Below are 43,210 nucleotides of genomic sequence, written 5' to 3'. Positions count from 1 at the left end.
CGTCCGTGCCCGAGGCCGCGTTCACGCACGAGCGCAGGTGTTCCTCGCGCTGTGCCTCCGAGTAGTCGTCGCGATCACCAATGATGAACGAGGAGACAACCCCGGCCGCGAGATACTCACTGCATGAGACGGTTTCTATGACACGCTCGACGCAGAACTATGCTCGCAGGCTATACAGTGGATCGAACGCCAACAAAGCGGGGACACACCCTTTTTCGCATGGGTGCATCTCATGGACGCACACACGCCGTATGCACGCTGGAACGATCACCTCAGAACTATTCGCGGTGATACCGATATTCGCCACGTCGTTAAGCCCCACAACGAAGTTGTCGAAGGAGCAACCCCATCACAGGCCGCTATTGACGCCTATGATACTGGCATCCGCAGCGCGGACGAGCAAATTGGACGCATACTCGATACGCTGAACGATGATATCACGGTCGCCATCACAGGCGATCACGGTGAGGAGTTTGGACGCTACAACCCGTTTCATACAGCCTCACTCTACAGTTCGATGACGCAAGTACCACTACTGGTGCGTTCACCCGAGACAGGCAGTGAGCGGATAGCGGAGTATCCTGCACAGCATCTCGACATCGCACCGACACTAATTGATGGTGCTGACATCAAGCCGCCAGAAGACTGGCAAGGCGAGTCACTTCGAGCGATTGAACGCGGAGGCGACGAGCAGATATACCTCGCCGTCGATGAGATATCTGGTGTCCGGGCGGGCAAGTGGAAACTTATTCGCCGGAATACCGATGAACTCTACAATACACCACACCACGGTGATGACGGTGAGGATGTGGCTACTGAATACCCGAAGAAACATGACGAACTCAGGGCGCTTCTTGACGAACACGAAACACGGATATCAGAAAAACAAGTTGGAGCTGGCGAACAGCAATTAGAAGATAGTACAGCGGATCTCTCGGATTCGACCCGGCAAAGTCTCGAAGATTTGGGCTACCTTGAAGAGTAGCTCAGAGCAATAATAACCGCCATTTCGGGAAATTATATCAATAGAATTCCCATATTGGACTATTGCATAGCCAGTGTTTCTTCTTACTCAGGAATTCGACGAGGTGAGTCAATGTAGCTGACTGATACTGAGTGGTGAAGAACTTCTCGTTTAGCCACTCATCAGACGATTACCATACCTGATTCTTCCTCGGCTTCATCCTCTCAAACCAATACCGATCGATCCCGACGCCGTGTGGCGCTTTCAATGAAACACTCTGATGAAGTTTTGTTCGCTGCTCAAAAGTTCGACTTCAACCCGATCCAAAAGAACAACGTTCCGAGGCTCACGATGCGCGATGCGGTCGCGAAAGCGACCGACGACTTCAAATTGTCGTGACTGGAGGTAGTAAGATCGGAAGAGCGATTTCAAACGCAAATATATTACACGAGTGGAGGGTTTCTGTGAGCATGAATCTGAATAAACTCAGACAGACCATATATGGTGCGTATCTGTATCCATACCTGATTGCCGACAAACATCTTGCAACGGGGACAAATATATTCGAGAGAGAATGGGATGCAGTAATCGTTCTCGATGCGTGTAGAGTTGATGCATTGATGGAGGTTCGTCACGAATATGCGTTTCTCGAAGAGGTGGATACGCGGTGGTCAGTGGGGTCCACATCGAAAGAGTGGATCATAAATACTTTTAAAGAAGAATACCGGAACGAAATAGCTGAGACGGCACTGGTTACCGGGAACGGTTGGGCAGAGAAGGTACTCATGAATACTCCAGAATGGGGACGATGGACTGCACTCAACGGCAGTTTTTGGGAGGAACATGCCATCGCATCGTACGTCGAACGAGACCTCGTCTCCTCGTCTGACTTCGCTACGTTCCTTCCCACGTGGAGCAACGAGTTTAGTGAAGCTGGTAATAGAGCGCCAAGAGCCGAGTACGTTACTGACGCAGCGATAACCACCGCACGAGAAAACCGACCGGATCGGTTAATCGTCCACTATATGCAACCACACGAACCGTATTATAGTACAGTGCCAGCGGACGAACCGCTTCCAGAAAGTAACAGGGCACCGCTGGAAACACTGAGAAACGGCGGGGACAAGGAGGCGGTGTGGCACGAATACATCGAGAATCTCCGCTATGTCCTCGATAACGTGCAGACACTACTCACGAATATCGATGCTGAGAAGGTGATTATTACTGCTGACCACGGCGAGTTGTTCGGTGAAATGGGAGTATACGGGCATGTAGCAGCACTCCCGCATCCAAAATTACGGAAGGTCCCTTGGGTAGAAACTCAGGCCACTGACGAAGATACCCATTCTCCCGATGTCGACATCGATGAAGTATACTCGCCAGAGACAGGTGTTGAAGACCGGTTACGAAACCTTGGATACTTGTAGAATCCGCATCTATTTGAGTTGCCGGACGACGTTCTGGTATCGAACATGTAGGCTTTCTACGCAGAAATCTTCGACATCATCTAGTCGCTGGTCCTCAAAAGAAGAAACCATTTCGACGAACTCATCGTCAGTTGTGAACGTATTTTCAGTCGCGAATCCAATATCGCCGACTTCCCTAGCGATGACCGGCGTCCCCGAGGCGAGCGATTCGAGAATCACGCGCGGAAGCCCTTCAATGAGGGACGGATGAACCAACACATCCGAAAAGGAGAGATATCTGGGAATGGCTTCTGGAGGGACTCCACCGACGTGAGTCACGTGCGTGGTGTACTCATCAGAAACACAAACGGGGTCTTGAATCGGCCCAACCAGCACAAAATGAAGATCATCTCTGGAGTCGACGATCCGTGGAATCGTCCGTTCGAGGACTTTCTTACCCTTTCTTCTCGAAACTCTTCCCACAGAAATAGCAACCGCACCGGAATCCGGGATTGCAGCCGGTTTCTGTCCATACAAACGACCGGTTTCGAAACGGATTCTGTCAATGGCCGGTGGGATAATCTCGATGTCGTCGTCAGAAACTCCGTGTTTTTGCAGTACCGAAGCACCGTACGGCCCCATCGTAATATACCCATCAGCTAGATAGAGGGGTGGTCTCCCAACGATATTATTCAAGAGGAAATGCGGTATTTTGTTTGATAGACTAGATAGCTTGTGGACGTTGAACCTGTCGCCACTATATCTATATATAAATTTTATACCATTGGCCTTAGCCACTGTCCCAACAATCATACCATGAACTGGCGGGTTCGTAAGTTGAATGAGTATGTCAGGTGTCTCTGAATGAACATACGATCGGAGTGCCGCTATCTCTCCTGCAATCGAGGACGATTCGTTTAAACCGTAGGCACCGTCGAAATGCGCCTCTACATCGGATACGAAGCCACCGTCGGTTGAGAGTAAATGGGTGGTATACGCTTCAGACAACGCCTGGCCAGCGTGTGATGCGTCGAGCAGAACGTTGAACGATGAAGCGGATCCCGTAAACACGCCAATCGTGGTACTCATTGTAGTTATCGGGTATATCTCGTCTTATACACCTATACCTGTGGATCTGGTCTGTGGATCTGAGGATCCACTGCTTGACGACCCAAACCCGTTCTCGATGCCGGCGCTAAAATGACAATACGAGCCTTCTTTTGCAAAGTTTGTATGACAATGGAGCCGACACGGTTGTTTTATCCCGCTTCCGCGACCGTCGACTCGTATGTCCAAAAATCCGACCATCATTTTCGGCATCGACGGCGCTCACTTCGAACTCATCGAACCGTGGATCGAGGCGGGAAAGCTACCGAACATCGAGCGCGTGATCGACACCGGCGTGACCGCCGACCTCCAGTCGGTGCTGCCGCCGGTGACCTCACCCAACTGGAAGGCCTACGCGACCGGAAAGAACCCCGGCAAGATCGGTATCTTCTGGTGGGAGAACATCGACGTCGAGAACGAGCGTGTCCACTATCCTTCAGAGCGAAAACACGGCAACGACGAGTTCTGGGAACTGATTGCAGAGGACGAGCCGGTTGGCGTGTTGGGTGTCCCGACGACGTATCCACCGAAATCGATCGATTCGTTCCTCGTCGCTGGCGCACCCGACGGCGAGGACTCGGGCTTCGCCTCGCCTCCCTCGGTCGAGGACGAACTCCGCGAGCGATTCGATTACCGCGTAACCAAGAGTGCCCGACTGAAAGACGACATCGACGAGGCCGCAGAAGAAATCCTCGAACTGATCGACATGCGCTACAGGGCCGCGAAGCATCTGCTCGACGAACACGACGTTTCGTTCCTCCAAGTGACGACATTCTACATCAACTCGCTCCATCACTTCCTCTGGGACCACGAGTACACGCTCGACGCGTGGCAGCTCGTCGACGGGCATCTTGGTGAGTTCCTCGACGGCGACCATAATGTCGTGCTAATGAGCGACCACGGCTCGAACGAGATTCAAACCGTCTTCCACATCAACTCGTGGCTGGCCGACGAGGGGTATCTCAGCCTCGATACAGGCATTGCGACAGGTCTCCATCGGCTCGGGATCAACACTGACCGATTGATCCGGATCGCAACACAGCTCGGTGTGCGGGACATGGCCGAGCGCGTGACGCCACAGCAGATCATCGACCTCATTCCGAGCGAAGAGGGTGAAATCAGCCGCGAGAGCAAGACCGACAACGTCGACTGGGGGCAGACAGCGGCAATCGCTAGTGGCCAGGGACCGATCTATCTTACTGCCGACCGCACCGACCCGCAGTACGACCGGCTCCGGGAGGAGTTGATCGCGAAACTCGAAGGGATCACCGATCCGAACGGCCGCTCGGTGGTCGATGCGGTCGTTCCCGGCGAAGAAGTCTACTCCGGCGAGTTCGCGGACGAAGCGCCGGACATCGTCATCGATCAGGCGAAAGGCGTCCACATCCCTGGCAGTATCGGTCGGGACGAGGTGTTCTCGGTACCCGATAAGGATGGGTGGCGCGGCGAGAACAAGCGCCACGGAATATTTGCTGCCACCGGGCCAGACATCGGGCAGGGCCGGATTGAAGACCTCTCAATTCTCGATCTCGCACCGTCGTTGCTCCATCTGCACGACTGTGCGATCCCGACCGACATGGACGGTAGCGTTCGTCGGTCGATATTTGCTGACGACAGCAACGCTGCGAATCGCACAGTCGAACACCGATCGGTGACGTCACGCGAGCAGGAGATCAGGCGAATTCGGCAGGTGGCGCGGAAGCTCAGCGGCTAGAGATAGCCGAGGTCTTCGAGTCGTTCTTCGACATCGCCATCGTCCTCGACCCGATCGAGTTCGTCCAGAACGGTGCGGAGCAGCGTCGTCGCATACTCGTTCGCCGAGTCGAAACCGTTCGCTTCCGCGCGCTGTTCGAGGCGTTCGGCAAGTTCGTCGTCGAGTTCGAGGCTCACGTCCAGCCACTCCCTCGGAGGTAGCATATCTCTTGGGAAGCACGACAGCAATCAGGGACGGAATCATTCGACGTATCCGAGGTCCTCCAGTCGTGCTTTGGCCTCGGTGTCGAGTTCCCTAGCGAGCGACGGGATATCTGATGATGCGACTTGCACGTCCGCCGCGAGTTCTCGGAGTTCGACTGGGCTTTCCGTCGCGTCGAACGGCAGGTACTCTGCGGGGTCCGGCGGAGGTCGTAGGTGACGCCCGCTGAACGGTTCGACGGCGCTCGCAAGCTGGTGGTCATGATATAGCGGCTCTCCGAAGTGCCGGACGAACTTGTGGCGAGCGATACGTGCCGCGACCGTATGGTCGCGATGGCTCACCGAGTCGGAGAGCGCTATAGCGCGGTCCTCGTCATCGAGGTGCGAGGAGTGCCTGCTCGTCGCCGGGGTTGAGAAAAAAGTCAAACAAATCAAATGATTGATTATTCTTTTTGCACAGATCCATTCCCAGAAAGGAAGTGGGTATCAAATCCACCATTTGAGTAGATATGTGTACCACCGGGGTCATTCCTAAGTCTATTGTAATCGTCACGCGTATATCGTAATCCGTCGTAAAGCTCTGTATCGACAGTAACATCCGATTCAGGCAGCACCAAGTATGTATCATTCACTACATTTTCGGAAGGATATTCTCCATTGAAGTGATAAGGGAAAAAAGATGGGTTGGGACGTTTGTTTTCAATGTTTGCAAGCATTTCATTATTTGGCAACCGATATCCGTTTCCACGGGCGGCACGTCTACCAAGCTGTGATGTTCGGTGACGATAGACAAGTGATCGAGTAGTGCCAATTGACACATCCTCTGCACGATATTTGAAAAGGGTGGCATACCCAGTGTGCTCTCGGTCAGTGACGTGGGGTGAGTCTTGATATAGATATGGCGATGTAAAAAGTGCCGGACTAGCTACGGCTATTACTATGAACAGAACTATCCACAAACTGATGGCTCTAGATTTTGTGTTCCATTTTTTTGCTCGAATGATACTGATCCCAGTAGTTGCGAATACAGATAATATGACGAATGTGACACCGATGAATCGGGTTACTAGGTTGACTCTACCAGCAGCGAATGTCACAATCATAAGTCCACCAATAGGAACCAATGCTACCGCATACATTGATAACAAACTGGCTGATTTAGTATTTTTACCCATTTTTATATTCTTGAATGAATAGATGATCGATCCGCTTGCAAGCAAGACTATGATGATCTTCGCTGCAAATATTTTCAATAAAATTTCCCAAATTGATGCGCCAATTTTACTAAGCCCATTCGTACGATTGGCTACCCCACCTGTTGTACTTATACCATTTTGTATCTGTAGTATAAGGGAGCCGATTGCGCCTTGAAATGTAGGATTTGAGAATGTTTGGAGATAGACTATGAGGCCAAGAACTCCACCAGCACCTACCAAGATACGTCGCGAGCTCGGGAAAGTTAGCGTGGGACGAAAAATAGAAAAAACAAAGCGAACAATCGCTGTACCAGCAAAGAAGGCTGCGACCGCAACTCCTACTAGAGGATGCAAGAAAACGAGAGTCGGGAGAGATATAAATAAAACAAATATAGTACGTGAACGATTCGAATAAAGAAGGTACATATTCAATAAATAAAACAGAAAGCTAACATAAAAAACAGCAAGAACAAGCGGTGTCATTTGAAGATTCGGTAACTGTACTGTCATTATCGGAGGCAATGTAGAGCCAACAACAAGTCCTGCACCAACTTGATGCTGGGCCGGCGTAATCCGCCGCGAGGTCAACTCAACAAAAACACAAAATAATATTGAAAAAATAGGAATCAATAACATTGTACTGGTTTCTATCGGCAGACCTGTTATGAGAGTGATTTTAGTTGCGAGGAGATGTGGAGCCGGATAAAGTATGGTTTCGGGAATTCCATACCCAGCAATAAGGTCACGAATCACTCCGAGCTGTGCGAACGTATCTGAGGATGCAAAAAAATAATACCCTCGGATCAGTGGAAGTGCCGTAAAACTAAACACGACTGCTATTATCAAACCAGCCCCTGTCCACTGAGCCAAACGGTAATCACTTCTAAAACAGAGTCCGATAGCAGTAAAGAGAGCGATGCCGAAACCGATCCAAGCAACTAATGGAGTCCCTGTATAGATCGATATCTCATATCCATCAATAGACGCATATCGAGCGGTGTAGACACTTGCAGTAAGCGATAGAAGACCAATAATTGCTCCGATACGCCACAACCGTGAATTGTCTGTGTTTTCAATATTCATATGTAATGGGAGTGTCTATTGAATATATCTATCGTCTATCACTGTAGGTGAGGTTCGAGAGAAAACATAGGTAAGGTATTGTTTGATACGTGAACGTATCGCAGTTGATCCAACATCGTAATCATGCAGGCTCGTCATGAGATATGGGATATCCGCATGAAACAATCGCCACGTCACGGCATAAAATCCAGGAATGAACGCTCGCTTGCCAAGAAACGCGTCTGCGTGCAGCGGTATCGAGTCTATAGTCCACGGGCGGAGAAGTTGACGAACGATTGCCGAATCGTACACCGTCATCGGAAATTCTCTGATTCCGGACCGTTCGTACGGATCACGCCGTGAATCCGAGCGGAGCGACGCATCACGCTCGAATCCTTGGCTCTGTAGCGCTCGCAGCAGCTGCTCGGAGTATTCCCATCGCCCAGCACGGAACTGAACCGGCTTGAAGCCGAGATAATCGTCGAACGTTTCACAGCCGATCGCCACCATCTCTTCGATCGATTCCTCATCGTACTCGGCCAGCCAATCCGAATCGCCGGGACCGATTCGCTCGGGATGGATGTGGAGTCCGACGCTGTGGGGTTGATCGAGCCACTTCGCGACGGTTTCCGGGCGATTCTCCACCACGTCGGGAGTGACAAACAGTGTCGCTGGTATCTCTATCTCGTCGAGGAACCGTTCGAGGATATCTACACACTGGTAGACGTTCGGTTTGGAACCACCTTCGACATCTACCGTAAGGAGTCCTTTCATATGTCGTCCGTTTTTGTTTCAGATTGCTTAACAGATCGATTTCCATTCTCGAACGCACCGAGGAGCCCATCCGTATACCGTTCCATCGAAAACCGCTCCAGCGTCTCAGTATCGAGACCGCTGGATGATTCGATCGTCGTTCCGGAGATGGTTTGCGGGAATTCATCAAGCGGACCGACATGCAGCCGCGGATGGTCGATCGTTGGGATGATTCCTAGGGGAGTGATGAATACTGCTGTATTGAGTGACAACGCCTCAAAGACAACCGTCGGATACGTCTCTACATGAGATGGAACCAAGAGTCCGTCTGCGGCTGCAATCGTTTGTAGTGTCTGTTCATGTGGAAGCGCTCCACAAACCCGCACACGATCTTCGACATCATGGTTGCGTACTGCTCGCTCAACGTTTTCTCGTTCATCACCATCACCGATCATAGCAAGCGTGTACTCTGATGGAAGCTCCGAGAGTACCTCAATCGCTCCAACCGGATTTTTGAGTGGGGCGAGACGACCAACATAAACGAGGAGCGTTTCATCAGCATCGACACCGAGATCAACTCGTCTCTGATCGATATCCATCTCCGAGTTGGCACTGGCAATCTTCTCAGAATTCAAGATTCCATGAAGGACTGTGACCTCTGCATCCGTATACGACTCAATAATCTCTTTTGTGCGTGGTGTTCGACAGAATGCAGTCTCTCCCATGAAAAATTTGAAATTGACTCGTTCAAGAAGAAGCTTTGGGGTGATCTCCGGATTCGGGACAACCGACGGTGTATATCCGATAAACGAAACGAGTGGCAGGTCATACAGTGATGCAAGTGCTTTCCCGATCCAATGAGTCAAATGTGAATTCGAGTGCAACCCATCTATTTTGTGATTCCGAAGCCACCAGCATACGTAACCAAACAGTAATACGGAGGAAGCGATTCGGGTTACCACCGAAATCGGCGAGTAAACTGGTTTTCCTTCAGGCTTCGCATGAAACGGTCGATGGATTTCAACGTTGTCCACGACTTCTGACTTAGCAGAACCATGTTCACGAGTGGTGAAAACGGTAACATCATGACCGCGCTCGGCTGCCAGTTGGCAAAACCGCCATTTGGTGTGTGCACCACCACTGGTTTGTGGATAGAAATCTTCTGTGAGAACAACTAAATCCATCAGATCACCTCTGACACTATGAATGAGGAACGGATCATTACGTTCATGAACTGTGTTCCATGCGCCGCAAGCGCGTCTATCTCTGGGCTTGTCTCCCGTTCGTACCCATGTGAGGAGAGATGATCGGCGCGGAGCGCGTCCACGCTCAGTAAGATCACGTTCGATATCTCACTCATTGAGCCAACCCTCGCAGAGATGACGCATAAGACCGTTGTTCGTCAGCGCACTGCTCACGGATCGTCTGCTCGGTTCGCTCCGCGATCGTTTCCCAGGAGTATTGCGCTGCCGTCTCAGGGTTCCGCTTACTCATCGATCGCCGGAGATCGCCATCATCCAGCATCTGTTGTACCGCATCCACGAACGTCTGCAAGTCCTCACCCCTGACCAACGCTCCATTCTTCCCGTCAACAAAGAAATCCTCGTACACGGGCAGACGCTTTGCGACCACGGGCAGGCCGGCAGCCATCGCCTCCAACAAGACGATCCCAAACCCCTCCTGCGTCGAGGCGAAGACGAACAACTCGGCTCGATTGAGCAGCTCGATCTTCCGCTCCTCGTCGACGAACCCGTGTATCGTGACGTGTGCGCCCAGATCGAGGTCGGCGACCAACTGTTCCAATCGCTCCCGTGCGGGCCCGTCACCGGCGACGTCCAGCCGGACGTCGTGGCCTTCGTCACGAAGCCGTCGCACGACGCGAACGAGCCGGTCCTGACGCTTTCGCTTCGTCAACCGACCGACCACGACGAGTCGTCCCGGGTCGGATTCGATCGCCGGCCGTCGATACCGTTCGTACTCCACGCCGTTCGGAATGACGGTGAGTCGCTCCTCGGGCACACCATACTCCATGAACTGCTGTTTGATGTGGGTCGCCGGCACGACAATTGCACTATACTCGAAGACGCGCAGGAAGTTCTGCACGATCAGCTGAATCGTCGCCGTGAGCGGGTCGTACACGTCATAGCAGCTCCAATCGAAAAATTCGTGTCGAGTTGCGACGATCGGCACGCTGAACAGCTTCGCCGCGAGGACCGCAAACGTCGGATACGGCGTCATCGTCTCGACGACCGCGTCGAACTCCTCGCGGTACAGCAGCCAGACCACGGCCGGCAGGCTGACGAACGCAAACAGATACCGCGAGAGGAAATAGCCGAGCGATCCGTACTCGAAGACGAACGCCGGCACACAGGTGACGTGCCGGAAGCGCCGTCCCTGATCGACGGTTTCGTCCGGGAGATCGGGATCGGTCTTCCCCGCCAGCACCGTCACTTCGTGCCCGTTCGCTGCGAGGCGTTTGGTGATCTCGTTTGCCCGCTCCTCGCCGCCACCACCGCTCGCGAGAAACGAGGTGTTGTTGATGTACAGCAGCGTCATACTCTCGTCTGCGGTGTCAGTATGCGTCTCGATAGCGACTCACCGAATCCACGTTGTCAGGATCGTTCGCGTCAGGCCGATCGCATAGCCCAACTGCGGCTTTTTCGTTTCGCCGGCCTGACGCTCCTCGATCGTGATCGGCACCTCTTGGAGTCGCAGCCCGTTCTTACGCGCCTCGATGATCAGCTCGGGTGCGCTGAACCGCTCCTCGGTCAGCGTGAGCTTCGACAGCTCCGTGCCACGGATCGCCCGGAAGCCGTTCGTACAGTCCGTGATCTCGGATTTCGTGAGCAGGTTGATCAGCCGCGTGAACACACGAATGCCGGCCCGACGAACCACACTGTTGCCCGAGTAATCGGTGCCTTTGTGCCGCGAGCCCATCACGTAGTCGGCCTCGTCGTCGATGATCGGAGCCACCATGCGTTCGAGCCGGTCGCTCGGATGCTGGCCATCCCCGTCCATCGTCACCACGATCGAGACCTCCTCACGCATGGCGATCGCAAAGCCCGTCTGGAGGGCACCGCCCTGGCCCTGATTGAGATGGTGTTCGACGACGGTCACACCATTCGAGCGGGCTCGACTGGCAGTCGCATCGGCCGAGCCATCCGAGACGACGATCGGCATCACGAGATAACCCCGGATCGTCTTCGGCAGCGAGTTGACGACTTTCTCGATGGTCGCCTCCTCGTTGTAGGCCGGAATCACGACGCCGATCGTTTCGCCTCCACCGTCGGCCTGGATCGCGTTGGCCTGTTCGAGCGAGAGGCTTCGCGTGAGGTCGTTGATTCGGCCCCGATTGGCACGCACGATCGACACGAGATAGAACACACAGGCCAGCAAGGCGACGTTCCCGAGCAACGAGACGGTCACGTATCGCTTGCGAATGTTCAGCAGGTCGCCGATCTGATCGTAGATGACCGGGGCGAAGACGATGGCAAGCAATCCGACGGCCGCACCGCCCGCAAGCAGCAGGTCCGTTCTCACGAACCGCGTCCGATAGCGCTCGAAGCCCCACGCTAACGCCCCGATAGCCAACACGACTAAGACTACTGCCAGCGGATTAACCATTGATCATCTCAACTGATAAATTCTTATAGATCCCATGTCAGTTTTTGTCCTTGTACAGGTACTCCAAGGCGAACCTAATAATAATGTCGTCTGCCTTCTGTGTCCTCACTCGGTTCAATGTAGCCCGTTTCTCGATAGACTATCGATGATTTTCCGGGCGAATAACTTCTAATGGATGATTTTGCCGACTGCTCAACGCAGCGCTATCCATGTGGTCGCCTTCATCGCTGATTTCCCACCGCTTAAACCGTACACAGTTGTCCACCCACCAACGGCACGGCGGGACTCCTCAGATGCACGCTATCACTCACCGGCGACTCTCGAAGGCCACGCTTGCGGCGGGTGCGATCGCACTCACCGTCGCCGTCCTCGCTGCACACGCTACCCCAGCGACTGGCTACGAGCTCTCGATCTACCGGGCAACGCCGACTGCGTTCTGGATCGGGCTGTTCGTCGCGCTGGCGATCGCGGTCGTCCTCGCCGTTGCCAGTTACCGACGATCGATCCGGGTCGTAGCACTGTGGCTCGGCGGCCTCGCGATCGTCGCGTTCGCCGCGTTACCGCTTCTCCGTAGTTACTATTTCTTCGGCCCGGGGGATGCACTCACCCATCTCGGGATCACCAAGAGCCTCGCCCGCGGAACCATTGACCTCACAACGGTCATCTATCCGGCGATGCACACCCTCGCTGCTCTTCTCGGCATCCTCACCACGCGACCGTTCACCTGGGCACTCTTACTTACTGTCCCGATTTTCGTCGCGGTGTTCGTCCTGTTCGTCCCGCTCTGTGTGCGCCTGATCGTCGCCCGTCCGACCGTCGACCCGACCGCCGTCCTTTCGGCGCTGCTCTTGCTTCCGATCGCCGTCATCTATCTCCCGGTGCTCCAGCCGATCCCGACCAGCGAAGCCATCCTCTTCGTCCCCGCCGTCACCTTCGTGTTGCTCGCGTACACGCGCCGCCCCCGCCGACTCGCTTTCGGCACGCTGCTCGTGCTCACGCTTGGCTTTCTCGTTGTCCTCCATCCCCAACACGGCCTTGTCTTCGGGGCCCTCCTCGGGATCGTACTGGTCACACAGTTCCTCGCCCAACCACTGACACGGACGGTCTCAGGGCCGACAGCGATCGCGCGCCTGTTCGTCCAGTTCGTCGTGCTCGCCGGTGTCGGCCTCGCGGTCGTCTGGCTCTGGCTTCGCACCCAATCGCTGTTCGGCCGCGGGGTCTCCCAGCTCGGCCCCGTGCTGTTCGACGTCGAGACCGCCGCCCAGCTCCAAACCTTCCTTGCAACACACTCGTTCGATGCCATCGTCGCCGAACTACTCGACACCCCCCCGCGACCGATCATCCCGCGCAGCAACACCCTAGAGACACTCGGGGTGTCCGTCCGTACGATCTATCGTCGTACGTTCACCGTCGAGATCGTCTATGGGATCGTCGCCGTGCTTGCCCTCTTCGTTCCACTCCTCTCCAAAGCCGCGAACCGCCGCCATATCCGGTATTCGGTCGTGCTCTCGCTTGTCTGTGGGATCGTCCCCGCTACAACTCTCACCGCGCTGTACGTTCTCGCGGGCAACCCGCTCCAGTATTTCCGGTATCTCGGCTTCATTCTGGTCTTCGTGACGATCCTCGGTGGCGTCTTCCTCTGGGAGGCACGCGCCGCCGCCGAGACGTGGCTCCCATCGGTACCCGTCCGTAGCGTTCTCGCCGTCGGCTTCGTCGCGTTGCTGGTTGTCTCCTCGTTTACGATGTTTCGTTCGCCGTACGTCACCCAACAGACCGACCACGTCCCCGAGGGACAGATGGATGGTTACGAGTTCGCGTTCGCATATGGCGGAAGCGATATCGGATTCGCCGGCGTCGTCTCGCCGATCTACCGCTATCGGGACGGCATCGCCGGGACGAACGCATCGAGCGTGTCCAAGGCATCGCTCGACGATCCACGCGGCAGCGGTTCGTACTCGCGCGTCCCGTTCCATTTCGCTGATCAAGAGCTCCGCACACAGTCCGACGACCCGTTCTATCTCCCGGTGACGGCCGCCGACCGACAGTCGAGTACACGGCTGTACGGCGGCGTCGAGTTCTCGCAGGACGATTTCGCATACCTCACCACGACGCCCGGCATCGCCAACACCTATGCGAACGGCCAGTTCGACCTTTACCGCGTCGAACCGGCCAACGAAACCGATGGATGAGACGAATCAACCAGAAACGGGCACCGGTATTGTGAAAACCCGCCAGCACCAATCTCTCAGTCACATGACGATGCCAGACCACACGACTGAGCGTTTCATGGTCTTGACCGGGAGCGAAGACTTCGCCGACCACATTCTCGATATGACCGATGTACAACTGGATGACGAACTCGAAGAACTCAAGGAACTGTTCTCAGATGAGCAACTCGAACAACTCGAAGAACCGCTACCGGAGGAGGTGCTCACTGATATATTGCTCTCTTTTAATTGGACACTACCGGGCGAATTGATGTGCAGTCACAGTTCCAAATCGTATGGCATCGACCTTGTGTCGCTCTCGGAGTACACCGCCGAACGAGGTCTCGATGAGATCGACTTCGACGGCGATGCTCCCGACGGATTGTGTTCATACTGCTGGTCGAATACACAGGAGATGCTCGCCGTGGAAAGGGAACGCAGTGCAGAGGGCGTGTATGACCGGATTGGCACGGTCGGCTACCGCCTCCGGTGGAAGCAAAAGGGTCGTGCCCGCGAGGAGTGGTACGACATCGTCGTCCGCCCGGAGACGACGATGGCGGAACTGGATCGACTCGTGTGCCGGTTCAGCACGCTTGGTGACTTCCACCTCCGGATGTACGGTCTCGAAGATGAGTATCTGGACTCAAGTATCAACGTCGTTCCAGACCAGCAGCACTCGGACCCGTCGGACATGATGGCCAGCGAGATAACGATTGCAGAGGTCGCCGAACGGGCAAGCCTCTGGGAAGGGGATCGCCTCAGTCTCGTCTACGATTTCGGGACGCCCTCGCACTTCTACTGCATCGTCAAAGAGATCTATGAGCCAGCAGAACTTGATTCGCTCTTGACCGAAACTGATCTCAGTGCAGCGACCGAGACAGCCGCTATCGTTGATCAGAAACGTCCCTGAAAGTGGGTTGTGTATGCTGCGAAAAAACGGTACTCAGCTCGTCTCTTCGTAGTCCTGCCAGAGTTCCTCGATTCGTGCTCGAACTGCTGCGAGGACCATCGAGAGAACACTCCGGTAGTCGTCCGGAAAACGGCTATCAGTCGGTTCGCCCGCATCGGGTGGCGGATGAAAGTGTTCACGAGTGCTGTGAGTGCTCGATTGTCGATCCCAGCGACATTGCCAGACGTTGCTCCCGCCGTCGTCGATATCATCGATATGGGTCTCTGTATAGTGCATGTTGAAGCCGTCGTTGCGGTACCACTGGATTTCGAGGTTTGCCTCCCGAACGGGCGCGGGATAGCGCGCTGGGTCGAACGTGACCGCGAGATGCTTGTGTTCGGCAGTTCCTTCACCAGCGATCAGGACCACCTCCACAACTTGATCATCAGTGCGAAGCGTTCGGGCGATGGCTTTGAGAATCGCCTCGTCGATTGGCGCGTTCGGGTCGGACATACGACCCGGGTCACGCCGGAGCCGACTGCTGCTCGCGCTGGAGGCGCTGAGCGTGTTCGAGCACGCGCTGTTCCTCCCGGACAGTCAGCCAGTCGTTGACGTCAGTCCAGATGGCTTCGAGCGCGTCGTGATCATCCGGGTCGGCGATATCGAACGCACTCACCTGCGCTGGATCAGACATGTCGTATTTGTCTTGGTAGGCGCGGTCGCGGTCAAGCAGCGTTTCGAGCCGGGTCGCGAGTTCATCGCTCGAATGGGTGCGTCTGGCTTCGTTGGCGCGTTTCCAGCGAAAATACGCGCGATTGCGCTGAAACTGTGCGGGCCGTCCCTCTCCGACCGGTTCAACGATACCCATCTCGGCGAACCAGAGGAGGTGTCGCCGAGCAGATTCAGGTGTGCACTCGGTTCGGTCGGCGACGGCGGAAACGGAAGTGGGTTCGCGCAGCGTGAGTGCAGTCTCGTAGATGCGTTCTTTGACCGTCTTGTCCTCGTTCCACTGCTCGCGCTCTTGGCGAACAGCCTCGTCTGACGGCATCCCGTCCGAGGGAATACCGACATCTGACCCTGTATCGTGCTCGCCCATATCCGATAATATGACGCACTTGCGTAAATATGTTAGCCTCAGTTGGTGAGAGGTTGCGGAGTTTGCGACAGACGGACTCGCCTGAAATCCGATGGTCGGATTCCGCGTCGTTCACGGCGTGGAGGATGTCATGCATCCGGGTCCGGCACCCATACCTTGTGTACGGGCTGGAACACCACATACGCATCCACGTTGGAGTTGTCGTTCGGGTGAGCCGTGTGGAGCGTTAGGGCTCCCATCTCTGAATGCGAGCGATTCTGTTCGGACACCCACGCTTCTGCGCGGTCCTCCGAGGGGAACTCGATGCGAAGATCGTCATCGAACACCTCCTCGGTAAGCGGTGTCTCACGGAATACCGAGTCTTTGAGTTCGACGAGGTAGTTGCCAGACATGACGCGAGTGTTCGTGCTGAGAGCGCTTCAAAGTATGTTCCACTGTCATGCTGAGTGGGTGATTCACGGGTCGTAATGGTAGACGTAGGGATGGTCACCCGTTCCGTCGGGCATGATGTCCCCGAGGATATCTTCGAGTTGCGCTTCGGTCGGTGCCGTTGTGACGACCTGCCCATCGTAGATGGCCACGTATGCTTCTTCGAGCCCGAGGTCGCGGAATTCCCGGCCCAGCCGTCGGGCGTTCGCCTTTCCGAGCTGCTCGTGATAGATCCGCGCCAACTCAGTGGTTTTGTCCTTGAGTTCCGCAATCTCGTCGGCGAACCGCTCGCGGTTGTCTTGGTTCTTCGTGTAGAATCGCAGGCGTTCGGCGTCACTGCGGGCCGGTTCGTCCTCCGGAGGAAGCATTTCGGCGATCCCGAATCGGTGTTTTGCCTCTTCGTAGACGGTCTCCGGATCGTCCTTGATCATCTGCATCGCCATCCCCGCAAGCATATCGACTTCTTCCATGCCGTTTGTCACGATCCGCCCGTCGTACGGGAGCAACACGACCGATGTCACCGCAACCGGGAGCGCCTCTTCGGGAAGCGCCTCCGCATAGCTGTCGTAGACGCCCGTGACTTTGTACGCTCGCGGTTCGTCCGGATCGAGAAACACCGACCCGTCTTCGAGATGCTCGACGACGAAAAACTGCCCCGCCTCGTAGTTCAGCCATGATTCGATCCGTTCGAGTTGCGATTGCGAGAGGTCGGCGGGATTTTCTCTGACGAACTCCTCGATCACCTCGACCGCGTTGGCTTCCCGATAGAGCGTGTCGTGAATCGGCTGGATCTCGTCGGTAGACAACCGTTCGAACTCTTCGTAGCTGTCGATGCCCGGCACCACATCGAAGCGGTCGTTGGCGTACAGGAGCAGCTGTCCCTCCAGTTCGATGAACTCTCGTGCAGTTTCCGGGTCGAGAATCGATGAATCGGCCGTGTCACCCGGGCTTGGGATCAGTTCGCTCCCTTCTTCATCCATTCTCGTGACGATTTCTTCGATGACGGCATCGTACTCTTCGGGGGCAACATCGGCACGTTCGAGTGCGACATCGGGATCGACCTCGCCCTGTACTTCGTCGGTCGCCGTTGCGAGTGAGGCGAGCACGGCATCGGATTCCGGCGACAACGAGTTGATGATCTCTTCGAGTCGGTCGGCTTCTGCCGATGGCAGGAGTTCGTCCGGGTCGAGACTTTCAGCCGGTTCCCAATCCGGGGGATCGAGTGGAGCTTCGGGGAGTTCGGATGACGCCGCGGCATCAGAGACAGCATCGAGGTGCGTGGCGTCATCGAGCTCGCCACTCATGAACATCGACTTCGCCATCCCCCAGTTGGCGGGATCAGCTGCGGCGTCGACGATGGTGTCGCCGAGCGATTCGACGTGCGTCGCCAACCGATCTCCGTTTTCGATATCACCGCGAGCGTCGAGAAATCGGAGAAAGGCCCCGATCACCGGTGCGACCGCTTCGAAGTGGTCGGAGTCGGCACTGATCTTTGCGGGGTAGAGCTGTCGACACACCGCTTCGAGACTGTGCTCGTCCGGGTCGTCGAGTGGCACGTACTCGTAGCCATACAGCAGCTCGTGAAACGTTTCGATGGCAAACTCTGCTTCACGTTGCTGGTGTTCTGTGAGCCGTTCGAACTGCTGACTGTCGGCAAACTCCGACACGAGTCGTTCGATACGATCGAGTGAGGCTTGGTATTGCTCGTCCGATGGTGGATCGTTTCCATCCATACAGCCGTTTGAGCAGCCACAACCAAAATTCGTTCTCACACTCGGCGCGCTTCTTGGCGAAGTAGTAGTCCTCTTCTTTGAGTGCGCCACCGGGGTACAACAGGCTCTCGTCGCCGAACGAGACGGCGGCGACATTGCATATCCCGAGGTCAATCCCGGCAACGGAGTTGCCGGGTGCGTCGGGTACGCCAATTTCGACGTTACAGACGATATGTAACCGCCAGACGCCGTGTTCGTGGACGGCACGCACCTGCCGCTGGTTCCGTATGGAAGCGCGGTGGGTGCGGGTGACGGTTCGATTCGCCATACATAGCCTATATTCCCGAATAAACCTAAGCGTTCCAATTGTGGATAGCCGGCCAGCTATCGCCGTGCAGTCGGCAGTTGCACAGTACCGAGACACAGCTTACGCGATTCGCGCCCGCCCCTCGACCTGCGGCCTCGGGACGGGATTCTCTCGCTGTTGAAAGATAGAGTGCTGAATACGTCCTCTGGGTCGGTCACGCCGATTTCAGTAAGGCAGACACCTATCATATTAAAAATTTTAAATATTCTGTAAATCACTATACCAAAACCGTTACATTACTCCCACACAAAGTGGGAATATGGCAACGGTGGATTCCAAAGGACGAATCGTCCTCCCACAGGAGGTACGAGAGCGTCTCGGTATTATTCCCGGTACGGAAGTGGAAATTCACGAAGAAGAGGGAAAAGCAGTCGTTGAACCTGAAGACGACCCCGACCAGATTATCGAACGCATGGAGCAACTCATTGAAGAAACGTCGTCAGAGCATGGGGAGACGACTCCGCTTCACGAAGGAGCCGACCCGATCGCCCAGAAGCATAGAGACGCCGTACGGAGAGGAGCGGAGAAAACCGACGATGAATGACGGTGGCCCGTATCTTTTTGATGTCGGAGTGATTGCCCTCGCACACACAGAAGCTCCCGTTCGTGATGCTGCACTCTCGCATGTCCGCAATGCCATCGCTGGCACCATAGATGCCGTTGTTCCGTATCCAGCGCTGTTCGGAGCGCACACCGTCCTGACGGCGTACTATGGGCGTTCAAACGCAGATGCGTCTCGGCTTCTCCAGAATTTCATGGACGCGAAGCGAATCCACTGGTACGACGGGGTGTCCAACGACATAGTTCGGGGTGGGTTTTCTCAGGCGAGCAATGCAAATGTTGGTGGGTGGGACGGGTACTATGCTCAGGTAGCAATTGACGAAGGGGTGAATACTGTATTGACGATTGATGATGATTTCGACCGATTTGATACGTTCGATACCGAAATCATTCTCTCATCCGACGAATTCAGCAAACTGAATAGATTTCTTGAAAACTGATTCTATCCTCTATCCCGATTTACTTGAATTATTAGTCTTTATAGAAACTTGATAACCAAAACAATTACCTGAAAGGCAGGCGCAATGCCCCACCCTCAAGGAGCGCCGGGCGTCCGATTCCATCGGACGCACAAGCGAGTAGGGTGGGATACGCGCCGTGAGCTTGGTTCGGCATTAGCCGGACATTGCACGGCCGGATATTCCGCAATAGGAATATTTAGGTTTGTTCAGATACATTGATTACGTATGGCGGATTCGATGGTCACGCGCACTTATCGAGCGAGGGTTCGGAACCACTCGCAAGTGTGCGACGACCTCGATTCGCTCGGGTTCGCCGCCGCGAAACTCTGGAACGTTGGGCGGTGGACCGTCCAACGTGTCTGGGATGCCTGCGGCCAAATTCCCGACGCTAACGCGCTCATGTCCTACCTCAAGGGCCACGAACGCTACGCGGACCTTCATTCTCAGTCCAGTCAACGAGTTCTCCAAGAACTCGGTGAAGCGTTCACCGGCTGGTACGGCAAGCGCGACAACGGGGACACGAAAGCGAACCCGCCCGGCTACCGAAAGAACGGCGACGAACACCCGCGCTCGACGGTCACATTCAAGACGGCGGGCTTCAAGCACGACGCCGCGAACAACCGTATCCGACTCTCGAAGGGCAAGAACCTCAAGGACGGATGGTCCGACTTCGTACTCTGCGAGTACGATGTCATCGGTTCGCCCGAAACGAGGGTCGAAAACGTCCAACAGGTGCGCGCAGTCCACGAACACGGCGAATGGCGATTGCACATCGTCTGTCGTGTCGAGGTTGATGTGCCAGAGTCGTCCGGCAACGAAGTTGCCGGGATTGACCTCGGCATATGCAACTTCGCCGCCGTGTCGTTCGGTGGTGAATCCCTGTTGTATCCCGGCGGCGCGCTCAAGGAGGACGAATACTACTTCGCCAAGAAGCGCGCTGAATGCGATAAGAGTTCGTCGCGCGAAGCGCGGCGACTCGATCGAAAGCGCACCGACCGGCGGACGCACTTCCTGCATACGCTCTCAAAAACGATTGTCGCAGAGTGTGCCAAGCGCGACGTTGGAACAATCGTTGTTGGCGACCTTGCGGGAATCCGCGAGGACGACAACGGTGAAACCGCCGACTGGGGTGACCACGGCAACCTCGATTTGCACGGATGGGCGTTCGACCGCTTCACGACGATGCTCGACTACAAGGCTGAAGTCAAAGGTATCAGCGTCGAGCCCGTTTCCGAACGGGATACGTCAAAGTCGTGTTCGGCCTGCGGCCGAACCGACGACAGCCAGCGCGTTGAGCGCGGATTGTACGTCTGCGACGAATGCGGATTGGTCGCCAATGCCGACAGTAACGGTGCGGAAAATATCAGACAAAAGGTACTCCCGAATCCTCGGCGAGAGGATAGGGATAACGGCTGGTTGGCACAGCCAGCGGTTCGCCTGTTCGACCGTAGCGAGGGCGGTTTCGCCCCGCGAGAACAGGTCGCTCAAACGAACCGCGAACCCTAATATCCCAACTGCGGTCGGGAATCCCCGTCCTCAGCGAGCGCCCGTATGGGCGCGAGCAGGGCGGGGAGGATGTCAATACACTGATCGGTGTGTAATCATCCATGACGAGCATGGCGAACCGGGACAAGACTGCTGGCAAGTGCGACCACTGTGGTCGAATAGCAGCCGTCGCCGTATCAGATGGCGGTTCACATATGATGGGTAATACGGAGTGTCCCGATTGTGGGGCGGACGATTTCTCTCTGTTAATATTCACCGAATAGGGTGTACCGGAGTTTCTGGGTGGCAAACAAAAGCGCGGCAGCGATCCCTACGCCTCCGCTCTCCACAGTTTTCGGTCGTCAGGAAACGTATTTATGATCCCCCTACAACTAGTTACTCGGAGAGCGAGTAACAATGGAAAAGGACACGACCGAGGACGAAGACCATCTTGCGGACGTACCGGACGGCTGTGGCTGTACGGAGATCTGGGAGCAATTGAGCGAGCAGCGCGACAAGGACTGACCGCCCTCCGATTCGCTCACCGTCCGGCTGCCGTCGCGTTCGTCCCCGACTGCACGACGACCGATTCGAGCGCGACCGTCCCGTAGCCGGTCCGGAAGCCACGGAACTCGATCCCGTTGCGCGGCTCTTCAAGCGTGAACGGAACGGTCACCGTCTGTGTCCCCGTCGCCGCTGGCACCCGCTGACGGGCGATCGTACGCGGCTCCTCGCCCACCGCAACGTCGACGGTTGCGGCCGAGCCGTTCAACCCACCGCCACCCGCTGAGAGACGGAACGTTGCGGTGTAGTTGCCCGCCGGGAGCGCCGTGTAGGGACCGTGCCAGACGTTGCTGCCGTTGGTCCCGCCGGAATCGACGAGGCGGTCATTTTTGACCCGCCCCTCACTCGCGACGAACTCGTCGGCATCGAAGACGGCCCGCTCGCGCGGCGTCGACTGCGTAATGCCAGTCGGCGATCCATTATACCCACGTTTGAGGATCCAGATACCGTCCTGATAGCGATAGAGCCCGTACTCGTCGCCGACAAACGTGAAGTACGCGTCCCGCACGGGTGCCGACCAGTCGAACGGGCGCGTATCCAATCGCGTATCGAAGAGGACATACTCCGGCTTCGGCGTGCCGTAGCGCTGTTGATAGAGTTCGAAGAGGGCAGGATTCGGGATGAACGTCGCGTTCGAGCGCGTCGCGACGTGGGGATAGATCGTGTTCTGGGTCACGAGCGAGGCGTTCGCGGGCACGCTCTCGATGGCCGTCGCGAGCGTCTCGGTATGGTCACTAGTTTCGGGCACTGCACCCTCCTCGGCAATGGTCTGTGCACCGGCCCCCGCGCTCGTCAGGAGGACGACGACGAGAAACGCCGTGAGTACGCGCCCCGACGGCAGCGACGGCGACAGCCGCCCTAAGACCCGACTGGCACCGATGTAAACGAAGGGCAGCAGATAGAGCGGGTAGTGGCCGCCGAAGGTGTAGAACGCCTCCGTCCCGGTCAACAGCCACGCGAACCCGAGAAACGGTGCCAGCGCACCGAGCGTGCTCTCGTCGACCAGCGCGAGAAACAACACCGGCGCGAGAAAGAGCGCGAAATACAGCAGCTTGGTGAAGAGGTCAGTCCCGAGCAGTTCGACGATGAGCTCGGGCCGCGAGAGAATCAACGAGAGCAGCTGGCCGGTCGTTGCCCGCCCACCTTCGACGAACGGCTGCAACGGCGCGGCGATCGCCGCCTCGCGGATGCCAGAAACACGACTGAAGCGGGCAATGACCGCCCCCGAGAGGAGTTTCGTAGCGACGGTCAGCCCGACCGCCCCGGCGAACACCCACCGCTCGCGGGTAAGGCGACCGGCACGGTAGGCACCGAGCGCGAGCCCGACGAGAAAGCCGCCACCGATGAGCACCATGAGCTCGTTGGTGACCAACACGAGCGCGAACGCCAGCAGAAACAGCCGATAGCGTTTGTTGGCATACCAGTGGTAGGCCAGCAGGACCAACACCGGCAGGAGGACGTGCTCCTGAAAGTCGTAGATCCACGCCGACCAGAGAAACGGGTTACACGCGTACGAAGCGGTCAGAAACCCGACCAGACGCCGATCCTCGATATGATTGCTGGCGACGACCCACACCAGCGGGATACTGGCCGCAAGCACGAACGATTTCCACAGCAGCAGCGTCACCGGCGACTCGACAAGCGCGAACAGCGGGACGAACACCAACAGCGTGAGCGAGAAATGGCCGCCCCAGTACGAGCCACCCGGATGACCAGCGACGTATTTCCCTTGCTGGAGGAACCCCTCGCCGTCGAGTGTCGTCGCGAACATGTGGACGTACGTGCCGAAATCCGCCCCCGTCAGCCAGAAGCTCTCGTAGAGTGCGATGGTGTAGGCCCCAAAGCCGACGAACAACACTGCCGCGAGGACAACGACATACCACGGCACCACCGCATAGCGCCGAACCGACCGCGCCAGCGGCGCGGCGACCGCGTCGGGAAGGAGGCGACTCCCGATGCGTTCGAGACGGCTATCCATCGGCTTGCTCCGATGTCGTCAGCAGCGCTTTGAGCTGTGGATAGACGGTTTCGAAGCTGTGTCGCTCACCAACCTGACGAGCACTGCGACAGCGCCGTTCGTAGCCGCTGTCGTGGGACCACTCCCATCGGAGGGTTCTGAGCCGCGCGACCAGATTGCCGACTGTCGAACCGTGCAGGACGGCCGCCCCCTCCGGCGGATGAGTTCGCAGCGGCGTCGTCACGACAGGCGTGCCGGCGGCCAGCGCTTCCTTGATCACCAGACTGTCGGCATCAATGCGGGTCGGATGCAAAACGGCATGGGCGTTCGCGTAGGCGTCTGCGAGTGCGCCTTCATCGAGAAAGCCCAGGCCCTCGATCGCCGGATGATCGCTGTCGCCGGTCGTCACCACCCGCAGCTCGTCGGCGAGCGTGGCCGCGATCGCTCGCGTGCGATCCCAGCCTTTCGAGCGCAGCTGTGCCGCCGTAACGAGCACGGTAAAGGGCTCTTCACGGGTGCTTTCGGTGGGCCGGAACAGCGACGTATCGACGAAATTCGGGATGTAGTGGGTGTTCTGATGTGGGGAGGTGTAGCTGTCGGTCACCGTATGGACTGCATCGAATCGATCGAAGGCGTGCTTGCCGAGGGCACGATACAGCAGCTTTGCCGTCGTCGGGACGATCCCGTAGTGGGGTTCGTACAACTGCTTCGTGAGATACACCCACGAGTGGATGCCCGCGATGGCGCGGGTCTCGCCGGTGAAAAACGAACGGGCGAACGGATGGTAGAACAGGTAGGCACTGTCGAACCCAGAGAGATTGTGGTGCCAGCGCTCGCGATAGGAGACAGAATCATCGAGGACATCCGTGGCCGCCACGCGCCGCTCATCCCGTGGCGTGTACGGCAGCGCGCGGACCGCGACATCGAAGCCGTCGGCGGCCAAGCGGTTGGCGAGCGTTGTCGTCCACTTCTCGCCGCCGCGATAATGCTCTAAGGAGAGATGTGGGCATAGTGCGATCTTCATCTCGTCGGCCGTTGTTTGCACGACGACGACCCGCATGATGACCGTTACGGTCGCCCGCGCACAGTCGTGCTGGCGTGCTGCGATCCGAGTACGTGGGTCGAGCGGTGCGCAGTCCGACAGTTGCCGGGAAGGAAAGCAGTTTTATCCGGTCGTGGAGAGAAGTCGATGTGGTCTCCGCGCCTCGCTTCGGCACCGTCGTGGTCGTTTGTCTGGCGGCGTTGCTCGTGACCGTTGGGCTGGTACCGGCCAGTACAGCGGTGGTCGACGCGAGCGCGGCCGACCGTTCGTTGCAGGTCGACCGGCCGACCAACAACAGCTCCGTCGTCCACGAGGACCCACAGTCGGCCGACGACGAGGGCAACGTCTCCAAGCTCCAGGGATCGCTCTCGGATCGCCTCGGCGAGACGCTCGTCGACTGTTCGGAGGGACTGCAGGTCGGCAACTACAACGCCTGCAACCGGACGGGCAACTATCCCGACTGGCTCGACAAATACGTCAACGTCACCCGCAGCTCGGACTCCGAGACCAACAAAACCAGCGAGTTCAAGCAGGCCAGGGAGAACCAATCGTCGTACGCAAACGACGTCCAGCGATTCCGCAAGACCGTCGATCAGTATCGGACCGCACGACAAAACGGTCAGACAGAGCGCGCCCAGCGCCTCGCGCGCCGAGCCCAACGGCTTTCGCGCCAGATCAACGAGACCGGAACCCGCCTGACCGACGACTTCCGCGCGATCGACAACGGCACGACACAGAACTTCTCGGCGGCGATCAACACGACCAACGCGATCACTGACAACGTCACCGCGGTGGCCGAAACGGTCAGCGTCGAGCAGTTCGCGAACACGACGGTCACGGCCTCGACGGCCGACCAACGAGCCGCGTTCAACGATTCGTTCGTCGTGAGTGGTCGCCTCACAACGCCAAACGGAACGCCGCTCGCGAACCGTACCATCGTACTGGAGGACGACAACCAACTCCGTCGGACGACCACCGACGAGTCCGGCCACTACGTCATCACCTACCGGCCGACGCTTCTCTCGCTCGATACGCGTCGTCTCACGGTCCGGTATCGACCGTCGACTCAATCGATCTACCGGAGCAATCGGACGACAGTGCCCGTCTCCGTCCAACAGGTTACGCCAACGATTCAGGCACAGACGACCCCGCAGTCCGTCGGGTTCGACGACCTGCTTTCAATCACCGGCCGCGTCGCGGTCAACGACAGCGGTGTCGGCTCGCTGCCGGTCGCGATTTCGATCGACGGCGAGGAGCTCAATCCCTCCGATGGGAGCCGCGTCCGGACGGGCAACGAGGGTCGTTTCAGGATGGCCCGCGGGCTGCCGGCCAATGTCACCCCCGGTCGCCAGACCGTTCGCGTCTCGCTGCCCCTCGAGAACAGATCCATCGCCAGTACGAACACGTCGGTCCCCGTGACGGTCACGCAGACGCCGACGGAACTGTCACTCAACGCCACCCAGCAGTCAGTGAACGGTTCGGCCGTCGGCGGGCCGATCATCCACGTCGAAGGCCAGCTCACCGCCGACGGGACACCGGTCGAGAACCGAACGGTGTCAGTCGGGCTGAACAACTCCACGACACCCGTGACGACCGACGAGAACGGCAGCTACGCGGCCAACGTCACGGTGCCGAAAACCGCCTTCGCCGACCAGACGGGCACCACGACGGCGACGATCGGTGCGACCTTCGACGGTGCGGAGACGAACCTCGAATCGTCGCGTCGCCGAACGACGATACAGCTCACGGTGCCGGCCCAGACGACCGGCGTCGTCGAGCAGTTCGTCGACGCGTTCGCAGCCCTGCCGATAACCTATCAACTACTGCTCGGGTTCGGTGTCGTGTTCGTGCTCGGCGCTTCCGTCTCCGTCCTTCGTGCGTGGCTCGGCCTCGGTGGGACCGAGACTACGGATTCTCCGACGTCGACGATGGCGAGCGAGGAGACGGGACCCACCGACGAACAGCGCGATGGTCTCGCGGCGCTTCTCACGGCGGCACGCGAGCGGCTGGCGGCGGGTGAATCTGAAAATGCGATCGGACTCGCGTACACGGCCGTCCGACGGGTTCTCGGCCGCGACGCCGAACTCGGGGGCGCACGGACACACTGGGAATTTCTGGATGCATGCATCGACCGTGGCATCAGCGAGCGTCGGATCGGGGCACTCAGGCGACTGACCGAACGCTACGAGCGCGCAACCTTCTCCCCACGTTCGCTCTCGACGGAGACGGCGTCGTCTGCACTCGACGATGCCCGGACAGTAACCGAATCCGACGACCCAGCGACGACCGACGAGCAGGTCACGGATTCCGAGTCAAAATCAAATTGATATCCCCCCGACCTACTCGCTTGTGCGTCCGATAGTATAGGACGACCGTCACTTGTTGAGGACGGGTTTGCGAGGTGAAATCAAGATGAACGACAAAATATAAACCATCTTATGACGACTCTCATCCGTGAACGACCGTTTCTAGTCCGGCGTTATCCCCAACTCTCTACCATGAGTGTCACCTTTCACGAATCGAACATTCCTCAGTCTTCTCGTATCGCCAGAGCGCTTGCACTGCTCGGAACGCTCGTCGCGACACTCGCGGTCGGAGTGGCAGTCGGCCCGCTCAGTATTCTCGTGGCCGCCGGTGTCGCCAGCGCTCTCTATTTCGTCTCGACGACGGCAGCCTTTGCGCTCGGACAGGTCGTCCTCGTCGCGCTCGTTCCGCCCAGCGGCGCGCTCGCCCTCGTCGTGCTTGCCGAGATCGGCCTGCTCGCGGTGCTTTGCAGCACTGCCGTCGATCACCACGATACGGGACGGCTACTCGTCGCGTCGCTGCTGGCCGGTCTCGCGATCGGAGCGACCGGCTGGCTCGGCCTCCGAACGAGTCAAGCAGTTTGGGTCGCTGCGGGCGCGCTCGCCATCGCCACCGCATTTCTCACTTATGGCATTCACCGATACGAACGAGTGACGCTGGGGTTGGTCGAGAGCGCATGAGCGAGAGCGAAGCACGCGACCAATTCACGGGGTCGGACGAGGCAGAGACCAAAGAAGAAGCAACTGCCGAGACCTCCGAACTTGCCGCACAAGTCGATATCCTTCAGGAGGAAAACCAGCGCCTCCGCGAAGAGTACGCACGAGCGCGTCGAACACAGTACCGTCGGACGGCGCTCGCGTTGGCCGCTGTCGGCTTGCTTGCGACACTCGGCGGGGTGGCCCTTCCCGACGCCCGCACCGTGCTTTTCGCGCTCGGTGGCACCGGCCTGTTCGCGGCCGCGTTGACCCGCTATCTCACCCCGGAGCAGTTCATCTCAGCGTCGGTCGGCGAGGGGATCTACGGCTCGCTCGCGGCGACCGAGGCGGCGCTCGTGACGGAACTCGGACTCCAAGACGAGCGACTGTATCTCCCCGGACCCGACACGCCGAACGGCGTCTCGATACGGCTGTTCGTCCCCCAGCAGTCCGAGTACGAACGTCCGGCACCGGCGGCGCTCGACGCGGTGTTCGTTCTTACTGACAACGAGGCCGAGCGCGGCGTCGCCCTGCATCCGAGTGGCGGTCCCCTGTTCGACGAGTTCCGTCGGACGCTGTCAGGTACACTCGCGGACGAGCCAGGCACGCTCGCCACGCAGCTCGCCGACGGACTCGTTGAGCAGTTCGAATTGGCAGGGAGTGCAACCCCAGAGCGCACCAACGAGGACAGGCAGGTCACGTTCGCCATCAGCGGGAGTGCCTATGGCGCAGTCGATCGGATCGACCACCCAATAGCGTCGTTTCTCGGCGTCGGGATCGCTACCGGGTTGGAGCGGGCAATCACCGTCGAGACCAGAGCAGCCGACGGTGATCGTGCCGACTTCCTCGTGACGTGTTCGTGGGAGCCAAATTAGCTGTCGAAAAATTCGCCACCGTCGGGGGCCGCTGCTGGAGTTGTGACGTCGCTACCTGGCGGTTCGACGTCGTTTTCGATCTCCGCCAGCACGTCCGTGGTCGAGATATCGCCGAGCGATGCGTCGGTGCTCAACACCAGCCGGTGGGCGAGCACCGGTTCGAGTAGCGCTTTCACATCGTCTGGAATGACATACTCGCGACCGTAGATCGCTGCACGGGCTTTCGCCGCGTTAAGGAAAGCAAGCGTCGCCCGCGGCGATGCGCCGTACTCAATATTGGGGTTTTCCCGCGTCGCAGCTACAATATCGAGCACGTATTCTTTGACCGTATCGTCGACGTACACTTCGGTGACCGCAGCGCGTGCGTCGAGCAACTCGTCGGCGGTGGCGACCTGTTCGATGTCGCCGGGACCAAGGTCGGGGTCATTGTCGAAGCGATCAAGAAGTCGCCGCCCTCCCTCGCGGTCTGGGAGGTCAGCCGTGAGCTTAAGCTGGAAACGATCGCGCTGGGCTTCGGGCAGTTCGAAGGTCCCCTCCATCTCGATGGGATTCTGAGTTGCGACAAGCATGAATGGCTCCGGAAGGGCGAGGGTTTCGCTGCCGATCGTGACCTGTCGCTCCTGCATCGCTTCCAACAGCGCACTCTGGGTCTTCGCCGTCGCGCGATTGATCTCGTCGGCGATCACGAGGTTCGCAAACACCGGTCCACGTTGGAGTTCGAACTCCCCGGTCGGCTCCCGATAGACGTGTGTCCCGGTGACGTCGGCTGGCAGCACGTCAGGGGTCATCTGCACCCGGCTGTGCTCCAGTCCGCTCGCCCGGGCGAACAGTCGTGCCAGCGTCGTCTTCGCGACGCCTGGAACACCTTCGAGCAACACGTGCCCCCGCGTCAGCGCCGCGATCGTGAGCCCCTCGACCAGCTCTTCTTTGCCGATGAGTACTGCGTCGATCTCCGCACTCAGCGTCTCGTAGAGCTGCTCGGGGGCGGTCATCGTCCGTTACTCATCCCGACGGGCCATAATCCCTTGTATGACGCGCTCGGTCCGCTCGTCGTCCCAGTCGGGATGGCGCTCGCGAACGAACGCTGCCAGTCCCTCCGGGCGCGACGCCAGCGACGGCTCCTCGGCAGAGCCGACGCGGCCGACAAGCCGCCCGACGACGCCGGGACGGCGTGCAAAGAGACCGATGGCCCCGATGCCGAGCGCCCCGACGACGATCTGGAGGAGCGGCGCGTCCCTGACGATCAACAGCGCGACCGACAGCGGCGGCAGTCCGCCCGCGTGCGAGTAATCCAGCAGGACCCGTTCGTGGGCGCCGAACACCGAGCGGACGAATGCCCGGTTGCCCGATCGATCAAGCATTGCGTTGATGAACAGGCTCGGATCGCCGACGACGAGCACGCGGCCGTCGCCAACCGACTCGGCCGTCGCGACCGGTTTCGCTCCGATCTCTTCGCCGTCATCGAGTTCACCGTTACGATTCTCGTCGACATACGCTACCTCGGAGCTGCTTGCGAGCACTGTCGCGCCGTTCGGGTCGACGGGCGAGCCGTGATTGAGCGTCAGTTCGTCGACACCAGCCATCAGCGAGGCGTTCGAGATGTTGCGCGCGATCGGTAGTGCCGTCGACTGATAGCTATACTGTTCGTCGCGCAGCAACTGGCCGGTCACGCGCGCCCGTGCACCAACCGTATCAAGGAGCGCGTTTGCGTGCTGGCCAAGGTCCTCGGCCACCAGCAGCGTGCCGCCATTGCGAACGAACGAACGGAGCCGGTCGGTCTCGCGCGGCCCGTAGCCGCTTTCGGGCGAGAGGACGACCGCGACCGTCCCGTTCGGCGATGCGCTCGCATATTGCGTCGTGTTTCGGACGATCTCGCTCTCGGCATCGACCGCTTGCGCTTGCTCGCGAAGCTCGGACGCACCGTCCCACGCGTCGTTGTACGAGCCAAACGCCGCAGTTGAGGTACTCGCAGCGACCACGAGGCCAACGACCGTGACGACGGTAAGCGCCACAAGCACGAGCTGTGGATAGCCGACATCGAACCGGTCCCGCAGATTCATCAGAGTACCCCCTCCGGCAGGATCGCAAGTACCCGACGAACGACGACGTAGGCGAAGCCGGCCAGTCCGACGAGGATGATCCATCGCAGCCGCGAGCGCCACTCCGGCGTCACCGAAAACGGGGCGGTGAGTTCGACGACGACCAGGAAGCCGATGAGCGAGATGACGAAAAACAGCTCCAGCGAGAGCGCCCCGAGCAGCGCCAACCCGACGACGGCCGCGAGCATCCAGGCCGTCTGCGCGTAGATAAACCGTTGCCGCCGACGGGTCGCCATACGCTCTCGATGTGTGCCTATCACTAAAACGCGTAGGTATCTCTCGCGTTGCTGCAGTAGCCGGTCTATCCGCCACCCTCGGTAGTCCTACTGGGCGTTTGCTGAGCGGCTGCGCTGGCTCCCGCTTGTAAGCACAGCATCGAGCCGATCGCGCGGACCGACCTCGAACGCGGAGACACGTCTGAGCCGGGCGAGATCGCGTCGGAACGACTCAAATTGCCGGTAACGCTCGTAGGCCTCCTCAAGGTCAGCGAGCCCGCCCGGCTCGAACAGCGCCGTCGGCGTGAGGAAGACGAGCACGCGACCGTTGCCGCGCCGGGCGAGCCTGACCGTCTCGCGGAGTTCAGCGCAATGGGTGTCGTCGGTGAAGATCACCGTCCAGACCGTCCCGGACAGCCCGGCGAGACTGGTGCGTGCGGTTTCGAACAGCGGATCGCCCGCGATGCGCTCGACATACGTCGCCGTCGATTCGAGATAGGCGCCGAGCGTCCGCTCGAAGGCATTCTGACCGGTGAGTCCGCGAGCGATGTGGCGCAGCGTGGCGGGGTCGTCGCGTTCGTCGGCGGTCGTGTCCCCGGTGGTTGGGTCCCTAGTGGTCGGGTCGAGGGCCCGCAGCCGGCGTTTGACATCGCTGTAGCGCCCGGCCGTCGGGGGGCGCCGATCGGTGATGCCGCCGTCATCGACGGCGTAGTAACCGAGCGGGTCGTCGAACTCGTCGACGCTGTCGACGAACGTCAACGCGACCTCCCTGGCGTAGTCGAGCTTCGTCTCACCGGGCGGTCCGTCGCTCATGGACGCACGATGGTCGACGAGCAGCGCCGTCGTCCGATTGGTCTCTATCTCGTACTCGCGGACATACGGCTTGTTCAACCGTGCGGTCGCGTTCCAGTCGATGCGGTCGGCCGTGTCGCCGGGGACGTACTCGCGGAGCTCGCCGGGATCAAGCCCAGCGTCCCGGTGACCGCTCTGGCGTCGTCCGTACGCCGCCATGAGCTGTTCGCCACCCTCGCCGACGTGGACGTTCCGCGGCCCCTGCGGTTCGACAACGACCGACGGCGTCGGTCCGCGTGACAACTGTTCGACGAACAGCCCGTCGGCGTCGCCAAGCGTGAGTGTCGGTTGCAGAAGCTCGTAGGCACCGGCGACCGCCCAGTGGGCTATCACAGCAGTATCGGCTTGTTCGTCGCCGGGCACGAGATCGAGCGTGCGCTCCTCAGCGTCCGTGCCGGTCGCGCTGACCGGCAGGCCGATCTCGATCTCGATCGCCAGCGGGGCGGGACGGGCGAACGATGCCGCGAGCGTGACCGGTGTCTCGTTGCCTGCGACAACCCGGTTTTGGGCCGGGAGCTGCTCGATAGTCATCGTGTTGGTCGTTTCCGATAACGCCCGGGCGAACAGGTACTGACGCCCGAGCAGCCACGCACCGAGGCTCGTCGCACCGACCAACAGCAGCGGGCGAGCGAACGCGATCGCGAGGACGGCGAGCAGAAGGCCCGTCCCGGCGACCGCCCAGTAGCGGCGCGTGACCTGCATGCTACGACGACGAACGCCCATGTAGTTCAACCTACCCATCGCTCTCGGGAATCGTTCCGACGCATCAGGTACGCTGGTCCCAGATGTGTGCCTTCCTCCGACAGTGACTGCTGGGGCTTGCTTGCAACAACCGCCGTCACAGTACTCGCTGGCAGACGGTCGGGCAAGCAAGCGACGAAAGCAAGTCCTTTAGGTGCCGTTGATGAAATCGGAGAGTATGTCTGACGGGACGCTTCGGTTGCTGCTACCGCGATTTCTTCGTCGGTTTCCCGCCGATCTCGCGGCGATCATCCTGCTCGTGCTCGCGACGGGAGTCGCCACGCTCGCACCGATCGTCAGCGAGACGCCGCTGCGGGTCGTCCTCGGGCTCGTCTTCGCGCTGTTTGCACCCGGCTACGCGTTCATTGCGGCGCTGTTTCCCGAACGCGGCCCCAGCGTTCAGGAAGCATCGACGACGGACAGCGAGGCGGGCGAGCGCTCGATAGCGAATCCGAATGAGGCCGAACAGGAGGCAGCGACCGACGCCGGGCTAACTGAGCGTGCTGATCCCCGCCGCGAGGGCAGCATCGACGGCATCGAGCGAGTGGCCCTATCCTTTGGACTCAGCATCGCCATCACACCACTGATCGGGCTGGTCCTGAATTTCACACCCTTCGGTATCCGGCTCGTTCCTATCGTACTCTCGATCGGTGGTTTCACGCTGCTCGCCAGCGCGATTGCCGCGCTGCGCCGTCAGGAGCTTCCAGCCGAGGAACGCTTTCGCGTCCCGTACCGTGCATGGGCAGGGACCGCGCGGGCGGAGCTGTTCGCGCCGGAGACGCGCCTCGATGCCGTCCTGAACGTTGTGTTGGTCGTGAGCTTGCTGCTCGCGGTCAGCAGCGTCGGCTACGCCGTGTTGGTGCCCAAATCCGGCGAGAGCTTTAGCGAACTCTACCTACTCACCGAAAACGAATCCGGTGCGCTCGTTGCCGACGACTACCCGCAGAACTTCACGGTCGGCCAGAGCAAACCGGTTGTCGTTGGAATCGGCAACAACGAACACGAGCAGGTCGACTATTCGGTTATTGCCGAACTTCAGCGCGTCTCGATACAGAACAATTCGACAACCGTCCGCGAGAGTCGGACGCTCGACCGGTTCAATCGGACGATTCCCGCGAACGAGTCGGCTAACTGGACCCACGACGTGACGCCCACGCTGACCGGCGAGCGCCTTCGGCTCACCTACCTGCTCTATCGCGGCTCGCCGCCCGGTAATCCGACCGTCGAAAATGCCTACCGAGAGACGCATCTGTGGGTGAATGTCTCGTCCCGATAGGATGGACACGAAATAAAGATAACACACGAGATGAGTGCTGTCCAAATGTCCTTTAACAAGTGGGTAAGTACGACGTTCCAATGCCAGATGATGAGGAAAAGACAAGGAGCTTAAGAAAGCGGTTCGGCCTCTGGTTACATCGCACGTTAATCAGACTCAGATTGCTAGATCATCCTCGACGAAACAAGCAAACTCAGCAGACCAGCTCCGAGCTAGAGTGGGAAAAGCGCTGGAACATCCTTTGGATCGGCTTTCGAACGATGCTCCTTCTGTTTGGGGTCACGATCCTTATTGGGATCGCATGGATAGTGTTTCAACCTTCGGAACGGACCATCCTCCTTGGGACACTACTCGTGTTGGTTGGCTACGGAGGTGTCACAATCTGGACCCTCTATCGAATGACTAAGGCATATCGGAAACAGCTGTAATTAGACCGGAGCCGCCGAAAGCATCTCGCGAGCGACGCTCGCGAGTTCGTCAGGATCTGCTTCCCGGAGACGCTTGTCGCCCACCACTAAGCGCAATCGTGGCCGCCCAACGTCGATCGGCACTTTCTCCGTGTCGATCAATCCCTTCTCTTCGAGTTGAGTCTTCGTGCGTGAGAACGTCGTCCTGCTCGCGACACCGACATCCTCACCCCACCTCGAAATATCGTATAGCATCTGCTCATGTTTCGCTGCCACCAAGAGACTCAGCCCCACCTCGTCCAATTTACCGTTTTCATTCGTGCTCTCGACCGATTCCAAAATTGTCTGAAAGTCCGACTCCATCTCCGAGCCGAACTCTTCACCGAGCGATTCCAGCACTCGCGAGTACGCCGGCGTCCGCAAATCGAACGCTTCGCCCTCTTTCCAGCGGCTGTTCCAGCGCTCGCGTGCCGCCTCGACGAACTCCTCGTCGTCGGTAACGAGCGCGGCGCTGTGCTCGGCGTCCGGCGTGAGCAGCGAAACGACCGTCTCCTCAGGCGCCACCACCGCGCCGTCTAACCGGTCAGTGGCTGCTCGTATTTCTAGAGTGTCCGCTTCGAGCAACTCCGCTGCCGCACTCGCCAGCATGAAGTCATCGCGCAGCCATTTCAGCACCTCTTCCCGGACGAGCAGGCGCACTTTCGGCGGCTCCTCGCTCTCGGCGAGCATCTCGACGAGTTCGCGCGTCGAATCCTCGTCGAAACCCACTGCAGTCACCGGGCCACTCTCCTCGGCAAAGACCGTCCGAAGGGTTTCACCAACCGACGCCTCTACTTGGTTCGAGTTGATTGTCATAGAGTAGCAATAGTCGTTGAAGTCATATCCACCTTTCGGGTTATATTAGTGGTACTCAATGCGAACGAATGCGATAACGAAGCGCACGACCAGCTTCGAGAAATACCTCACCAAGACAAACCAGTCGCTCACGAAGCTGAACCAACCGTCGAAAGACGGAATCCCCATGCTCTCGTCTCAGCCTTGCTCTGGCTGCGTCTCGAACGAACTCGATCAATATGGTTACCGATCCATCGTCACAGGTAACAGAGGCGGTACTAGCCCATGAACTCGTTCATGCTCTCCAAGATCCCTGGTTTCAGGTATCATTGGTGGGACCTCGTACCTGGCACTATGCGGAAATGCACTCTATCAAGCCACGATTGCAACGCAGGATGAAACAACCCCATCTGGAGTTATGCTCTCACTATTAGTCGTTTTCTTCACCGTACAATTATTTGGAGGCTCTACATTATTTGGTCTGAGTTTTATTTCTATTTACGGAGCGATGATCGTTGGGTATAGTCAGGGTGGACAGAGGAGGTTGTTGAGCCTCTCAGCTATACGCTCTGGGATCTCTACTCGGAATTATCTGAAGTCAGACAATCCTGAGTGAAAGTCTGATCCCTGAATAGAACAACGTGCCCCACCCTTCCGCAATCGGGGCACGTTGGTTGCTCTTGAGTGTCGCCAGCATCCCGATGCATCAGTCCACAGTGTTCGCACAAGTACATTTTGCCCTCAACCTTGTGTAGTTTGTAGCCGCTCTCGTATTGTCTGCTCCAGTGTGTGCTCGGCACTCCAGTTAAGATCGTTGAATGATTTCGTCGTATCCACCTCAAACGATTCAACCATAGTTTCGCCCGCTCGTGGATTCGCGATCAATTCAATATTCACTTCAATCCCACGCTCTTCCTTCGCAACTCGCGCGACCATTTCAGCAACCTCCATTACACTCGGATCTTCATCACTCGCAATTTCGTATCGTTCAACATCCACATTACCGTTTCTTCGCTGCTCAAGCAGCTGCTCGGCACTTCTAATATAGGCATTTGACACGTCCTTGACGTGGATATAATTTCGAGCCTGCGTGCCCGGTTCGTAGACAGTGAGTGTCTCACCATTGAGCGCCCGCTCAAGGAAAAAGTTCGTTACTGTTCCCTTTGAGACGTATTCGCCGTCGATCAAATGTCGGCCATATAGATTGGACTTCATGAATAGATGAGCAGGATAGGCGTTTTGTGCCATTGTTTCAATTACCTGCTCTCCAAGCAATTTGGTCCTACCGTACCAATTTAACGGTTCCCGTGGATGGTCAACTGTAATAGGGAACCGCTGCGGATCGCCAATAACCCCCATACTGTATGGGAAAATGAGGTTGATGCCGCTATCGCGACAGAACCACGCAACATTCCCAGTACCTAGTACATTTACCTCATAGGCAAGATCGCGGTTATTAGCACAGTCCTCAACACCACTAATTGCGGCGAGATGCATGACAACGTCAGCCCCCTCAAGCGCAGTGTATAGGCGTTCTCGGTCTCGGATATCAACGTGTAGAACGTTAACATCACCAATTTGGCGAACATCACCGAGATAGAAGTTGTCGATTGCTGTGATGTTCCAACTTGGATGGTTTCGTTGGATCTGTTTAACGATACAACTTCCAATATAGCCTGCTGCACCAGTGATAGCAATCGTTGGTGCCTTCATTGGAACCTATCCATAAAGAATAAGAGTTCACGGTGTTCTTGAATCCAGAAAATGCTACTTGTTACCTTACAGGACAAGAGAATCAACGTCACCATAAACCACGTATTCGTAGAGTAGGGATAAGTCTCTCTTTTCATGTAAGTGCCATCGCTCGTTAATCCAGAGATATAATTAATTCCCCCTGTTCTGTCGGTTGAGGGACAAAAGAGTAATAGTATTAGCGCATTTAGGAGTTACTCACGAAACGAGTAATTATGGACAGTACTAAGCAAAATGAGATGAAAGAGAGCGGCGAGTTGGATGAGTACGATGAGAAGGATGTACCATCAGCGCATCTTGAGGATATTGCGGATGGGGCGGGATGCGTGGAAATTTGGGATCATATCTCAGAACAGCGTAACGACTCATAAGATCTCGTCATTCTACGCGGGCGATATGCAAGATACGCCCTCTGTACCTCTTACGCCGATTTCAACCAGTCGGTGATCTGTGATGTGAGATACTCTGAGATTCAGTGCTGATCCCTATAGTGCGTCAGCAGGCTGAGCGGGAGCGAGAGCGGGCGGAGATGACGTCACTAGTGAAGGGGGGGGTGATACATTGCAGGTGGGGCGACTGGGGTGTATGTAGTGCTGATAGGAGCGGTGTATCTGCATGTCTGCCCTGATTGGCGTGCTGTTCTGGATGGACGGGGAGGGCTGGTGGTGGGCACTCCTCGCTATCGGGGTGACCAACGTCTTTTGCGGGGCCGCGATTCAGTATGACGACGACCCTGACGAGTATTCGGTACATGGTGGGCTGATCGCTGTCGGAGTTGGTGCGACCGTGGTTGAGCTCGTGGTGTTCGGATACATTGCGATACTGTCGGTCTGAGAACGAGCGAGTTCTACGGGTCGGATTCTTGTGGGATGACCGACAAACGTGAGCCATGGCTAACTTCGTTGACCGACTACCGCTGCCCCGGCTCTACCTCCAGTCGGGAATGATGGTCTTGGGTGGGCTTGTCGTCGCCCTGATCGGCGTGCTCTTTCTGATAGCTGGCGAAAGTAGCTGGTGGGTGATGTTCGCTGTCGGTGGGATCAGCGTTTTCAGCGGGGCCGTGACCTATTATCAGAACGATCCTGTGGAGTATTCCACTGGGGATGTTTGGCTCGTGCTCGGAGTCGCTGCCGTCATTCTTGAACTCGCATTGCTGGCTCTCGTGGCGTATCCCATGATATGATAAGGGGAACGCGCGCGTTGTGGGGCCAAGGTTTCGAACTCGTTTGAGAGCATCCACGAGGTCGCTCTCGTTCTCGCTCGTCCGGTGGTCACTAGAAGATCGAGAACAGTGTTTCTCGCCTCGAGGATATCGTCGACGATGGCGAGCGCGTCGAACAGCCGAGCCATGAGATCGAGGTGGTGGTCGGTCTGTGCAATCGTCTCGATTGTGTCGGTGGCGTTACCACGAAGTTACGCCTGGACCCACTCGTCGCTCCAGAGGTCCTCCTCGAAGAGGGTCTGGCGGTCCTCGATATCGCTGCGAAGCGCCTGGACGAGCCAGGTAGCGTGGTCGAGATAGAGACCAGCATCTCAATACTCATAGAGATGCTTATGTCGATTATTCTACTGTCGAAAAGGTACTCCTTTCCAACCATCCCAATTACTTCAACTTGGCTTAGCCACTCTACGATTCCCACGTCTTCTACTCTGTTTACTACCTACACTGAGTAGAGTGTGCACACGGTTCAAAATTGGTTGATCCACGACTCCCAGAGCGGCTCCGATAGACCCGGAGACTCAGGGATTAGTCTTGATTTGGATCATGTTATTGCAGTGCGTACAAGGGACTTGGTCGGCTGAATCCGAATCGTCGTATTCTGTTTCCTCTCCACAGTTATCGCAGGTGATTGTTGCCATGCCATCTATCTTCGTTCTGCCATTTCATGAAGATTCCGCGGGCCTGTGCAACCATGCGCCCACATGTTTGAGGGAGCTGTAAGTACTACAGTAACGGAGTCGGAAGCAACAACGCAAGCCCCAGCGTGCCGCTCACCACACGTTGCCGATTCTTCTCGCGAGATCTACTCATCACTAACAACTCTCCGGGATTCGGTTGGCGCTTAATGTCTTACCAAACAATCGAACCCGATTTCGGTTCGAACGTTAGGTAAGAGTCCATTTCGAGCCAGCCCGAATTTTCATTGCAACTTAGGAAAGGGCCAGTAGGCTCTGTCAAACCAACTGAGAGAACTATGCCGCTTTTGAGAGCAATCGCTGAGCGACATCTGGGAGAGCGTCCATATCAGCGTCCTGCAGTTCATCCTTACTGAGGAGGAGTCGGAGACGCGGCCGACCAACGTCGATCGGGACCTTCTCGGTCTCGATAAGACCATTTTCTTCGAGAGTGGTCTTCCCTCGCGAGAAGGTTGCCTTGCTCGCAACGCCGACCTCCTCGCCCCAGTTCGAGATATCGTAGAGGAGGAGTTCGTGCTTGGCAGCGACAAGAAGGCAGATATCCACCACGTCAAGGTTCTCATCGCTATGAGTGTTCTCGACAGCGTCAAGCATCGCTCGGAAATCCGTTTCGACCTCCAAGCCGAATTCCTCATTGAGCGACTCTTCAATCCGTGAGCGTCCTGGGGTTCGGAGGGAGAACTCTTCGGCCTGGTTCCAACGGTCAGTCCATTTCTCATTCACTGCACCGACGAATTCCTCATGCTCAGTCGGGAGTCCTACCGAGTGCTCACTAGCGGTAACGAGCGAGACAACTGATCCTCCAGAGATGACCAATTGGTTCTCGAGTGCGCCTTCCTCCGTCTGAATCGAGAGAGTCCCACTCTCGACGAGGTCTGCAGCCCCGCTCGCCAGGTCGAAATCGTCTCGAACCCATCTCAATACTGATGTGGTCGCAAGGAGATGGACAGTCGGTGGGTCATCTCTTTCCTCGAGTACGGTGATGAGCGCCTCAACGAGAGCTTCATTGAACCCAATGCAAAGAAAGTCATGTGACTCATCCTCAAGAATTTTGTCGAGGAGATTCGACTTGGATATCTCTGCAATCGGTTGACTAGGTACCATGTACTAACCTTACTTCGGAGCTGTATCGGTCTTTTGTCTAAGTGGTAAGTGCGTCATATTAGTATTGGAGAGATCGGCGAAATTCAAGCATAGTAGCGAGATGGTTTGGTATACTATCAGCAGCATTCACTTGATATCTGCTTTATCTAAGATGTGTAGGCTCATCCGAGCTCTCTGGGTGATAACTTGAGCCTCTTATTCAGAAAGAGTTCTTTCTAGGCTTTTTCTCTCCAGCCAGAATGACCCAACAGTGATTATTCTGCAGGTTGATGCTCCGACTCTCTAAGTTACGACGAAGAACGGGTTTCACGCGAGGCGGCAGGAACTATGCTTTCGATGATGTGTTGGGGTACACACGTGATCGGCGTTTCTACCTCCAACGCTACTGGGGGTCCAGCGCACATCGGCAACGCCCACCACCTCACTTTGTGACCGCCTTCGTATCTGAGTAGAGTATGTCGTCAACAATAAATATGTGGCTATGACAGTTGTCTATAATCAAAGAATTGATAAGTGAAAGAAGATTTTCACACGAGCGGAACGGAACTATGCTTTCGTTGGTGTGTTGAGCGATCTCTGGAGAGTGATTTATATTCATCGCCACTGGAAATCTAGCGCTCACCAGCAACGCCCACTGCATCACAGTCGCGGCACTCAACGACGGGTTTCCCGGCCGACTGTTTCAGGAAGCGACTGACTAAGGTCATCTCCTGGTTAAGCAAGCAGACAAGCTAGCTGCGATGTCGTCTACCGGGCCAACTAAACGGGTTCCGGTTGTCCCTTTCTCCTCGGAGAGGATGAAACTTCTCACCAGTTCTGTCCCTGTCTTCTATCGTCTACCGCTCACACATCTCAATTGCGCCGTTGGGACTTCGCTTCTCGAACACTCCCATTCTCGCGGATCAAATCTGGACAGTTCGGGCATACCCGCACGGAAGTCATTCCAGGTGGGGCGAACACTCGGACGTACTGCTCAGTCACGAAGCTACCACAATTCTCGCACTCCGGCATATCCGGGTGCTCTCATGACATTCTGATAAACCTACTGATTCCCACCAATCTCTTACACCAGGGTGGGTGCCGTCCAAGTTTCGAACGCCTGCCTTATCGCCGCACTTCCGCAGTATTGCTCTCAGTAAACGATCGGTCGATGCTCAACCGCCGCTTGAGTCCCACTACTACCCGTCCAAGCAACGTTCCTGAGTGTGTATCGATATCAGCCGAACAACCGGCTCGCGTTCGTTCAGCGCTGTACCCACCACACACCGGACAGGTGTGACGCTCCAGCTCGAACGCTTTACCGCAGCCACAGCAGATATACACAGAATCAGCTTCAACCATCTGCTTTCGATTAGTGGTTACTTCCCATGATCTACGTCGATATTTCAACTTGCTTACATAAATTATATATGCTTTGTGGAGAGGCGTATCGGAGCTCGTGCATCTACGACTCCATCTCAAACCCCTGTCCCTCTGGCAAGATCCTCTATTCTAGTGTTCTCCTCAGCTCCCACTGAACGAACTCGCCGGTGAGAACTCAGTGAGTTTTCGATCTCCTGTTCCAATCGCTCGGCTTCCTGACGCAGCACCTCTGCCTCGAGATCGTTGCTGACCGCTAGCCGGTCTTTCATCCTTACAAGCGCGTCTCCCTGCGCTCTTCGTCCACCTCTGCTTTCCGCACGTACTCGTTCTCACTCATATCATGTACGTCCGATTCCGAGACGAGACGACATCCAGCGTTTCCTCAATCTTGCTCCGGTCAATGCTGAGCAGTTGCTCACGTTTGATGCCCGTTTCGTCAAATGCTTCGAGCACCTCCTCGTCGTCTTTGAGTGAGGGAGGTCGTCAGTCAGTCCGCGTCGGTGTTTGAGTGTTCCTGGTGATATGGTAAAGACCCGAGAGGTTGCACTTGCACGCAATCGAATTTTCGTGTATCTGTTCTCGTTTGGCCAGCGAATTACATCGAATCAACACGTTTCATCAGCCGGCGGCATTCCGGACACGACAGCGACGCTCCTTCATCGCCGCTAAGCTGGTGACCACACTCGACGCACTCGTAGACGAACGACCCCATACGAATAGGTGACAAATATTGCGTGCAGCTACAAGAGGCTGTTCGTCATTTTCATAGCGAACATGCTACCACCCTCAATCATCCTCACCCGAATTCACGCCTCAGAGTCACTCATCATGCATTTGTCGGTCAATTCCCGTTCGCACGAACTCCTCAGAAATGACCTCAATAGCGAATCGTCCCGTCTGCTTTTTCACGCACGCATGCGGTACAGAACGTCATCCGGCGTTTGGTTCCGTCTTCTAGAACGTACGTTTCACGCTCGCGGTCAACAGCCCTTCTCGAACCACAGTTCGGGCATGGGATGAGACTTTTATCGACGTTCCTCTCATCGCTCATTGGTTGGTTCGTTCTTAATATGCGAGCGGTGGCTATCAAGCCTCGGCAGCAACGTATTGTTCTTTCCACTCGCGACGGGCCTCGATTTCGCGGCGGCCACGCTGAGTCACCTTGTAGTAGTTCGTCCGCCGATCGATCTGGCCCTTTTCAACAGAGGTCGGCTAGCTACATTCATCATGCACGGCTATCTACGAAATTTAAACGGCTGGATAGGTTTGAAACCAGTTACATGACAAATCCACTCTGCCTATCTTCGAGGCAGATCAATATATGTTCGACCGAGCGGCCCGGACGCCAAGACCTTTCCTAACGAGTGGCGAGGGGACGACATGACCGATCCTACAATCCTTGTCGCTGGCGAAACACTTGTCGACTTCCTCCCCGTACAGTCGGGACCCCTTTCCGGCGTTGAGACATTTTCCCGGCGGGCAGGGGGTGCGGCTGCAAACGTGGCAATCGCGCTTGCGCGGCTCAATGATCAGCCGTGGTTTCTGACGAACGTCTCAACGGACGGCTTCGGCGACTTTCTCGCCGCGACGCTCGAAGCCAATCGAGTCCCCCACCGCTTCGTAACACGGTCCGACCACCCGACCACGCTTGCGTTCGTCGCACACGACGAGTACGCGGATCGAAGTTTCACGTTCTACGGGACGGACGCCGCCGCCCACCACCTCAGCGCGGGCGCGGTGTCGAATGCGGTACTCGACTCGCTTGAATGGGTCTGCGTCAATGCGCCGGTAGCTCTCGCAGCTGAACCCGCCCGGTCGGCACTGAACGACCTCTGCGAGCGCGCTCGTGAACACGGCTGTCACGTGATGTTCGATCCAAACACTAGACGGGAATTATGGCCTGACGAGGACACCTTCCATGAAACACTCGATGCTATGCTCAATCAGGCGGACGTAGTGAAGACGTCGGTCGAAGACCTCA

The 43,210-nt window shown here is 57.3% G+C and carries 37 protein-coding genes and 5 pseudogenes; 16 read left to right on the top strand and 26 right to left on the bottom strand.

Going from position 1 to position 43,210, the window contains the following annotated elements; all coding sequences use genetic code 11:
- The 3 genes and pseudogenes from GT355_RS15330 to GT355_RS15320 form a co-directional block, all read left to right on the top strand.
- Positions 1-127 (top strand): annotated as a pseudogene (locus GT355_RS15330) (IS5/IS1182 family transposase); the annotation flags it as partial.
- 24 nt (positions 128-151) lie between these two features.
- Positions 152-985, top strand: a pseudogene (locus tag GT355_RS15325) (sulfatase family protein); the annotation flags it as partial.
- 374 nt (positions 986-1,359) lie between these two features.
- Positions 1,360-2,391, top strand: coding sequence for an alkaline phosphatase family protein (locus GT355_RS15320; protein WP_160135428.1), 1,032 nt, complete (start codon positions 1,360-1,362; stop codon positions 2,389-2,391).
- Positions 2,392-2,400: 9 nt separating this feature from the next.
- Here the strand turns inward: GT355_RS15320 and GT355_RS15315 are convergent, their stop codons facing one another.
- Positions 2,401-3,459: a glycosyltransferase family 4 protein gene (locus tag GT355_RS15315; RefSeq protein WP_160135427.1), complete on the bottom strand. Its 1,059-nt coding sequence runs from the start codon at positions 3,457-3,459 to the stop codon at positions 2,401-2,403.
- Between the two features lie 199 nt (positions 3,460-3,658).
- On the opposite strand from GT355_RS15315, the gene GT355_RS15310 reads away from it, so the two are divergent.
- Positions 3,659-5,191 carry an alkaline phosphatase family protein gene (locus GT355_RS15310; RefSeq protein ID WP_160135426.1) on the top strand — a complete coding sequence of 511 codons (1,533 nt, stop codon included), beginning with the start codon at positions 3,659-3,661 and terminating at the stop codon, positions 5,189-5,191.
- Here the strand turns inward: GT355_RS15310 and GT355_RS15305 are convergent.
- The 8 genes from GT355_RS15305 to GT355_RS15270 form a co-directional block, all read right to left on the bottom strand.
- The gene (locus tag GT355_RS15305; protein ID WP_160135425.1) at positions 5,188-5,367 is read right to left on the bottom strand and encodes a hypothetical protein; all 180 of its coding nucleotides are present in this window, start codon (positions 5,365-5,367) and stop codon (positions 5,188-5,190) included. The two genes, GT355_RS15310 and GT355_RS15305, sit on opposite strands and share 4 nt — an antisense overlap.
- Before the next feature lie 63 nt (positions 5,368-5,430).
- A complete protein-coding gene (locus GT355_RS15300; RefSeq protein WP_240145837.1) occupies positions 5,431-5,733 on the bottom strand; it encodes a hypothetical protein in 303 nt (100 codons plus the stop codon).
- A 101-nt stretch (positions 5,734-5,834) separates the two neighbouring features.
- On the bottom strand, positions 5,835-7,670 hold the full coding sequence (locus tag GT355_RS15295; protein WP_160135424.1) for a hypothetical protein: 1,836 nt from the start codon (positions 7,668-7,670) through the stop codon (positions 5,835-5,837).
- A 15-nt stretch (positions 7,671-7,685) separates the two neighbouring features.
- A complete protein-coding gene (locus tag GT355_RS15290) occupies positions 7,686-8,423 on the bottom strand; it encodes a polysaccharide deacetylase family protein (protein ID WP_160135423.1) in 738 nt (245 codons plus the stop codon).
- Entirely contained in the window at positions 8,420-9,586 is a 1,167-nt protein-coding gene (locus GT355_RS15285) for a glycosyltransferase family 4 protein (RefSeq protein WP_160135422.1), read from the bottom strand. Before GT355_RS15285 ends, GT355_RS15290 begins: the two co-directional genes overlap by 4 nt.
- Positions 9,586-9,762, bottom strand: a complete 177-nt coding sequence (locus GT355_RS15280; RefSeq protein ID WP_192928032.1) for a sulfatase-like hydrolase/transferase — start codon at positions 9,760-9,762, stop codon at positions 9,586-9,588. Before GT355_RS15280 ends, GT355_RS15285 begins: the two co-directional genes overlap by 1 nt.
- Positions 9,759-10,958 (bottom strand): glycosyltransferase family 4 protein, encoded by a 1,200-nt coding sequence (locus GT355_RS15275; protein WP_160135421.1) that lies wholly within the window; start codon positions 10,956-10,958, stop codon positions 9,759-9,761. The genes GT355_RS15280 and GT355_RS15275 overlap by 4 nt, the downstream gene beginning before the upstream one ends.
- Before the next feature lie 39 nt (positions 10,959-10,997).
- Positions 10,998-12,026 (bottom strand): DUF2304 family protein, encoded by a 1,029-nt coding sequence (locus GT355_RS15270; protein ID WP_160135420.1) that lies wholly within the window; start codon positions 12,024-12,026, stop codon positions 10,998-11,000.
- Positions 12,027-12,319: 293 nt separating this feature from the next.
- Here GT355_RS15270 and GT355_RS15265 point away from each other — a divergent pair, with 293 nt between their 5' ends.
- Together GT355_RS15265 and GT355_RS18105 are read left to right on the top strand one after the other, a co-directional pair.
- Entirely contained in the window at positions 12,320-14,215 is a 1,896-nt protein-coding gene (locus tag GT355_RS15265; protein ID WP_160135419.1) for a hypothetical protein, read from the top strand.
- Complete coding sequence (locus GT355_RS18105; protein ID WP_192928031.1) at positions 14,208-15,143, top strand: hypothetical protein; 936 nt, start codon at positions 14,208-14,210, stop codon at positions 15,141-15,143. Before GT355_RS15265 ends, GT355_RS18105 begins: the two co-directional genes overlap by 8 nt.
- A gap of 33 nt (positions 15,144-15,176) precedes the next feature.
- Here the strand turns inward: GT355_RS18105 and GT355_RS15255 are convergent, their stop codons facing one another.
- The 5 genes and pseudogenes from GT355_RS15255 to GT355_RS15235 all read right to left on the bottom strand — a co-directional run.
- On the bottom strand, positions 15,177-15,635 hold the full coding sequence (locus tag GT355_RS15255; protein WP_160135418.1) for a toxin-antitoxin system TumE family protein: 459 nt from the start codon (positions 15,633-15,635) through the stop codon (positions 15,177-15,179).
- Positions 15,636-15,645: 10 nt separating this feature from the next.
- The gene (locus GT355_RS15250) at positions 15,646-16,218 is read right to left on the bottom strand and encodes a DUF7342 family protein (protein ID WP_160135417.1); all 573 of its coding nucleotides are present in this window, start codon (positions 16,216-16,218) and stop codon (positions 15,646-15,648) included.
- 128 nt (positions 16,219-16,346) lie between these two features.
- Positions 16,347-16,610, bottom strand: coding sequence for a DUF8081 domain-containing protein (locus GT355_RS15245; protein WP_160135416.1), 264 nt, complete (start codon positions 16,608-16,610; stop codon positions 16,347-16,349).
- A 63-nt stretch (positions 16,611-16,673) separates the two neighbouring features.
- A complete protein-coding gene (locus tag GT355_RS15240; RefSeq protein WP_160135415.1) occupies positions 16,674-18,380 on the bottom strand; it encodes a hypothetical protein in 1,707 nt (568 codons plus the stop codon).
- Positions 18,381-18,411: 31 nt separating this feature from the next.
- Positions 18,412-18,642, bottom strand: a pseudogene (locus GT355_RS15235) (transposase); the annotation flags it as partial.
- Positions 18,643-18,985: 343 nt separating this feature from the next.
- Between GT355_RS15235 and GT355_RS15230 the strand changes: the two are divergent.
- From GT355_RS15230 to GT355_RS15220, 3 genes are all read left to right on the top strand, one after another.
- Positions 18,986-19,270 (top strand): AbrB/MazE/SpoVT family DNA-binding domain-containing protein, encoded by a 285-nt coding sequence (locus GT355_RS15230; RefSeq protein WP_160135414.1) that lies wholly within the window; start codon positions 18,986-18,988, stop codon positions 19,268-19,270.
- Entirely contained in the window at positions 19,263-19,727 is a 465-nt protein-coding gene (locus GT355_RS15225) for a hypothetical protein (protein ID WP_192928030.1), read from the top strand. The genes GT355_RS15230 and GT355_RS15225 overlap by 8 nt, the downstream gene beginning before the upstream one ends.
- 246 nt (positions 19,728-19,973) lie before the next feature.
- Complete coding sequence (locus GT355_RS15220; protein ID WP_160135412.1) at positions 19,974-21,254, top strand: RNA-guided endonuclease InsQ/TnpB family protein; 1,281 nt, start codon at positions 19,974-19,976, stop codon at positions 21,252-21,254.
- Positions 21,255-21,774: 520 nt separating this feature from the next.
- Here GT355_RS15220 and GT355_RS15215 read toward each other — a convergent pair.
- Positions 21,775-23,775 (bottom strand): DUF2079 domain-containing protein, encoded by a 2,001-nt coding sequence (locus GT355_RS15215; protein ID WP_160135411.1) that lies wholly within the window; start codon positions 23,773-23,775, stop codon positions 21,775-21,777.
- Entirely contained in the window at positions 23,768-24,814 is a 1,047-nt protein-coding gene (locus tag GT355_RS15210; RefSeq protein WP_160135410.1) for a glycosyltransferase family 4 protein, read from the bottom strand. Before GT355_RS15210 ends, GT355_RS15215 begins: the two co-directional genes overlap by 8 nt.
- Before the next feature lie 131 nt (positions 24,815-24,945).
- On the opposite strand from GT355_RS15210, the gene GT355_RS15205 reads away from it, so the two are divergent.
- The 3 genes from GT355_RS15205 to GT355_RS15195 all read left to right on the top strand — a co-directional run bounded on the left by GT355_RS15205 (position 24,946) and on the right by GT355_RS15195 (position 28,670).
- Positions 24,946-27,123 (top strand): carboxypeptidase-like regulatory domain-containing protein, encoded by a 2,178-nt coding sequence (locus GT355_RS15205; RefSeq protein ID WP_240145836.1) that lies wholly within the window; start codon positions 24,946-24,948, stop codon positions 27,121-27,123.
- Between the two features lie 171 nt (positions 27,124-27,294).
- Entirely contained in the window at positions 27,295-27,780 is a 486-nt protein-coding gene (locus GT355_RS15200) for a DUF8163 family membrane protein (RefSeq protein ID WP_160135409.1), read from the top strand.
- On the top strand, positions 27,777-28,670 hold the full coding sequence (locus tag GT355_RS15195) for a DUF7982 domain-containing protein (RefSeq protein WP_160135408.1): 894 nt from the start codon (positions 27,777-27,779) through the stop codon (positions 28,668-28,670). Before GT355_RS15200 ends, GT355_RS15195 begins: the two co-directional genes overlap by 4 nt.
- Here GT355_RS15195 and GT355_RS15190 read toward each other — a convergent pair.
- The 4 genes from GT355_RS15190 to GT355_RS15175 form a co-directional block, all read right to left on the bottom strand.
- Positions 28,667-29,662: an AAA family ATPase gene (locus GT355_RS15190; protein ID WP_160135407.1), complete on the bottom strand. Its 996-nt coding sequence runs from the start codon at positions 29,660-29,662 to the stop codon at positions 28,667-28,669. The two genes, GT355_RS15195 and GT355_RS15190, sit on opposite strands and share 4 nt — an antisense overlap.
- Positions 29,663-29,668: 6 nt before the next feature.
- The gene (locus tag GT355_RS15185) at positions 29,669-30,730 is read right to left on the bottom strand and encodes a DUF4350 domain-containing protein (RefSeq protein ID WP_160135406.1); all 1,062 of its coding nucleotides are present in this window, start codon (positions 30,728-30,730) and stop codon (positions 29,669-29,671) included.
- Entirely contained in the window at positions 30,730-31,005 is a 276-nt protein-coding gene (locus tag GT355_RS15180) for a DUF8044 family membrane protein (RefSeq protein ID WP_160135405.1), read from the bottom strand. The genes GT355_RS15185 and GT355_RS15180 overlap by 1 nt, the downstream gene beginning before the upstream one ends.
- 87 nt (positions 31,006-31,092) lie before the next feature.
- Entirely contained in the window at positions 31,093-32,538 is a 1,446-nt protein-coding gene (locus tag GT355_RS15175; RefSeq protein ID WP_160135404.1) for a DUF58 domain-containing protein, read from the bottom strand.
- 217 nt (positions 32,539-32,755) lie between these two features.
- Between GT355_RS15175 and GT355_RS15170 the strand changes: the two genes are divergently transcribed.
- Positions 32,756-33,853, top strand: a complete 1,098-nt coding sequence (locus GT355_RS15170; protein WP_160135403.1) for a DUF1616 domain-containing protein — start codon at positions 32,756-32,758, stop codon at positions 33,851-33,853.
- Between the two features lie 428 nt (positions 33,854-34,281).
- On the opposite strand, the gene tbsP (GT355_RS15165) is transcribed toward GT355_RS15170, so the two are convergent.
- Both tbsP (GT355_RS15165) and GT355_RS15160 read right to left on the bottom strand, forming a co-directional pair.
- Positions 34,282-35,115, bottom strand: a complete 834-nt coding sequence (gene tbsP / locus GT355_RS15165) for a transcriptional regulator TbsP (protein WP_160135402.1) — start codon at positions 35,113-35,115, stop codon at positions 34,282-34,284.
- Between the two features lie 720 nt (positions 35,116-35,835).
- A complete protein-coding gene (locus GT355_RS15160) occupies positions 35,836-36,807 on the bottom strand; it encodes an NAD-dependent epimerase/dehydratase family protein (protein ID WP_160135401.1) in 972 nt (323 codons plus the stop codon).
- Between the two features lie 654 nt (positions 36,808-37,461).
- Here GT355_RS15160 and GT355_RS15155 point away from each other — a divergent pair.
- Together GT355_RS15155 and GT355_RS15150 are read left to right on the top strand one after the other, a co-directional pair.
- Positions 37,462-37,680 (top strand): hypothetical protein, encoded by a 219-nt coding sequence (locus tag GT355_RS15155; RefSeq protein ID WP_160135400.1) that lies wholly within the window; start codon positions 37,462-37,464, stop codon positions 37,678-37,680.
- A 55-nt stretch (positions 37,681-37,735) separates the two neighbouring features.
- Positions 37,736-38,029 carry a hypothetical protein gene (locus tag GT355_RS15150; RefSeq protein WP_160135399.1) on the top strand — a complete coding sequence of 98 codons (294 nt, stop codon included), beginning with the start codon at positions 37,736-37,738 and terminating at the stop codon, positions 38,027-38,029.
- Positions 38,030-39,039: 1,010 nt separating this feature from the next.
- Here the strand turns inward: GT355_RS15150 and tbsP (GT355_RS15145) are convergent.
- From tbsP (GT355_RS15145) to GT355_RS18315, 4 genes and pseudogenes are all read right to left on the bottom strand, one after another.
- Positions 39,040-39,867, bottom strand: coding sequence for a transcriptional regulator TbsP (gene tbsP, locus GT355_RS15145; RefSeq protein WP_160135398.1), 828 nt, complete (start codon positions 39,865-39,867; stop codon positions 39,040-39,042).
- A gap of 852 nt (positions 39,868-40,719) precedes the next feature.
- A complete protein-coding gene (locus tag GT355_RS18595) occupies positions 40,720-40,878 on the bottom strand; it encodes a DUF7563 family protein (protein WP_420825976.1) in 159 nt (52 codons plus the stop codon).
- 492 nt (positions 40,879-41,370) lie between these two features.
- Positions 41,371-41,712, bottom strand: a pseudogene (locus GT355_RS18320) (DUF7983 family protein); the annotation flags it as partial.
- Between the two features lie 603 nt (positions 41,713-42,315).
- Positions 42,316-42,432: pseudogene (locus GT355_RS18315) on the bottom strand (PadR family transcriptional regulator); the annotation flags it as partial.
- Positions 42,433-42,609: 177 nt separating this feature from the next.
- Here GT355_RS18315 and GT355_RS18310 point away from each other — a divergent pair.
- A partial coding sequence (locus tag GT355_RS18310; protein ID WP_240145835.1) for a PfkB family carbohydrate kinase occupies positions 42,610-43,210 on the top strand: 601 nt, incomplete at its 3' end.

Source organism: Halococcus salsus (assembly GCF_009900715.1).
GTDB lineage: Archaea > Halobacteriota > Halobacteria > Halobacteriales > Halococcaceae > Halococcus > Halococcus salsus.
The sequence above is the reverse complement of the archived record's forward strand: the minus strand, read 5'-3'. Positions and strand labels throughout refer to the sequence as shown.

Coding starts and splice junctions, on each gene's coding strand:
- GT355_RS15315 (WP_160135427.1), bottom strand. CDS start 3,459: ATGAGTACCACGATTGGCGTGTTTACGGGATCCGCTTCATCGTTCAAC.
- GT355_RS15310 (WP_160135426.1), top strand. CDS start 3,659: ATGTCCAAAAATCCGACCATCATTTTCGGCATCGACGGCGCTCACTTC.
- GT355_RS15295 (WP_160135424.1), bottom strand. CDS start 7,670: ATGAATATTGAAAACACAGACAATTCACGGTTGTGGCGTATCGGAGCA.
- GT355_RS15290 (WP_160135423.1), bottom strand. CDS start 8,423: ATGAAAGGACTCCTTACGGTAGATGTCGAAGGTGGTTCCAAACCGAAC.
- GT355_RS15285 (WP_160135422.1), bottom strand. CDS start 9,586: ATGGATTTAGTTGTTCTCACAGAAGATTTCTATCCACAAACCAGTGGT.
- GT355_RS15280 (WP_192928032.1), bottom strand. CDS start 9,762: ATGAGTGAGATATCGAACGTGATCTTACTGAGCGTGGACGCGCTCCGC.
- GT355_RS15275 (WP_160135421.1), bottom strand. CDS start 10,958: ATGACGCTGCTGTACATCAACAACACCTCGTTTCTCGCGAGCGGTGGT.
- GT355_RS15270 (WP_160135420.1), bottom strand. CDS start 12,026: ATGGTTAATCCGCTGGCAGTAGTCTTAGTCGTGTTGGCTATCGGGGCG.
- GT355_RS15265 (WP_160135419.1), top strand. CDS start 12,320: ATGCACGCTATCACTCACCGGCGACTCTCGAAGGCCACGCTTGCGGCG.
- GT355_RS18105 (WP_192928031.1), top strand. CDS start 14,208: ATGGATGAGACGAATCAACCAGAAACGGGCACCGGTATTGTGAAAACC.
- GT355_RS15255 (WP_160135418.1), bottom strand. CDS start 15,635: ATGTCCGACCCGAACGCGCCAATCGACGAGGCGATTCTCAAAGCCATC.
- GT355_RS15250 (WP_160135417.1), bottom strand. CDS start 16,218: ATGGGCGAGCACGATACAGGGTCAGATGTCGGTATTCCCTCGGACGGG.
- GT355_RS15245 (WP_160135416.1), bottom strand. CDS start 16,610: ATGTCTGGCAACTACCTCGTCGAACTCAAAGACTCGGTATTCCGTGAG.
- GT355_RS15240 (WP_160135415.1), bottom strand. CDS start 18,380: ATGGATGGAAACGATCCACCATCGGACGAGCAATACCAAGCCTCACTC.
- GT355_RS15230 (WP_160135414.1), top strand. CDS start 18,986: ATGGCAACGGTGGATTCCAAAGGACGAATCGTCCTCCCACAGGAGGTA.
- GT355_RS15225 (WP_192928030.1), top strand. CDS start 19,263: ATGAATGACGGTGGCCCGTATCTTTTTGATGTCGGAGTGATTGCCCTC.
- GT355_RS15220 (WP_160135412.1), top strand. CDS start 19,974: ATGGCGGATTCGATGGTCACGCGCACTTATCGAGCGAGGGTTCGGAAC.
- GT355_RS15215 (WP_160135411.1), bottom strand. CDS start 23,775: ATGGATAGCCGTCTCGAACGCATCGGGAGTCGCCTCCTTCCCGACGCG.
- GT355_RS15210 (WP_160135410.1), bottom strand. CDS start 24,814: ATGCGGGTCGTCGTCGTGCAAACAACGGCCGACGAGATGAAGATCGCA.
- GT355_RS15200 (WP_160135409.1), top strand. CDS start 27,295: ATGAGTGTCACCTTTCACGAATCGAACATTCCTCAGTCTTCTCGTATC.
- GT355_RS15195 (WP_160135408.1), top strand. CDS start 27,777: ATGAGCGAGAGCGAAGCACGCGACCAATTCACGGGGTCGGACGAGGCA.
- GT355_RS15190 (WP_160135407.1), bottom strand. CDS start 29,662: ATGACCGCCCCCGAGCAGCTCTACGAGACGCTGAGTGCGGAGATCGAC.
- GT355_RS15185 (WP_160135406.1), bottom strand. CDS start 30,730: ATGAATCTGCGGGACCGGTTCGATGTCGGCTATCCACAGCTCGTGCTT.
- GT355_RS15180 (WP_160135405.1), bottom strand. CDS start 31,005: ATGGCGACCCGTCGGCGGCAACGGTTTATCTACGCGCAGACGGCCTGG.
- GT355_RS15175 (WP_160135404.1), bottom strand. CDS start 32,538: ATGCAGGTCACGCGCCGCTACTGGGCGGTCGCCGGGACGGGCCTTCTG.
- GT355_RS15170 (WP_160135403.1), top strand. CDS start 32,756: ATGTCTGACGGGACGCTTCGGTTGCTGCTACCGCGATTTCTTCGTCGG.
- tbsP (WP_160135402.1), bottom strand. CDS start 35,115: ATGACAATCAACTCGAACCAAGTAGAGGCGTCGGTTGGTGAAACCCTT.
- GT355_RS15160 (WP_160135401.1), bottom strand. CDS start 36,807: ATGAAGGCACCAACGATTGCTATCACTGGTGCAGCAGGCTATATTGGA.
- GT355_RS15155 (WP_160135400.1), top strand. CDS start 37,462: ATGTCTGCCCTGATTGGCGTGCTGTTCTGGATGGACGGGGAGGGCTGG.
- GT355_RS15150 (WP_160135399.1), top strand. CDS start 37,736: ATGGCTAACTTCGTTGACCGACTACCGCTGCCCCGGCTCTACCTCCAG.
- tbsP (WP_160135398.1), bottom strand. CDS start 39,867: ATGGTACCTAGTCAACCGATTGCAGAGATATCCAAGTCGAATCTCCTC.
- GT355_RS18595 (WP_420825976.1), bottom strand. CDS start 40,878: ATGCCGGAGTGCGAGAATTGTGGTAGCTTCGTGACTGAGCAGTACGTC.